This is a genomic window from Streptomyces sp. NPDC102258 (assembly GCF_055584685.1).
Genome location: NZ_JBVJLO010000024.1, coordinates 1 through 56,910, shown reverse-complemented (window position 1 = coordinate 56,910; position 56,910 = coordinate 1). Strand labels below are relative to the sequence as shown.

51 protein-coding genes and 1 tRNA gene (1 of these 52 only partly in view) are annotated in these 56,910 nt (G+C 73.8%); 35 read left to right on the top strand and 17 right to left on the bottom strand.

Going from position 1 to position 56,910, the window contains the following annotated elements:
* The 3 genes from ACZ6ZT_RS30745 to ACZ6ZT_RS30735 form a co-directional block, all read left to right on the top strand.
* A protein-coding gene (locus ACZ6ZT_RS30745; protein ID WP_469723475.1) for a ribose-phosphate diphosphokinase crosses the window boundary here: on the top strand, positions 1–830 show its 3' portion. The gene continues 112 nt to the left of window position 1, outside the view; the window shows 830 of its 942 coding nt (coding positions 113–942); the start codon falls outside the window, past its left edge; the stop codon is at positions 828–830.
* A 240-nt stretch (positions 831–1,070) separates the two neighbouring features.
* Positions 1,071–4,925, top strand: coding sequence for an amino acid adenylation domain-containing protein (locus ACZ6ZT_RS30740; RefSeq protein ID WP_469723425.1), 3,855 nt, complete (start codon positions 1,071–1,073; stop codon positions 4,923–4,925).
* A 355-nt stretch (positions 4,926–5,280) separates the two neighbouring features.
* Positions 5,281–5,424, top strand: a complete 144-nt coding sequence (locus ACZ6ZT_RS30735; RefSeq protein ID WP_469723424.1) for a hypothetical protein — start codon at positions 5,281–5,283, stop codon at positions 5,422–5,424.
* Between the two features lie 82 nt (positions 5,425–5,506).
* Here the strand turns inward: ACZ6ZT_RS30735 and ACZ6ZT_RS30730 are convergent, their stop codons facing one another.
* The 5 genes from ACZ6ZT_RS30730 to ACZ6ZT_RS30710 form a co-directional block, all read right to left on the bottom strand.
* Positions 5,507–6,094, bottom strand: coding sequence for an NADPH-dependent FMN reductase (locus ACZ6ZT_RS30730; protein ID WP_469723423.1), 588 nt, complete (start codon positions 6,092–6,094; stop codon positions 5,507–5,509).
* A 121-nt stretch (positions 6,095–6,215) separates the two neighbouring features.
* The gene (locus tag ACZ6ZT_RS30725; protein ID WP_469723422.1) at positions 6,216–6,401 is read right to left on the bottom strand and encodes a nuclear transport factor 2 family protein; all 186 of its coding nucleotides are present in this window, start codon (positions 6,399–6,401) and stop codon (positions 6,216–6,218) included.
* Positions 6,344–6,544 carry a hypothetical protein gene (locus tag ACZ6ZT_RS30720; protein ID WP_469723483.1) on the bottom strand — a complete coding sequence of 67 codons (201 nt, stop codon included), beginning with the start codon at positions 6,542–6,544 and terminating at the stop codon, positions 6,344–6,346. The genes ACZ6ZT_RS30725 and ACZ6ZT_RS30720 overlap by 58 nt, the downstream gene beginning before the upstream one ends.
* A gap of 132 nt (positions 6,545–6,676) precedes the next feature.
* Positions 6,677–9,100 carry an acyltransferase domain-containing protein gene (locus ACZ6ZT_RS30715; RefSeq protein ID WP_469723420.1) on the bottom strand — a complete coding sequence of 808 codons (2,424 nt, stop codon included), beginning with the start codon at positions 9,098–9,100 and terminating at the stop codon, positions 6,677–6,679.
* A 124-nt stretch (positions 9,101–9,224) separates the two neighbouring features.
* Entirely contained in the window at positions 9,225–9,713 is a 489-nt protein-coding gene (locus ACZ6ZT_RS30710; RefSeq protein ID WP_469723419.1) for an anthrone oxygenase family protein, read from the bottom strand.
* 185 nt (positions 9,714–9,898) lie between these two features.
* Between ACZ6ZT_RS30710 and gdhA the strand changes: the two genes are divergently transcribed.
* From gdhA to ACZ6ZT_RS30680, 6 genes are all read left to right on the top strand, one after another.
* Positions 9,899–11,275, top strand: coding sequence for an NADP-specific glutamate dehydrogenase (gene gdhA, locus ACZ6ZT_RS30705; protein WP_469723418.1), 1,377 nt, complete (start codon positions 9,899–9,901; stop codon positions 11,273–11,275).
* 152 nt (positions 11,276–11,427) lie between these two features.
* Positions 11,428–12,786, top strand: a complete 1,359-nt coding sequence (locus ACZ6ZT_RS30700) for an AMP-binding protein (RefSeq protein WP_469723416.1) — start codon at positions 11,428–11,430, stop codon at positions 12,784–12,786.
* A complete protein-coding gene (locus ACZ6ZT_RS30695) occupies positions 12,783–13,586 on the top strand; it encodes a thioesterase II family protein (protein ID WP_469723415.1) in 804 nt (267 codons plus the stop codon). Before ACZ6ZT_RS30700 ends, ACZ6ZT_RS30695 begins: the two co-directional genes overlap by 4 nt.
* A gap of 47 nt (positions 13,587–13,633) precedes the next feature.
* Entirely contained in the window at positions 13,634–13,999 is a 366-nt protein-coding gene (locus tag ACZ6ZT_RS30690) for a hypothetical protein (protein ID WP_469723414.1), read from the top strand.
* The gene (locus tag ACZ6ZT_RS30685; protein WP_469723413.1) at positions 13,996–14,658 is read left to right on the top strand and encodes a nucleotidyl transferase AbiEii/AbiGii toxin family protein; all 663 of its coding nucleotides are present in this window, start codon (positions 13,996–13,998) and stop codon (positions 14,656–14,658) included. Before ACZ6ZT_RS30690 ends, ACZ6ZT_RS30685 begins: the two co-directional genes overlap by 4 nt.
* Before the next feature lie 104 nt (positions 14,659–14,762).
* Positions 14,763–15,683 (top strand): DMT family transporter, encoded by a 921-nt coding sequence (locus ACZ6ZT_RS30680; protein ID WP_469723412.1) that lies wholly within the window; start codon positions 14,763–14,765, stop codon positions 15,681–15,683.
* Between the two features lie 55 nt (positions 15,684–15,738).
* On the opposite strand, the gene ACZ6ZT_RS30675 is transcribed toward ACZ6ZT_RS30680, so the two are convergent.
* Entirely contained in the window at positions 15,739–16,596 is an 858-nt protein-coding gene (locus ACZ6ZT_RS30675; RefSeq protein WP_469723411.1) for a helix-turn-helix transcriptional regulator, read from the bottom strand.
* Positions 16,597–16,897: 301 nt separating this feature from the next.
* Here ACZ6ZT_RS30675 and ACZ6ZT_RS30670 point away from each other — a divergent pair, with 301 nt between their 5' ends.
* The 20 genes from ACZ6ZT_RS30670 to ACZ6ZT_RS30575 all read left to right on the top strand — a co-directional run bounded on the left by ACZ6ZT_RS30670 (position 16,898) and on the right by ACZ6ZT_RS30575 (position 42,286).
* On the top strand, positions 16,898–17,137 hold the full coding sequence (locus ACZ6ZT_RS30670; RefSeq protein WP_469723409.1) for a hypothetical protein: 240 nt from the start codon (positions 16,898–16,900) through the stop codon (positions 17,135–17,137).
* 74 nt (positions 17,138–17,211) lie between these two features.
* On the top strand, positions 17,212–18,075 hold the full coding sequence (locus tag ACZ6ZT_RS30665) for a thioesterase II family protein (protein WP_469723408.1): 864 nt from the start codon (positions 17,212–17,214) through the stop codon (positions 18,073–18,075).
* A gap of 40 nt (positions 18,076–18,115) precedes the next feature.
* Positions 18,116–19,027: an isocitrate lyase/PEP mutase family protein gene (locus tag ACZ6ZT_RS30660; protein ID WP_469723406.1), complete on the top strand. Its 912-nt coding sequence runs from the start codon at positions 18,116–18,118 to the stop codon at positions 19,025–19,027.
* Positions 19,024–20,064, top strand: a complete 1,041-nt coding sequence (locus ACZ6ZT_RS30655; protein WP_469723405.1) for a beta-ketoacyl-[acyl-carrier-protein] synthase family protein — start codon at positions 19,024–19,026, stop codon at positions 20,062–20,064. The genes ACZ6ZT_RS30660 and ACZ6ZT_RS30655 overlap by 4 nt, the downstream gene beginning before the upstream one ends.
* Before the next feature lies 1 nt (position 20,065).
* Positions 20,066–22,390: an iron-containing redox enzyme family protein gene (locus tag ACZ6ZT_RS30650; protein WP_469723404.1), complete on the top strand. Its 2,325-nt coding sequence runs from the start codon at positions 20,066–20,068 to the stop codon at positions 22,388–22,390.
* An 11-nt stretch (positions 22,391–22,401) separates the two neighbouring features.
* Positions 22,402–23,598 carry an acyl-CoA dehydrogenase family protein gene (locus tag ACZ6ZT_RS30645; protein ID WP_469723403.1) on the top strand — a complete coding sequence of 399 codons (1,197 nt, stop codon included), beginning with the start codon at positions 22,402–22,404 and terminating at the stop codon, positions 23,596–23,598.
* 50 nt (positions 23,599–23,648) lie between these two features.
* On the top strand, positions 23,649–24,824 hold the full coding sequence (locus ACZ6ZT_RS30640; protein WP_469723402.1) for a hypothetical protein: 1,176 nt from the start codon (positions 23,649–23,651) through the stop codon (positions 24,822–24,824).
* A 90-nt stretch (positions 24,825–24,914) separates the two neighbouring features.
* Complete coding sequence (locus tag ACZ6ZT_RS30635; RefSeq protein WP_469723401.1) at positions 24,915–25,985, top strand: saccharopine dehydrogenase; 1,071 nt, start codon at positions 24,915–24,917, stop codon at positions 25,983–25,985.
* The gene (locus tag ACZ6ZT_RS30630) at positions 25,975–27,174 is read left to right on the top strand and encodes a saccharopine dehydrogenase C-terminal domain-containing protein (RefSeq protein WP_469723400.1); all 1,200 of its coding nucleotides are present in this window, start codon (positions 25,975–25,977) and stop codon (positions 27,172–27,174) included. The genes ACZ6ZT_RS30635 and ACZ6ZT_RS30630 overlap by 11 nt, the downstream gene beginning before the upstream one ends.
* Complete coding sequence (locus ACZ6ZT_RS30625) at positions 27,171–28,541, top strand: ATP-grasp domain-containing protein (RefSeq protein WP_469723399.1); 1,371 nt, start codon at positions 27,171–27,173, stop codon at positions 28,539–28,541. Before ACZ6ZT_RS30630 ends, ACZ6ZT_RS30625 begins: the two co-directional genes overlap by 4 nt.
* The gene (locus ACZ6ZT_RS30620; RefSeq protein WP_469723397.1) at positions 28,531–29,790 is read left to right on the top strand and encodes an MFS transporter; all 1,260 of its coding nucleotides are present in this window, start codon (positions 28,531–28,533) and stop codon (positions 29,788–29,790) included. The genes ACZ6ZT_RS30625 and ACZ6ZT_RS30620 overlap by 11 nt, the downstream gene beginning before the upstream one ends.
* Positions 29,791–29,847: 57 nt before the next feature.
* Positions 29,848–31,176: a lysine N(6)-hydroxylase/L-ornithine N(5)-oxygenase family protein gene (locus ACZ6ZT_RS30615; protein WP_469723395.1), complete on the top strand. Its 1,329-nt coding sequence runs from the start codon at positions 29,848–29,850 to the stop codon at positions 31,174–31,176.
* Positions 31,176–32,387: an NAD(P)/FAD-dependent oxidoreductase gene (locus ACZ6ZT_RS30610; protein ID WP_469723394.1), complete on the top strand. Its 1,212-nt coding sequence runs from the start codon at positions 31,176–31,178 to the stop codon at positions 32,385–32,387. Before ACZ6ZT_RS30615 ends, ACZ6ZT_RS30610 begins: the two co-directional genes overlap by 1 nt.
* Complete coding sequence (locus ACZ6ZT_RS30605; protein WP_469723393.1) at positions 32,384–34,669, top strand: class I tRNA ligase family protein; 2,286 nt, start codon at positions 32,384–32,386, stop codon at positions 34,667–34,669. The genes ACZ6ZT_RS30610 and ACZ6ZT_RS30605 overlap by 4 nt, the downstream gene beginning before the upstream one ends.
* Entirely contained in the window at positions 34,666–37,962 is a 3,297-nt protein-coding gene (locus ACZ6ZT_RS30600; RefSeq protein WP_469723392.1) for a non-ribosomal peptide synthetase, read from the top strand. Before ACZ6ZT_RS30605 ends, ACZ6ZT_RS30600 begins: the two co-directional genes overlap by 4 nt.
* Positions 37,959–39,575, top strand: coding sequence for an AMP-binding protein (locus tag ACZ6ZT_RS30595; protein WP_469723391.1), 1,617 nt, complete (start codon positions 37,959–37,961; stop codon positions 39,573–39,575). Before ACZ6ZT_RS30600 ends, ACZ6ZT_RS30595 begins: the two co-directional genes overlap by 4 nt.
* Entirely contained in the window at positions 39,568–39,843 is a 276-nt protein-coding gene (locus ACZ6ZT_RS30590; protein WP_469723390.1) for an acyl carrier protein, read from the top strand. Before ACZ6ZT_RS30595 ends, ACZ6ZT_RS30590 begins: the two co-directional genes overlap by 8 nt.
* Positions 39,844–39,846: 3 nt before the next feature.
* The gene (locus ACZ6ZT_RS30585) at positions 39,847–40,452 is read left to right on the top strand and encodes a GNAT family N-acetyltransferase (protein WP_469723389.1); all 606 of its coding nucleotides are present in this window, start codon (positions 39,847–39,849) and stop codon (positions 40,450–40,452) included.
* The gene (locus ACZ6ZT_RS30580) at positions 40,449–41,516 is read left to right on the top strand and encodes a C45 family autoproteolytic acyltransferase/hydolase (RefSeq protein WP_469723387.1); all 1,068 of its coding nucleotides are present in this window, start codon (positions 40,449–40,451) and stop codon (positions 41,514–41,516) included. Before ACZ6ZT_RS30585 ends, ACZ6ZT_RS30580 begins: the two co-directional genes overlap by 4 nt.
* A 53-nt stretch (positions 41,517–41,569) precedes the next feature.
* The gene (locus tag ACZ6ZT_RS30575) at positions 41,570–42,286 is read left to right on the top strand and encodes a 4'-phosphopantetheinyl transferase family protein (RefSeq protein ID WP_469723386.1); all 717 of its coding nucleotides are present in this window, start codon (positions 41,570–41,572) and stop codon (positions 42,284–42,286) included.
* Here ACZ6ZT_RS30575 and serS read toward each other — a convergent pair.
* From serS to ACZ6ZT_RS30545, 6 genes are all read right to left on the bottom strand, one after another.
* Entirely contained in the window at positions 42,273–43,550 is a 1,278-nt protein-coding gene (gene serS / locus ACZ6ZT_RS30570; protein ID WP_469723385.1) for a serine--tRNA ligase, read from the bottom strand. The two genes, ACZ6ZT_RS30575 and serS, sit on opposite strands and share 14 nt — an antisense overlap.
* 14 nt (positions 43,551–43,564) lie before the next feature.
* Positions 43,565–45,046: an APC family permease gene (locus ACZ6ZT_RS30565; RefSeq protein WP_469723384.1), complete on the bottom strand. Its 1,482-nt coding sequence runs from the start codon at positions 45,044–45,046 to the stop codon at positions 43,565–43,567.
* A gap of 4 nt (positions 45,047–45,050) precedes the next feature.
* Positions 45,051–46,034, bottom strand: a complete 984-nt coding sequence (locus ACZ6ZT_RS30560; protein ID WP_469723383.1) for a ferritin family protein — start codon at positions 46,032–46,034, stop codon at positions 45,051–45,053.
* Positions 46,031–46,621 carry a flavin reductase family protein gene (locus ACZ6ZT_RS30555; protein ID WP_469723382.1) on the bottom strand — a complete coding sequence of 197 codons (591 nt, stop codon included), beginning with the start codon at positions 46,619–46,621 and terminating at the stop codon, positions 46,031–46,033. Before ACZ6ZT_RS30555 ends, ACZ6ZT_RS30560 begins: the two co-directional genes overlap by 4 nt.
* Entirely contained in the window at positions 46,618–47,154 is a 537-nt protein-coding gene (locus ACZ6ZT_RS30550; RefSeq protein WP_469723380.1) for a hypothetical protein, read from the bottom strand. Before ACZ6ZT_RS30550 ends, ACZ6ZT_RS30555 begins: the two co-directional genes overlap by 4 nt.
* Positions 47,155–47,229: 75 nt before the next feature.
* Complete coding sequence (locus tag ACZ6ZT_RS30545) at positions 47,230–48,372, bottom strand: acyl-CoA dehydrogenase family protein (RefSeq protein ID WP_469723379.1); 1,143 nt, start codon at positions 48,370–48,372, stop codon at positions 47,230–47,232.
* A 224-nt stretch (positions 48,373–48,596) separates the two neighbouring features.
* On the opposite strand from ACZ6ZT_RS30545, the gene ACZ6ZT_RS30540 reads away from it, so the two are divergent.
* Positions 48,597–49,610 (top strand): bifunctional lysylphosphatidylglycerol flippase/synthetase MprF, encoded by a 1,014-nt coding sequence (locus tag ACZ6ZT_RS30540; RefSeq protein ID WP_469723378.1) that lies wholly within the window; start codon positions 48,597–48,599, stop codon positions 49,608–49,610.
* Positions 49,611–49,624: 14 nt separating this feature from the next.
* A complete protein-coding gene (locus ACZ6ZT_RS30535) occupies positions 49,625–49,774 on the top strand; it encodes a hypothetical protein (protein WP_469723377.1) in 150 nt (49 codons plus the stop codon).
* A gap of 89 nt (positions 49,775–49,863) precedes the next feature.
* Here the strand turns inward: ACZ6ZT_RS30535 and ACZ6ZT_RS30530 are convergent, their stop codons facing one another.
* A complete protein-coding gene (locus tag ACZ6ZT_RS30530) occupies positions 49,864–50,175 on the bottom strand; it encodes a DUF6415 family natural product biosynthesis protein (protein WP_469723375.1) in 312 nt (103 codons plus the stop codon).
* A gap of 119 nt (positions 50,176–50,294) precedes the next feature.
* Here ACZ6ZT_RS30530 and ACZ6ZT_RS30525 point away from each other — a divergent pair, with 119 nt between their 5' ends.
* A complete protein-coding gene (locus ACZ6ZT_RS30525) occupies positions 50,295–51,410 on the top strand; it encodes a helix-turn-helix domain-containing protein (RefSeq protein WP_469723374.1) in 1,116 nt (371 codons plus the stop codon).
* 14 nt (positions 51,411–51,424) lie between these two features.
* Positions 51,425–52,003, top strand: a complete 579-nt coding sequence (locus tag ACZ6ZT_RS30520) for an HD domain-containing protein (RefSeq protein ID WP_469723372.1) — start codon at positions 51,425–51,427, stop codon at positions 52,001–52,003.
* Positions 52,004–52,060: 57 nt separating this feature from the next.
* On the opposite strand, the gene ACZ6ZT_RS30515 is transcribed toward ACZ6ZT_RS30520, so the two are convergent.
* From ACZ6ZT_RS30515 to ACZ6ZT_RS30505, 3 genes are all read right to left on the bottom strand, one after another.
* Positions 52,061–52,759, bottom strand: coding sequence for a hypothetical protein (locus ACZ6ZT_RS30515; protein ID WP_469723371.1), 699 nt, complete (start codon positions 52,757–52,759; stop codon positions 52,061–52,063).
* Between the two features lie 3 nt (positions 52,760–52,762).
* A complete protein-coding gene (locus tag ACZ6ZT_RS30510) occupies positions 52,763–53,851 on the bottom strand; it encodes an iron-containing redox enzyme family protein (RefSeq protein ID WP_469723370.1) in 1,089 nt (362 codons plus the stop codon).
* A gap of 259 nt (positions 53,852–54,110) precedes the next feature.
* Positions 54,111–54,200 (bottom strand) — tRNA-OTHER (locus ACZ6ZT_RS30505).
* A gap of 157 nt (positions 54,201–54,357) precedes the next feature.
* Between ACZ6ZT_RS30505 and ACZ6ZT_RS30500 the strand changes: the two genes are divergently transcribed.
* On the top strand, positions 54,358–54,738 hold the full coding sequence (locus ACZ6ZT_RS30500; protein ID WP_469723369.1) for a cupin domain-containing protein: 381 nt from the start codon (positions 54,358–54,360) through the stop codon (positions 54,736–54,738).
* Positions 54,739–54,822: 84 nt separating this feature from the next.
* On the opposite strand, the gene ACZ6ZT_RS30495 is transcribed toward ACZ6ZT_RS30500, so the two are convergent.
* Positions 54,823–55,179, bottom strand: coding sequence for a nuclear transport factor 2 family protein (locus tag ACZ6ZT_RS30495; protein WP_469723368.1), 357 nt, complete (start codon positions 55,177–55,179; stop codon positions 54,823–54,825).
* 170 nt (positions 55,180–55,349) lie between these two features.
* Here ACZ6ZT_RS30495 and ACZ6ZT_RS30490 point away from each other — a divergent pair, with 170 nt between their 5' ends.
* The gene (locus ACZ6ZT_RS30490) at positions 55,350–56,753 is read left to right on the top strand and encodes a pyridoxal phosphate-dependent decarboxylase family protein (RefSeq protein ID WP_469723367.1); all 1,404 of its coding nucleotides are present in this window, start codon (positions 55,350–55,352) and stop codon (positions 56,751–56,753) included.
* The last annotated feature ends 157 nt before the right edge of the window (positions 56,754–56,910 follow it).

The window sequence follows — 56,910 nt, the reverse complement described above, 5'->3', positions numbered from 1 at the left end:
ACATCCGCTACCACGCCTCGGTGCGCGGCGCGGACTGCTTCGTCGTCCAGAGCCACACGGCGCCGGTCAACAAGTCCATCATGGAACAGCTGATCATGATCGACGCGCTGAAGCGGGCCTCGGCCCGCAGCATCACGGTGATCCTGCCGTTCTACGGATACGCCCGCCAGGACCGCAAGCACAGCGGCCGGGAACCCATCTCGGCCCGCCTGGTGGCGGACCTGCTGGGGACGGCGGGCGCCGACCGGATCCTGACGGTCGATCTGCACGCCGACCAGATCCAGGGCTTCTTCGACGGTCCCGTGGACCACCTCTTCGCCATGCCGGTCCTCGCGGACCACATCGGCTCCCGGGTGGACCGCGCGGAGCTCACCGTGGTCTCGCCCGACGCGGGCCGCGTACGCGTGGCGGACGGCTGGTGCGACCGGCTGGGCGCCCCGCTCGCGATCGTCCACAAGCGGCGGGACAAGGACGTGGCCCACCAGGTCACGGCCCACGAGGTGGTCGGTGACGTCGACGGCCGGGTCTGCGTCCTGGTCGACGACATGATCGACACCGGCGGCACGATCTGTGCCGCGGCCGACGCCCTGTTCACCCAGGGGGCGAAGGACGTCATCGTGGCGGCCACGCACGGGGTGCTCTCCGGCCCCGCCGCCGACCGCCTGAAGAACTCGCGTGTCAGCGAGTTCGTCTTCACGGACACCCTGCCGGTGCCCGGGGCCCTCGGACTGGACAAGGTCACCGTCCTGTCCATCGCCCCGCTCATCGCCGGGGCCGCCCGTGAGGTGTTCGAAAACGGATCAGTGACCCGGCTCCTGCAGAGCCGGTGATCGCCCGGGCGGACGAGCCTGACGGGGGCCCGTCCGTCCGATGGGGGAGGCGGCCGCACGCACCGCGCCGTCCCGGGACCTTTCCCGGGTGGCGGGGCTCCTGACTTGCGCCCCTCGTTTCTCTGATTCTTATCGCCGGGACTCGTCCCGGCCCCCGAAGCCCACCGCCGGCGCGGTGGGCCCGGTCGCGGGGGCGTGCGCGCGCCCGCTGCTCGACAACGGAACGTAAGGAAGCGGGAAATGACACTTCAGGAGACCAGCGTGCTTGAGCCCACCCTGCGCGGCACCACCACGTTGCCCGGCCTGCTCGCCGAGCGGGTGGCCGCCCACCCCGAGGCGACCGCCGTCGTCTACCGCGACGAGAAGCTGACCTACCGCGAGCTCGCGTCCAGGAGCTCCGCCCTCGCCGCGTACCTCAGACACCTCGGCGTCGCGGCGGACGACTGCGTCGGCCTCTTCGTCGAACCGTCGATCGACCTGATGGTCGGTGCCTGGGGCATCCTGACCGCCGGCGCCGCCTATCTTCCGCTGTCCCCGGAGTACCCCGAGGACCGCCTGCGGTACATGATCGAGAACAGCCAGACGAAGATCATCCTGGCGCAGCAGCGCCTGGTGTCCCGGCTGCGCGAACTCGCGCCCGCGGACGTCAGCGTCGTCACCCTGCGCGAGTCCGACGCCTTCCTGCTGCCCGAGGGGCAGCAGGAGGCGCCGGTCGCCGACGGCGCCCGCCCGGACACCCTCGCGTACGTCATCTACACCTCCGGCAGCACGGGCAAGCCGAAGGGCGTGATGATCGAGCACCACAGCATCGTCAGCCAGCTCGGCTGGCTGCGCGAGACCTACGGGATCGACCGCGGCAAGACCATCCTGCAGAAGACCCCGATGAGCTTCGACGCCGCCCAGTGGGAGATCCTCTCCCCGGCCAACGGCGCCACCGTCGTCATGGGCGCCCCCGGCGTCTACGCCGACCCCGAAGGCCTCATCGAGACCATCGTCAAGTACGGCGTCACCACGCTCCAGTGCGTGCCCACCCTGCTCCAGGGACTGCTGGACACCGAGAAGTTCGCCGAGTGCGTCACCCTCCAGCAGATCTTCAGCGGCGGCGAGGCGCTCTCGCGCCTGCTCGCCGTCCAGGTCACCCAGGAGATGCCGGGCCGCGCCCTGATCAACGTCTACGGGCCGACCGAGTGCACCATCAACTCCTCCTCCTTCGTGGTCGACCCGGCCACCCTGGACGAGGCGCCGCAGTCCATCTCCATCGGCGCCCCGGTCCACGACACCCAGTACCACATCCTGGGCCGGGAGGACCTGTTGCCCGTCGGCGTCGGCGAGATCGGCGAGCTGTACATCGGCGGCGGCCAGCTGGCGCGCGGCTACCTGCACCGCCCCGACCTGACCGCCGAGCGCTTCCTGGAGATCGAGGTCGTCGAGGGCGAGGGCCCCGTGCGCCTGTACAAGACGGGCGACCTCGGCCAGTGGAACGCGGACGGCACCGTGCAGTTCGCCGGCCGCGCCGACAACCAGGTCAAGCTGCGCGGCTACCGCGTCGAGCTGGACGAGATATCCCTGGCGATCGAGAACCACGACTGGGTCCGCAACGCGGCGGTCATCGTCAAGAACGACGGCCGCACCGGCTTCCAGAACCTGATCGCCTGCGTCGAGCTGAGCGAGAAGGAAGCCGCCCTCATGGACCAGGGCAACCACGGCTCCCACCACGCCTCGAAGAAGAGCAAGCTCCAGGTCAAGGCGCAGCTGTCCAACCCGGGCCTGCGCGACGACGCCGAGCTGGCCGGCCGCGCCGCCTTCGACCTGCCGGGGGCCCAGCCGACCCCCGAGCAGCGCAGCCGGGTCTTCGCCCGCAAGACGTACCGCTTCTACGAGGGCGGCGCGGTCACCGAGTCCGACCTGCTGGAGCTGCTCGGCGCGAAGGTCCCCGCCGCGTACTCCCGCAAGTCCGCCGACCTCGCCCCGGCCGAACTGGGCCAGATCCTGCGCTGGTTCGGCCAGTACCTCAGCGAGGAGCGGCTGCTGCCGAAGTACGGTTACGCCTCCCCGGGCGCGCTGTACGCGACGCAGATGTACTTCGAGCTGGAGGGCGTCGGCTCGCTGGAGCCGGGCTACTACTACTACCAGCCGGTCCGCCACCAGCTCGTCCTGATCAGCGGGCGGGCCGCCACCGGCAAGGCCACCGCCCGCGTCCACTTCATGGGCAAGAAGGGCGGCATCGAGCCGGTCTACAAGAACAACATCCAGGAGGTCCTGGAGATCGAGACCGGCCACATCGTCGGCCTCTTCGAGCAGGTGCTGCCGGCCTACGGCCTCGACATCCGCGACCTGGCCTTCGAGCCGTCCGTCCGCGAACGGCTGGACGTCCCCGAGGAGGACTACTACCTGGGCACCTTCGAGCTGGTCCCGCACACGGGCCCGCGCGAGGACCACGCCGAGGTCTACGTCCAGACGCACGGCGGCAAGGTCGCGGGCCTCCCGCAGGGCCAGTACCGCTACGCGGACGGCCGGCTCACCCGCTTCTCGGACGACATCGTCCTGAAGAAGCAGGTCATCGCGATCAACCAGTCGGTGTACGAGGCCGCCAGCTTCGGCATCAGCGTCGTCAGCCGCGCCCCCGAGGAGTGGCTGCACTACATCACCCTCGGCAAGAAGCTCCAGCACCTGATGATGAACGGGCTCGGCCTGGGCTTCATGTCCTCCGGCTACAGCTCCAAGACCGGCAACCCGCTGCCCGCCTCGCGCCGGATCGACGCCGTCCTGAACGCGGCCGGGGTCGACAGCGGTCCGTCGTACTTCTTCGTCGGCGGCCGGGTCAGCGAGGAGCAGCTCGGCCACGAGGGCATGCGCGAGGACAGCGTCCACATGCGCGGCCCGGCGGAGCTGATCCGCGACGACCTCGTCAGCTTCCTGCCCGACTACATGATCCCGAACCGGGTCGTGGTGTTCGACCGGCTGCCGCTGTCCGCCAACGGCAAGATCGACGCGAAGGCGCTCGCCGCCTCCGACCAGGTCAACGCCGAGCTCGTGGAGCGGCCCTTCGTCGCCCCGCGCACCGAGACCGAGAAGGAGATCGCGGAGGTGTGGGCCAAGTCCCTGCGCCGCGAGAGCGTCTCCGTCCAGGACGACTTCTTCGAGTCGGGCGGCAACTCGCTGATCGCCGTCAGCCTCATCCGCGAGCTCAACTCGCGCCTGGGCGTCTCCCTGCCGCTGCAGAGCGTCCTGGAGTCCCCGACGGTCGAGAAGCTCGCCCGCCGCCTGGAGCGCGAGGTCGCCCAGGAGTCCTCCCGCCTGGTGCGGCTGCACGCCGAGACCGGCAAGGACCGCCCGGTGCTGTGCTGGCCGGGCCTGGGCGGCTACCCGATGAACCTGCGCACGCTGGCCGGCGAGATCGGCCTCGGCCGCTCGTTCTACGGCATCCAGGCGCACGGCATCAACGAGGGCGAGTCCCCGTACGCGACCATCACGGAGATGGCCAAGGCCGACATCGAGGCCATCAAGGAGCTCCAGCCGAAGGGCCCCTACACCCTGTGGGGCTACTCCTTCGGCGCCCGCGTCGCCTTCGAGACCGCCTACCAGCTGGAGCAGGCGGGCGAGAAGGTCGACCACCTCTTCCTGATCGCCCCGGGCTCGCCGACCGTGCGCGCCGAGAACGGCAAGGCGTACGGCCGTGAGGCGTCCTTCGCCAACCGCGCCTACACCACCATCCTCTTCTCGGTGTTCACCGGCACCATTTCGGGTCCGGACCTGGAGCGGTGCCTGGAATCCTCCACCGACGAGGAATCCTTCGCCGCGTTCATCAGCGAACTGAAGGGGATCGACGTCGACCTGGCGAAGCGGATCATCTCGGTCGTGGGCCAGACCTACGAATTCGAGTACTCGTTCCGCGAGCTGGCCGAGCGCACGCTGAACGCGCCGGTGACCATCTTCAAGGCCCGCGGCGACGACTATTCGTTCGTCGAGAACAGCAGCGGCTACTCCGCCGAGCCGCCCACGGTCATCGACCTGGACGCCGACCACTACAGCCTGCTCCGCACCCCGGACATCGGCGAGCTGGTCAAGCACATCCGGTACCTGCTCGGCGAGTAGCAGCGGACCGGTTCCCACCATGCGGCCGCCCCGCCGGAGAAATCCGGCGGGGCGGCCGTCTTTTTGTGTTTGCGGGCGCTTGTCGCGGGAGCCGGTGAAAACCGTTCAGAATGCTGACGCGAGTTGACGGGGGGAAATGCTGACACATGGCCGGTTGACGGGTGTCGTCATCGGCCCGTTCGAGATCGTCACCGACGACGGCAGGTCCTACCGGCCGGGCACGAAGTACCGGACGAAACCGGCGTCCACGATCCCGTCGGCCACCGTCCGCGACAGCGCGCGGTCGGCGTCGGCGCGGTCCGCGTGACGGACGGCCACGGAGGCCAGCTCCTGCGTCGAGGAGGTCGCCCTGCGCGTGGGATTCATCGACGCGGACCGGTGCCACCGGCTCGGGGCGCTCCTGGGCAAGTCCGGGTACGGGCGGTACGTGATGGAGGTCGCGGAGTCGCTGCGCGGCCTCCCGTCCGAGCTGCGCTCCGGCTCCCTGTTCCGGGCCTGAACCGGACGGCCGGACGCCCGGAACGGGCAGGGGCCCCGCCGACGAGGACGTCGGCGGGGCCCCTGTGGTCCGGACGGGCGGATCAGCCCTCGTACGGACGCGCGGTACGGCCCTCACGGAGCGTCACGCCCCACCAGGCGAGCTGGTCGAGGAGGACGGTGGCGGCCTTGGAGGCGGCGTCCGCGTCGAGCGGGCGGCCCTCCTCGTTGAACTTCTCCCACGCGTTGTGGAAGCTCACGGTGTCGCGGACGGTGACCGCGTGCAGTTCGGCGAAGACCTGGCGCAGCTGCTCGACGGCACGCAGGCCGCCCGCCATCCCGCCGTACGAGACGAACGCGACCGGCTTGGCCCGCCAGCCCTCGTACACGTAGTCCACGGCCAGCTTGAGCGAGGCCGGGTAGCCGTGGTTGTACTCGGGGGTGACGATCACGTAGGCGTCCAGCCCCTTGATCCGCTCGGCCAGGGCGGGGGTCTCGCCGGGCGTGCCCAGCGGGTCGAGGTTCAGCTTCAGCTCCTCGACGAGGGCCGGCTCCGACAGGTCGATGACGTGGATCTCCATGTCGTCGCGCAGGGAGGCCTCGGACACGAACCAGTTCGCGACCGTTTCGGCGAAGCGGCCCGTACGGACGCTGCCGATCACGACGCCGACCTTCAGGGGGTTACCGGACATGACGGTTCCTCGATTCACAAGAAGCAATGGGGTAAGAGAGACCCGTGGTGCGGGCGGGGCATGGACAGGACCCTAGAACCTCAAGTGCCGTTGAGGTCAAATCCCCTCCGTGACCGGCGGATCAGGCCGTTCCGTCGCGCCGCAGCGAGCGCTCGGCGACCTTCCACCGGCCGTCCTCCTCGACGAGGCGGTCACGGCACACCACGCTCGCCGTGATCCGCAGTTCCCCGCCGTGCGCGGTCCGCGCGGTCAGCACGTACGCGCGCGTACGCAGGCTCCCGTCGGGCTGGGGGCGGACGTCGAGCATGCCGACCAGTGCCGCAGGTCCGCCTTCTCCACGGCCAGTTTCGCGGCGTGCGCCCGGGCCGAGCCGGCACGGCCCGCCCGGCCGGTGACCCCGGCGGAGACGTAGTCCGCGCCGGGCGGCCGGGGCGGGGATTCGGTGCTCATCCGGGTCCCTTCGTCAAGGAGGCGTACGCCGCCGCGCGGTGACTCGGCGGCGTGGATGTCCCACGGTGCCCGGCGCCACTCGAAAACCGCTCGGGGCCGACTGCAGCCGTAGCACCCCGGTCCCGGCCGTCGTCAACGGGGCAGGTGGCGCAGCCAGTCGTCCACGACGTCCGCGACCCCGGCGCTGTCCGCACCGAGCAGGGAGAAGTGGTCACCGGGCGCCTCGGCCACATGGTCGGCGTACTCCCAGCCGCACGTCCCGCGAGCCGCCGACCCCGCCGCCCGCACCAGCAGCGTCGGGACCGCGGCCGGTTCGGGCGACCAGTCGGCGAAGACCCGCAGGTGCCCGCCCATCGCGAGGAGCCGTCCGTCGTCGGGGACGCCGAGCGGGGCGTCCGGACCCAGGAGCCGCTCCGCCAGCACGGCCAGACCGCGGCCGCCCTCGCTGCGCGCGTACGTGTCGAGCAGCACCACCGCCGCCGCTTCGCGGCCGAGTTCGGGCAGCTCCCGGGCGACGGCGTGCGCGATCCAGCCGCCGGAGGAGTGCCCCAGCAGGACGGGCGCCCGGCCCCCGCCGCAGGCCCGGGCCACCGCCTCCGCCTGTGCCCGGACCAGGGCCTGGCGCGTGCGCGGCAGTACGGGATCGCCCGCGAAACCGGGGTGCGGCAGGACCGTCAGGCCCCGCCGGCCGTGCAGGGCACCGGCCAGTGCCCCGTACTCGTGCGGGCCGGAGCCCGCGCCGAGCGTGGGGAACGCGAACAGCGTGGCGGCCCCCTCCCGCCCCGGTGCCAGCTCCGCCGGAGCGGGCCAGTGCTCCACACCGGCGCGGTGGTCGTAGCGGGGCAGCAGTTCGGCCGCCGCCATCAGCAGCGCCGCGCCCTCGGCGGTACGCCCCTGGGCGTGCGCCCCGCGCAGCAGCCACGCGAGGGTGCCCCCGCCGGTCCGGGCGAGCGCCGCGGCGGACCCCGTCCCGCCTCCGGCGGCGCGCGTCCGCGCGGCCCCGGCCGGGCCGGTGGCCGGTGCGACGGCGTCGGCGCGCGCCGGTACGGAGCCGGGGGCGGCCGCGGGCGCACCGGGCGCGGGCCGGGCGGGCGCCGGGCACCGGGGGACGTCGGGCGGGCCGGGCACCGGGCCGGGGAGAGCGGCGCGGGCCGGCGCGGGAAGGTGGGTGAGCGCGGGCGCGGCGGTCCCGGGGCGGGGGGTCCCGGCGTGGGCCCGTGCGCCAGGCCGGCCCGCCGCGGCTCCGGCCATCGCCGCGTACGGCCGCTCCGGGCCGGACCCGCCGGTTCCCTCGGCGTCGGCCGGCGGTCGTGGGGCGGCGGTTCCCGGCCGTGCTCCGGCGTCGGCCGGCCCGCCGCCGGGGCGCGGGCGCGCGGTGGACTCCGGCGCCGGGGCGGTCCGGCGGCCGTGCCCGGCGCCCGCCACCCGGAGGCGCTCGCGGGGCGGCGCGCCCGCGGGGCGGTGCGGCCTGGGGGAGAAGGCGGCCCGGTCGACGCCGATGCCGTGGTGGTGCAGTGCGGACACCGCCCCGGTCAGGCTCGGCGCCTCGGCGTGGCCGCGCCGCAGGGCGGGCACGAGGGCCATGCCGTCGTCGCCGGGGACGCAGCCCCGGGCCAGGTCCGTGAGGAGGCCGTCGGGGCCCAGCTCCAGAACGGCCCCGACACCGCGGTCCGCCAGGGTGCGCACGACCTCATGGAAGCGGACGGCCTCGCGGAGCTGGACGACCCAGTACTCGGGGCGGGCGACCTCGTCCGAGACCACGCCCCCGGTGAGCCCGGAGACGAAGGTGATCGCGGGCCGGTGGAACGCGAGACCCGCCACCGTCCGCCGGAACTCCTCCAGCACCGGGTCCATGAGCGGCGAGTGGAAGGCGTGGGCGACGCGCAGCGCCTTGGACTTGACGTCCCGTTCCGCGAGTCGGCCGACGACCGTCCGCACCGCCTCGCGCGCGCCCGAGACGACGACCGTCCGGGGCCCGTCGACGGCGCCGATCGCCGCGCCCGGCACCAGCAGGGGGCCCACCTCGTCCACGCCCGCCTGGACGGACACCATGACCCCGGCCGCCGGCAGCGCCTCCGTCAGCCGGCAGCGCGCGCTCACCAGCACCGCCGCGTCGCGCAGCGACAGCACGCCCGCCACGTGCGCGGCGGCCGTCTCCCCGGCGGAGTGCCCGCCGACGAACTCCGGCACCACCCCCCAGGACTCCACCAGCCGGTAGAGGGCCACCTCGAAGGCGAACAGGTCGGACTGCGCCGTACCGGTCCGGTCCGGCCCGTCGGCGCCGGCGTCCCCGGGGAAGGTGGTCCCGGGGAAGGCGGCCTCGGCGCCGGCCTCGTGCAGCTCCGCCCGGGCCGCGTCGAAGGCGGCGGCGAACACCGGGAACTCCTCGTACAGTTCGAGCCCCGGCCCGGGCCACCGGCCGCCCCGCCCGGGAAACAGCACCGCCAGGCCCCGGCCCAGCGCCGCGGGGCGCGCCCGCAGGTCCGCGGGGCGCCCCGCCGTAGCGGGCGTCCCGGCGGGGGTCCGGCCCGGAACTCCACGCGTGTGTTCAGGCATCGTCCCTCTTCCACCCGCACGGAGCCGCGCCACCTGGTTGCCGCAGATGTTGCGCACCCCCGGTGGAGCCGCGCTCGCGGGCGGCTGAACCCCGTGCTCGGCGGGCCGGCCCGGTCGCCCGCCCCTAGCGCGAGCGTCCGTACAGGACCAGGGCCCAGGCCAGCAGGCCGGTCGATGCCGTGGTGAGCAGGGTGCGCCAGAGGTTGGCGCGGACCCACGGGGCCTCGAAGGCGCGGCGTACGGCGGCCGGGTCGGCGAGCCGGTCCGCCGCCTCCAGGGCGTTGTTGAGCGGGATGTTCACCCGGCCCGTGACGGCCATGGCGAGGACGCAGGCCGCCAGGGCCCCGGTCAGCGGCGGCAGTACGGCGTGGCCGTCCGCCGGGAGGTGCAGTACCAGGGCGAGAGCGGTCAGCAGCAGCGAGCCGAGGTAGCCGGCCAGGAACCAGCCGTTCAGGATGGCCGTGTTGATCCGCCGCATCACCTCGACGACCGTCCGGTCCTCCGCGCCGCGCAGGCCGGGCATCACCGCCACCTGGAACCCGTAGAACAGGCCGCTGACCAGGCCCATGGCGAGCGTCGCCGCGATCAGTGACGCGAACCGTGCCGTTTCCACGCAACCGCCTCCCCCCGTGCCCCGGCAACGGCCGGGAACCTTCCGTGCGGGCCGATCCTACGGTTCGCGGGCACCGCGTCCCGGCATGTGGGACGGGGCCCGCGGCCGGTCCAGTGCCCCCAAGGGGCTTTGCCGGAGCGCGATTCGCGCGAGGTACCCTCCGCCTGGGCCCGCACGCCCCACCCATGACCGACGTCGGAAGGAAACTGACCGTGACCGACCCCAAGGACAGGCTGGACGCACTGCGGGCGGACATCGAGCGCCGCAACCCCGCGCAGCCCGAGTTCCACCAGGCCGTACGGGAGGTCCTGGACACCCTGGGACCCGTCCTCGCGGCCCGCCCCGAGTACGCGGAGGCCGGCCTGGTCGAGCGCCTGCTGGAGCCCGAGCGGCAGATCATCTTCCGGGTGCCGTGGACGGACGACCACGGCCGGGTGCACGTCAACCGGGGCTACCGCGTCGAGTTCAACAGCGCGCTCGGCCCGTACAAGGGCGGTCTGCGCTTCCACCCGTCGGTGGACATCGGCGTGGTGAAGTTCCTCGGCTTCGAGCAGATCTTCAAGAACGCCCTGACCGGCCTCGGCATCGGCGGCGGCAAGGGCGGCAGCGACTTCGACCCGCACGGCAGGTCCGACGCCGAGGTCATGCGCTTCTGCCAGTCCTTCATGACCGAGCTGTCCCGGCACATCGGCGAGCACACCGACGTCCCGGCCGGTGACATCGGCGTCGGCGGCCGCGAGATCGGCTACCTGTTCGGCCAGTACCGCCGCATCACCAACCGCTGGGAGGCCGGCGTCCTGACCGGCAAGGGCCAGGGCTGGGGCGGTTCCGCGATCCGGCCCGAGGCCACCGGCTACGGCTCCGTGCTGTTCGCCGCCGAGATGCTGAAGGTCCGCGGGGAGTCCCTCGACGGGCTCGGTGCGGTCGTCTCCGGCTCCGGCAACGTGGCCCTGTACACGATCGAGAAGCTCCAGCAGCTCGGCGCCAACCCGCTCACGGCCTCGGACTCGTCCGGCTACGTGGTCGACGACAAGGGCATCGACCTGCCGCTGCTCAAGCAGATCAAGGAGGTCGAGCGGGGCCGCGTCGAGGAGTACGCCGCCCGGCGCGGCCCCTCCGCCCGCTTCGTGCGCGGCGGCCGGGTCTGGGAGGTCGCGGCGGACGTGGCCTTCCCGTCGGCCACGCAGAACGAGCTGGGCGCCGAGGACGCGCGCACGCTCATCGCGAGCGGGGTCAAGGCGGTCTCCGAGGGCGCGAACATGCCCACCACCCCCGAGGCGGTGCACCTCTTCCAGGAGGCGGGCGTCGCCTTCGGCCCGGGCAAGGCCGCCAACGCGGGCGGCGTCGCCGTCAGCGCGCTGGAGATGGCGCAGAACGCGGGCCGCGTGGCGTGGAGCCGCGAGCGGGTGGAGGACGAACTCGCCGGGATCATGCGGTCGATCCACGCGGTCGCGCACGAGACGGCGGAGCGCTACGGCGCCCCGGGCGACTACGTGACGGGCGCCAACATCGCCGGCTTCGAGCGGGTGGCCGACGCGATGCTCGCGCAGGGCGTGATCTAACCGTCGTTCCGCCGCACGCGGCCGCCGCGGTCGCCGCCGAAGCCGCCCCGCGCCCCCTGCCCCGTCGCCGACCGGGGGCAGGGGGCGCGCGGGTGGGGGCAGGGCGGCGGCGCGTAGCCTGGGCCTCCCCACCACCGACAGGGAGTTGCCGCGTGCTGACCGCACTTGACGGGACGTACGGCGACCGCGCGGACGCCGTACGCGTCGCCGGACGCACCGCTTCGTACGAGGAACTGCTCGGCGCGGCCGGGGCCGTGGCCGCCGACGTCGCCGGAGCCCCCGCCTTCGCCGTCACCGCGACCGCCTCCCTGGAGACCGTCGCCGCCGTCGTCGGCGCGCTGCTGGCCGGGGTGCCGTTCGTACCGCTGCCGCCGGACGCCGGGCCCGCCGAACGCGAGCACATCCTCAAGGACTCCGGCGCGGTCGAGTTCGACGTCGACTTCGCCCGGCGCGCCGCCGCCCCGGCCACTCCCGCCGCCCCCCGTACCGGCGACCCCGCGCTCATCCTGTACACCTCGGGCACCACCGGCCCGCCCAAGGGCGTGGTCCTCGGCGCCGACGCCCTCGCCGCCGACCTCGACGCGCTCGCCGAGGCCTGGCGGTGGACCGCCGAGGACACCCTCGTGCACGGGCTCCCGCTCTTCCACGTCCACGGCCTGGTCCTCGGCGTGCTCGGCGCCCTGCGCACCGGCAGCCGCCTCGTGCACACCGGCCGCCCGACGCCCCGGGCCTACGCCGAGGCGGGCGGCAGCCTGTACTTCGGGGTGCCGACCGTCTGGTCCCGCGTCGCCGCCGACCCGCGGGCGGCCGCCGCGCTGACCGGGGCCCGGCTGCTGGTCTCCGGCAGCGCCCCGCTGCCCGCCCCCGTCTTCCGGGACCTGGAGCGCCTCACCGGCCACCGCCCCGTCGAGCGGTACGGGATGACCGAGACGCTGATCACCCTCAGCGGCCGGGCCGGCGGCGAGGTCCGCCCCGGCACCGTCGGCACCCCGCTGCCGGGCATCCGGACCCGGATCGCCGCCGAGCCGGGCGCCGAGATCGGCGAGCTCCAGCTGACCGGGCCGACGCTGTTCTCCGGGTACCTGGGCCGCCCCGAGGCCACCGCGGCCTCGTACACCGAGGACGGGTGGTTCCGTACGGGCGACATCGCGGCCGTCGACGCCCGCGACGGCGTCCACCGGATCGTGGGCCGCGCCTCCATCGACATGATCAAGTCCGGCGGATACCGGATCGGCGCGGGCGAGATCGAGAACGCCCTGCTGGACCACCCCGGAGTGAGCGAGGCGGCCGTCGTCGGCGTCCCGGACGCGGACCTCGGACAGCGCATCGTCGCCTTCGTCGTCGCCGAGGGGGTCACCGGCGCCGAGCTGACCGACTTCGTCGCCGCCCACCTGTCGGTGCACAAACGCCCGCGCGAGGTCCGCTTCGTCGCCGCCGTGCCGCGCAACGCCATGGGCAAACCGCAGAAGAAGCTGCTGCTCGCCGACCACTTCCCCGAGGACCCGCGATGAACGCCGCCGACCGCGCCCACAGGAGCGCCTGGATCCGCCGCTTCCACCCGGCGGCGCACCCCGCGGACGCGCCGGTCCTCGTCGTCCTCCCGCACGCCGGCGGGAACGCCTCCTTCTACTTCCCGCTCTCCCGGGCCCTGGCCGCCCACGCCGAGGTCCTCACCATTCAGTACCCCGGCCGCCAGGAACGCCTCGCCGAGCCCGCCCCCGACACGGTGGCCGGGCTGGTCGACGGGGTGGAGGAGGCCCTGCTGCCGTGGCGGGAGCGGCCGCTGGTCCTCTTCGGCCACAGCATGGGCGCCGTCCTCGCCTACGAACTGACCCGCCGGCTGGAGGCCCGTGGCGCGGGCCCGCGCGGCCTGGTCGTCTCCGGCCGGCGCTCCCCGCTGGCGGCGCGCGAGCCGGAGAGCGTCCACCTCCGGGACGACGACGCCCTGCTGGCCCACGTGGCCGCCCTGTCGGGCACGGACCCGGCGCTGCTGGCCGACCCGGAGTTCCGGGCGCTGATCCTGCCCGCGCTGCGCGCCGACTACCGGGCCGTCGAGACCTACCGCCACGCGCCGGGCCGCCCCCCGCTGCGCACCCCCGTCAGCGTCTACGTCGGCGACCGCGACCCCCGCGCGAGCGTCGCCGAGGCGATGGCCTGGCGCGACCTCACCGAAGCCCCCTTCACCTTCCGCACCTTCCCCGGCGCCCACTTCTACCTCACCGACCACCACCAAGCCCTCACCCAAGCCCTCACCGAGGACCTCCCGGCCTTCACCTCCGCCTCCCGTGCGGAGCCAGGGCGGGGCGTGTGACGCGTCTGCGGTACCCGGGGCGGGCGGGGCGCGGGATAATCGGGTGCATGGACACGGTCCCCTCCCACGATTCCGCTCCCACGGCCGCCGAGGTGCTGTACGCCCGGTACGCGGGCCGGCTGCCCGCCGCGCTGGAAGAGCTGGCCGGTCCCTCGCACGGCGTGGTCCGCGTTCCGCTGCACGTCGCCTGGTCCGGGCTGCGGGCCTACGACCTTGACCGGCCGCGCCAGCGGATGGGCCTGTACCGCACCGTTCTGGCCGAGGGGCGGCGCGAGGACCTCGTCACCCTGCTGGACCGCGACCTCCTCGTCGCCCAGTGGCCGGTCCTGCGCACCCTGATCAGCCGGCACCTGCGGAAGGCCTGGGAGGACGCCTTCCCCGACCTCGCGACCGCAGTGTCCGCCGCCGCGTGAACCTCAGCGACCTGCACCGCCGCCTCCTCACCGCCGTCATCGACATCGGGGCCCCGTACCCCCTCGTCCTCACCGGCGGTTACGCCGTCCAGGCCCACGGCCTCGTCGACCGCCTCAGCCAGGACCTCGACGTCGCCACGGAGAACCCCGCTCCGATGCCCGAGATCGTGGCCGGGCTGGAGCGGGGACTGATCATGCGCGGCTGGCGGGTACGGGTGCTCGACGTCGACGCCCTTTCCGCACGTCTGATGGCCACCGACCCGGACACCGGGGACGAGTGCGAGGTCGACGTGCTCAAAGAGCACTTCTGGTCTCCCCCGGCGCAGACCGAGTACGGGCCCGTACTCGCCTTCGACTCCGTCGTCGGTACGAAGGTCCGTGCGCTGGCCGACCGTGGCGCCGTGCGCGACCTCATCGACGTCCACGCCGCCTCCCGGCACCGTGCCGCCGCCGACCTTGAGCGCCTCGGCGAGCGGCACGGGCGGGACGAATTCCGGCTGGAAGACCTCCGCGACCGCCTGGCCGGAGCGGACTGGGCCGACGACGACGAGTTCGCCGCCTACGGACTCACCGAGCGGGAGACCACCGAGCTGCGTGTCTGGGCCCGGGGCTGGGCCGACGAGCTGGGGCGGCGGTTGCACCCTTACGAGGACGACTGAGCGAGGGGCGGGGCCGGTGGGGGAGGGGCCGGAAGTGGTCGGTGGGGAGGGGGGCGGGGGACAACAGGGGTTTTCCGTGGGGGGTTTGGTGCCACCATCGGGGGATGGATCAAACGGCTGGTGAATCCAGAACCGATCAGCGTGCTCTGTTAGCGGCCGGCGTCACCGTCGTGATGTGGGCCTCCGCGTTCGTCTCCATCCGCGCCTCCGCCGACCACTTCGGGCCCGGCGCGCTCGCGCTCGGCAGACTCCTCACGGCCTCCGTCGCGCTCGGGGTCGTCCTGCTCGTCAAACGGGTGCCGCCGCCGCCGAGGCAGGCGTGGCCCGGGATCCTGGCGTCCGGGGTGCTGTGGTTCGGGCTGTACATGGTGGCGCTGAACTGGGGCGAGCAGGGCGTGGACGCGGGGACCGCCGCCATGGTGGTCAACATCGGGCCCCTGGTGATCGCCCTGCTGAGCGGGTGGCTGCTGAAGGAGGGGTTCCCGCCGATGCTGCTGGCGGGGATGGCCGTCTCCTTCGCGGGGGCCGCCGTCGTCGGCATGTCCACCTCCAAGGGCGGGGGCGCCTCCCTCGGCGGGGTGCTGCTCTGCCTGGTCGCCGCGCTCGCCTACGGGGCCGGGGTGGTCTCGCAGAAGCCCGCCCTGCGCTACGCGAACCCGCTCCAGGTGACCACGTACGGGTGCTTCGTCGGAACCGCCTGCACCCTGCCCTTCGCCGGGCAGCTGTTCCACCAGATCCCCCAGGCCCCGCTGACCGCCACCCTCAACATGGTGTACCTGGGCCTCTTCCCGACCGCCCTCGCCTTCACCACCTGGACGTACGCCCTCTCGCGCACCACCGCCGGGAAGATGGGCGCGACCACCTACGCGGTGCCCGCCGTCGTGGTGCTCGTCGCCTGGATCGTGCTGGACGAGGTGCCCGGCTGGTGGACCCTGCTCGGCGGGGCGATCTGCCTGGCGGGCGTCGCCGTCTCCCGCAGGCGGCCCCGCGCCGCCGCCCCGCGGGCGGTCCAGCCCGCGGAATGAGCCGGTGCTCCCCCTCCCGCGGCCATCCGCGGCCATCCGCGGGAGGGGGAGCACCTCACAGAACGTACGTGGCTTCGTTGCGGCCCAGCAGATAGCCGAGCTGTAATCGGTTGAGCGCGCCCAACTCCTGCTTGATGGCGGCGATATGGGCCTGGAGGGACCGTTCGCTGATGCCGATGCGGCGGGCGATGGCCTTGTCCGAGTAACCCTCCACCAGCAGCCGGCTGATGGACTCGCGGATCGCCGGGACCACCTCGTCGGCCGCCTTCGCCGCGTGCAGCGGGACGAAGGGAAAGGGTTTCGCCCGGTCCCAGGCCTTGTCGAAGGTGTCCCGGAGAAATCGTACGATCGTCGGTTCGGTAATGGAGATCGCCGTGGTACGGTCCTCGTTCGCCGAAATGAACGCCACATCATCGACAATGATCAAACGGTCAAAGAATTCTTCAAGAGTGCGAACCTGGGCTCCGTATTCCGTAACCGCGCGGACATATTCCTTGGTCGCCTCGTCGAATCGCGTGGTGTGCTGATACAGGGTCCGCATGGCGATCCCCGCCGAGATGTGCCGGCGTACGGATTCCAGCGCGTCCTTCAGCACCGCGCTCGGCCGCGCCCCGTCGGGCTGCGCGGTGAGGATGTCCCGCCGGACCGAGCCCAGCGCCTCGTTGATCGCCGTCGAAATGCTGCCCAGGCCATGCAGGTAGCGGACCCCGGGCCCCACGACGACCTCGTCCGGACCGGCGTCGATGGCCTGCGCCTGCGCCGGCCGCTGGGCCTGCTGCGCGGCCTCCTGCGCCAGCAGGCCCAGGTGCGTTGCGAGTTCCCGCAAGAACGCCTGCGGTTCCCCCGCCGCAGCCGCGCACAGCGCTTCAGGTGCACCGCTCTGTGCGGTTTTGACGTATTTGACTACGTCCACGTGCCCCCCTTGTCTGTCCGGTATGCAGCTGTTTGAGGCGGTCTAGACCCCGTGGGTTCCCGCAATGCGTAAACCGGAGCCATCGTAGGTCTACCTGGTCTCGAGTCGGCAGGGGAGATTTGGTCTCACCGCAGGAACGAACACCGAGAAGGCGCACCGGAGATCAGCACCGCCGGAAACCGCCTCGGTTTGGCGTTCCTGGAATGACCGAACACGAAACGACTTGAGGGGACTGGGCAAAATGGGGAAGAACCACATGGTGACTCGTCGGGCCGGGCGCGTTTCGGGAATCCGAGGCCGCATGGTACTCGCCTCGGCGGGCATCGCCCTCGGCCTGGGCACCGTGGTCACCGGCCTCGCCGCCCAGGGGGCCCTCCCGGCCGACTCCGCGAGCCACCTGCGCCTCGGCGACGTCGGCTGGAACCACGCGAACCCGCACGTCGTGGCGGGTGACGCCGGTGACGTCGGCTGGAACAGCACGCAGCCCGGCACCACCCCGGCCCCCACCCCCACCTCGACCAACGACGTTGGCTGGAACTGATCCCTCACCAGGGCCCGTCCTGCACTGCTTCCCCTCCCGCCACCGACCGACCGGCAAAGGAATGGCTGATCCTCGTGGTTGCCTCCCCCTGGTTCCTGACCTCCGAGCCCGCGGCCGGCCCTGACCCCGTCGCAGCCGCCCCCGCCGCGGCCGCCCCCGTCGCGGCCCACCCCCTCGCGGCCGACCACCCCGCCGCCCGCCTCTACTGCTTCCCGCACGCCGGCGGCAACCCCCGGACCTTCCTCGGCTGGCAGCCCGCCCTGGAGCGCGACGCCCGGATCCTCGCCGTCTGCCCGCCCGGCCGCGGCCACCGCTTCCGCGAACCGGCCCCCGCCTCGTTCGCCGACCTCGCCGACGGCGCCGCCGCCGCCATCGCCCTCGACGCCACCGCCGCCGACCGGCCCTTCCTCCTCTTCGGCCACAGCTTCGGCGCGGCCCTCGCCTTCGAGGTCGCCCGCCGCCTCGACGGCGTACGCGGCTTCGCCGGCCTCGTCGCCTCCGGCTGCTCCGCCCCCTCCCTGCTGCCCACCCCCCGCGTGATCGAGGCCGCCGGCCTGGAGGGCCGCGCCTTCGCCGAGGCCGTCCGGTTCTTCGGCGGACTGCCGCCGGAGGTGCTGGAGGACGAGGCGGTCCAGGAACTCCTCCTGCCGCACCTGCTGGCCGACTTCCGGATGGTCGCCGGCTACCGCTACCACCCGGCCGAGCCGCTCACCGTCCCGCTCACCCTGGTCAACGGCACCGAGGACCCGCACGTCAGCCCCGCCGCGCTCGGCCCCTGGGCCCACGAGTGCGCGGCCGAGCCGGACCACCACTGGGTGCCGGGCGGCCACTTCTACTTCGAGGACCGGCCGCACGCGGTCACCGCCGTCCTGGGCCCGCTGGCCCGCGCGGCAGCCGGCGCGGCCCGCAGCGGAGATGAGTACGTTGAGCTGATCTAGACCCACCGGCCGACGCACCCCTGCACCCTGCGAGGACCCCATGACCAGCACCCCCGACGCGGCCCGCCTCCGACGCGCCGTCACCTTCCGCGACCTGCACAACGGCCCCGCCCCCTTCGTCGTCCCGAACCCCTGGGACGCCGGAGCCGCCCGCATCCTGGCCTCCTTCGGCTTCCCCGCCCTCGCCACCACCGGCGCCGGGCTGGCCCACAGCCTCGGCCGCCCCGACGGCGCCGGGCGGCTCAGCCGGACCGAGATCCTCGACAACGCGGCCGCGATCGTCGACGCCACCGGACTGCCCGTCACCGCCGACCTGGAGAGCGGCTTCGGGGACCGGCCCGAGGACGTCGCCGAGACCATCCGGCTGGCGGCCGCCGCCGGCCTGGTCGGCGGCTCCGTCGAGGACTCCACCGGCCGCGACGGCGACCCGGTGCGCCCGCTCGGCGAGGCCGTCGAGCGCGTCGCCGCCGCCGTGGAGGCGGCGAAGGGGCTCGGCTTCCCCTTCACCGTCACCGCCCGCGCCGAGAACTTCTTCCAGGGCCTGCCCGACCTCGACGACACCATCCGCCGCCTCCAGGCGTACGAAGCCGCCGGCGCGGACGTGCTCTACGCCCCCGCCCTCCCCGACGCCGACGCCATCCGCGCCGTCTGCTCCTCCGTCGGCCGGCCCGTCAACGTCCTGATGACCGGCGCGCTGAAGCTGTCCGTCGCCGACCTCGGGGACCTCGGCGTGCGCCGCGTCAGCACCGGCTCGGCCCTGTCCCGGGCCGCCCTCGGCGCCCTCGTCCGGGCCGCCCGCGAGATCACCGGGTCCGGCACGTTCGGCTTCGCCGCCGACGCCCTCCCGTACGCCGAGGCCAACGCACTCCTGGCCGCCGCCCCCGACGCCATCTCCGCCGCCCCCGCCCCGTCCGCCCCGCCCGCCGACCGAGAGAGCGATCCGGCACCGTGAGCCTTCCGTACGCGTCACCCGCCGCCCCCGCGTCACCCGCGGCGGCCCCCGTCCACCTCTCCGCGCCGGGCTACGTCCTCGGCGAACTGCCCGCCGACCACACCACGGTCGAGGCCCTGGCCGAGCGGGCCCGCCAGTTCGGGATGCCTCCCCGCGCCGGACTGTGGGGCTGGGGCACGGTCCACCGCACCGCCAAGTCCCTGGAGGCCCTCGCCGCCGAGACCGCCCGCGCCACCCTCGACGGCGCGGGCGCCGCCCCGGCGGACGTGGACTGCCTCATCGTGTGCTCCACCCGCTTCCCCGGCGGCCCGCGCACCCACGGCGCCTTCGTGGAGAACGTGCTGGCCGCCACCGGCCTCGGCGCCGCCGCCTTCACCGGCCTCACCCTCGGCCGCTGCGGCAACCTCCTGGCGGGCATCCGCACCGGCCAGGCGTACGTCGCCGCCGGCATGTACCGCCGGGTGCTGGTCGTCACCACCGACCGGGTCACCGACGAGTCCGTCCGCATGGAGAACTTCGCCCTCTTCAGCGACGGCGCCGCCTCCTGCCTGATCAGCGCCGACCCGCTGGGCCCGGACGCGTACGAGATCGTCGCGGGCGCCACCGCGCAGGACCCGGCGGGCCTCGACTGGTCGAACGAGATCAGCTCCGACCTCGCCCGCGAGGTCAACCGGCGGATCCTGGACGAGACCGGGATGAAGATCGGCGACATCCAGGGGGTGCTCCACCCCAACCTCTACCAGCCGCTCGTCGTCCTCAAGGAACGCCAGGCGGGCTTCACCCGCGAGCAGCTCTACCTCGACAACATCCCGCGCGTGGGCCACTGCTTCGCCGCCGACCCGCTGATCAACCTGGTCGACCGGCAGCGGGCCGGCGAACTGCGGCCCCGCGGGCACTACCTGCTCGCCTCCAGCGTCCCGGGCGTCCGCATCGCCGTCCTCCTGCGCAGGCTGCCGCAGGGCACCACCGACGCCACCACCGCCGCCGCCACTGCCGTCACCGCCACCGCGACCGCCGCCCGCCACGGGGAGCACTGACATGAGCGCGTACCCCACCCCCGGCGCCACCGGCGAGGAAACCTCCCTCGACATGGCGCGCGGCTTCTACGCCCCCACCCACGCCCTGCCCGACCTGACCACCTCGCTGCCCGCCAGCCCCTTCGAGGCCTCCCCGGCCGGCGCCGCCGAGGGCGCGCGGATCGCCGCGCTGCCGCCCGCCGGGCTGTTCCGGCGGCTGCTCGCCGACCAGGAGAGCGAGGGCGTCCTGGTCGCCGCCCGCCGGGTCCTGGCCGCCTTCCTCGCCCCCGAGCCCGACGAGCCCGGACCCGCCGAGCCCGCCGACGCCGACGCCGTCGCCGCGCAGGTGCTGGCCGCCCGCGCCGAACTCGCCGCCGTGCTCGCCCCCTTGCGCGGCCACCCCGACCCCGAGGTGCGCACCGCCGTGCTGCGCCAGCGCGCCCCCCTCGCGCTGACCGGCGGCTGCTGGCTCGACACCCTCTCGCAGGCCGCCACCCAGCCCGCCGAGATCGTCGGCCGGCTCTTCGGCCAGCACTGGCTCCTCCAGGGCGAGGGCACCGCCGAGGCCGGGATGCTCGGCCGCCGCCGCCGGGCCCTGACCGGCGCCGGGGTGTTCCTGCCCGGGGTGGAGGCCGCCGCCTTCCTCGACGACACCGCCGCCCGCCCGCTGACCGCCCTGCACGGCGCCTTCCACCTGGCCCTGTCCCGGCTGCCGGCCTCCTTCCTCCCCGAGGTCGTCGGCGTCCACTACGCCGCCCACGCCCTGGGCCTGGACGACCTGCTGCTCGGCATCGAACCGATGCTCGCCGAGAGCGACGTACGCCCCCTGCTCGCCGACTACCTGGCCTTCACCGAGCAGTCCCCGACCGGGGCCGAGGACCGCCGCCGCGCGCTGGCCGCCGTACGGCTCCTCGTACGCCTGGAGCGCGAGCACACCGCCGCCCTCGCCGAGCTCGCCGCCTGGTACGACGGCCTGTCGCTCGACGCCAAGGTCGCCCGGATCGTGGAGCGGCACGCCCCGCACGCGGGCCGCCAGCACCGCGCGGTGCGCCTGGGCGCCCGCAAGCTCACCGACTGGCTGGACGACGACCGGCTCGACGCGGCCGCCTTCGTACGGGAGTTCCGCACCGCCCGCCAGATCCGGCCCGCCCGCGACGGCGGCCCCTGCCGCTTCCTGAAGTCCATCAAGTTCGGCGGCCCGATGTTCGGCATCTTCGACGAGCGGGAGGCGGCCGTACTCGCCGACTGGGCGCGGGCCGTCGCCGCCGGCGAGCCCGCCGGAGCCGACCTGGTGGCGAGCACCGCGGGCGACGAGCCGGCCCGCGCCTGGAGCGGCCGGCTGGCCACCGTGGAGCCCGCCGGGATGCTGGTGCGCGAGCCCGAGGGCCCCGCCGACCACCGCCGCTTCTTCCACCGCCTGGTCACCTTCGAGCGCCACCCGAACGTGCTGCCGCTGGCCCGGGCCCGCGCCGAGGCCGGGCTCGCCGACGCCGAACTGCTCTTCGAGCACGGCGCGGGCGGCGCCCTGACCGACGCGAGCTGGTTCCCGTACACGCCCGAGGCGCTGCTGGAGCGGGTCGAGCGGATCTACTGGGACAAGCTGGTGGACCCGTACGAGCCGCTCACCGAGATCCCCTCCCGCGACGAGGTGGTCTTCGAGCAGTCCACGTACGCGCTCGGCAGCCTCATCGACGGCACCTGGGCCCACCGCGTCGCCAACCTCGGCCGCCGCGGCCGGCGCAGCGACGACCTGCTCTTCTCCATCTACGCGGACGAGATGGGCCGCGGCGACATGGCCAAGAACCACATCACGATCATCCACAAGGTGCTGGCCAGCATGGACATGGACCTGCCGCACATCCGGCAGGAGGCGTTCCTGCACCAGGGCGACCTGCCGGACCACCTGTACGGCTTCTCCATCCACCAGGTCTGCCTGTCGCTGTTCCCCGACAGCCTCTACAACGAGATCCTCGGCTACAACCTGGGCATCGAGATGTTCGGCCTCGGCGCGATGCGGCTGCACGAGATCCAGAAACTGCGCCGACACGGCCTGGACGTCTCCTACGAAGAGGCCCACCTGTCCATCGACAACTTCTCGGCCGGGCACGCCCGCCAGTCGGCCGACATCGTCGTGGCCTACCTGGACGACGTGCGGCGCGGCTCGGGCGAGGAGGCCGTCCAGCGCGAGTGGCGCCGGATCTGGCGCGGCTACGCCTCCTTCGCCTACTTCGTGGAGCACGGCCTGGTGAAGCGGGTCCGCGCCGAGGCGGCCGCCGCCGGAGCCGTCACCGAGGCCGCCGAGGCCGCCGCCGAACCGGTCGACGCCCCCGCCGACCTGGTCATCTGAGGAGCCGGACGATGGAACTGACGACGAGCTTCGACCCCGAGGTCATCGCCCTGCCCTTCTACGAGGACTCCCACCGCCGGCTCGCCGAGTCGGCCGGAGCCTGGTGCGACAGCAACCGGGTGCTGTGGGAGGAGATCCGCACCCTCGACCCGGACACCGCCGGACGCCGCCTCGTCCGCGCCCTCGGCGCGGCGGGCTGGCTCGCCGAACTGGACCCGAGCGGGGCCCCGGTGGCGGACTTCCGGGCCGTGTGCCTGCGCCGCGAGGCCCTCGCGTACGCCGAGGACCTCGCCGACTTCGCCTTCTCCATCCAGGCGCTGGCCGCGACCCCGCTGCTGCGCTTCGGCAGCGAGGCGCAGCGCCGCCGCTACCTGCCCGGGATGGCCGCCGGAACCCTGATCGGGGCCTTCGCGGTCTCCGAGAAGGAGGCCGGCTCCGATGTGGCCTCGGTGGGGCTGGCGGCTGTCCGCGACCCGGCGGACGGCTCGTACGTCCTCGACGGGCGCAAGGCCTGGATCGCCAACGGGACCATCGCCGACGTGTTCGTGGTCATCGCCCGCACCGGCCAGGGCCCCGGCCCGCTGGGCCTGTCGGCCTTCCTGGTGCCGAGGGACACGCCCGGCCTGCGGGTCGAGCGGGTCGACGCGATCGCCCCGCGTTCCTTCGCGCACCTGTCCTTCGAGGAGTGCCGGCTGCCCGCGGACGCGCTGCTGGGCCGGCCGGGCAAGGGGTTCGTGGTCGCCGTCGACCTGCTGGAGCGCTTCCGTACGACGGTCGGCGCGGCCGCGCTCGGCTTCGCCCGGCGGGCCTTCGACACCGCGCTCGCCCACGTCCTCGGACGGGAGGCGTACGGGGCCACGCTGTTCGACCTCCAGCTGGTCAAGGCCTCCCTCGCCGACATGGAGGTGCAGCTGAACGCGGCGGCGCTGCTGGTGGCGCGGGCCGCCTGGGAGACCGACCGGGGCAGCCGCCGGTTCGCCCGGCACTCCAACATCGCCAAGGTGCACGCCACCGAGGCCGCCCAGGCGGTGGTCGACTCCGCCGTGCAGCTGCTCGGAGCCGCGGGCATCGTGCAGGGTTCCGTCACCGAGCGGCTGTACCGGCAGATCCGGTCCCTGCGCATCTACGAGGGCACCTCGGAGGTGCTCAGGATGGCCATCGCGGGCTCCCTCGACATGCGCAGGGCGGCCCGCGTGAGCGCCGCCTGACCGACCTTCACCCGCTGTGCCCGCACCGCCCGTCCGGCAAGGAGATGTCCGTGAGCACCACCACCGTCAGCCCCGTCGAGGCCGTCCGCCTCGCCGATCCCTACCCCTTCTACGCGCGCCTGGTGGCCGAGCGCCCCTTCGCCTTCGACGAGGCGCTCGGGGCGTGGGTGGCCGCGGACGCGGCCGCGGTGCGCGCGGTGCTCGGCAGCGGTGTGCTGCGGGTACGGCCGGTGGAGCGGCCGGTTCCGGCCGGGATCGCGGGCACGGCGGCCGGGGAGGTGTTCGGACAGCTGGTACGGATGACGGACGGGGCGGCGGCCGCCCGGCTGAAGGGGGTCGTCGCCGGGGCCCTGGCCCGCGCCGACACCGGGTACGCGGCCGCGCTGGCGGCCCGCTTCACCCGGGAGGCGCTCGCCGCGGGCGGTGAAGCCCCGTACGAGGAGCTGATGTTCGGGGTCCCGGCCCGGGTGGTCGCGGTGCTGGCCGGGCTGGCGGGCGGCGCCGAGCGGGAGGCGGCGCGCGCGATCGCCGACTTCGTCCGCTGCATCCCGCCGACCGCGACCCCGGCCGACCACGCGGCGGCGGCGGTGGCCGCCGAGCGGCTGCGCGCCCTGCTGGGCCCCGGCCTCGACGCGGCCTCGGCGGCCGTGTCCGACGCCGGGGCGGCCTCCGGCGCCGGACCCGGAGCCGGGCCGGCCCGGGGGCTGCTCGCCGAGCTGGTGCGGGCCGCCGACCGGGACGGGTGGGTGGAGTCCGGGCCGCTGCTCTCCAACGCCATCGGCTTCCTCTCCCAGACCTACGACGCCACCGCCGGCCTCATCGGCAACACCCTGGTCGCCCTCGCCCGGGGCGGCCCGGCCCCCGACACCGGCGCCCTCGTCCGCGAGGTGGTCCGGCACGACGCCCCCATCCAGAACACCCGCCGCTTCGCGGCCGGGGCCTTCACCCACGCCGGCTCCACCGTGGAGCCGGGGCAGCAGGTCCTGGTGGTGCTCGCCGCCGCCAACCGGGACCCCGCCGTCAACCCCGACCCCCACACCCTCCTCCCCGGCCGGGTGAATCCCGTGGTCTTCACCTTCGGCGCGGCGGCCCACCGCTGCCCGGGGGAGGAGCTCGCGGTGGCCCTGGCGACCGCCGTGGTCACCGAGGTGCGCACGGCAGGCTTGGCCACCACCGCGACCCCCGCCTACCGCCCTCTGGCGAACGCCCGGATCCCGCACCTCTAGCGCGCAGGCACCTCCAGGACACCGCCCCCGCAACCGCGCACAGGCCGGGGGTTGACCACCCCTATGCCTTCAGACGGGACAAACCGCACCATGTCGGACAGCACTCATCTCTGGATGCGCCACGAGGCCCGCCCCACCGAGCGGCGCGCCCCCCTCACCCCCGAAGACGCCGCCCGCCTCGTCGAGGCCGGTGTACGGATCACCGTCGAGGAGTCGGACCAGCGCGCCTTCCCCCTCACCGCGTACGCCGCCGCCGGCTGCGCCACCGCCCCCACCGCCTCCTGGCACGCGCAGGCCCCCGACGACGCCTACGTCCTCGGCCTCAAGGAACTCCCCGGCGGACCCGGCGCCCCCGCCCTGCGCCACCGCCACATCTACTTCGCCCACGCCTACAAGGGCCAGGCCGGCGCCGCCGAACTCCTCGCCCGCTTCAGCGCGGGCGGCGGCGCCCTCCTCGACCTGGAGTACCTCACCGACGCAGCCGGCCGCCGCGTCGCCGCGTTCGGCTACTGGGCCGGATACGTCGGCGCCGCCCTCGCCGTCCTGCACCACCGCGGCGCCCTCACCACCCCGCTGCGCCCCACCGACCGCGCCGCCCTCGACGCCCTCCTCGCCTCGGGCGGCGCCCCCGATGACCCGACCACCGCCCTGGTCGTCGGCGCCCTCGGGCGCAGCGGCCGCGGCGCCTGCGACGCCCTGGAGCGGGCCGGGATCACCCCGGTCCGCTGGGACCTCGCCGAGACCCGCTCCCTGGACCGGGCCGCCCTGCTCGCCCACGACCTCATGGTCAACACCGTCCTGACCACCACCCCCGTGGCGCCCTTCCTGACCAAGGCCGACCTCGACGACCCGGCCCGGCGCCTCGGCCTGCTCTCCGACGTCACCTGCGACGTCACCTCCGACTGCAACGTCCTGCCCGTCTACGACGAGACCACCACCTGGGCGGAACCCGTCCGCACCCTGCGCGCCGAGGCGCCCCGCCTCGACCTCATCGCCATCGACAACCTCCCCTCCCTCCTCCCCGTCGAGGCCAGCACCGTCTTCTCCGCCGAACTCGCCCCGCACCTGGCGCGGCTGGCCGAGGGGGACGGCGTCTGGGACCGCGCCCTGACCACCTACCGGACGGCAGTCGAAGCCCTGGAGGCCCCCCTTGTCCGCTGACCCCTCCGCGCCCGGCGCGGCCCCGGCGTCCGGCACCGTCCACTGGATAGGCACCGGCCTGTCCACCGGCCGGTCCGGCCTCTCCCTCCTGTGCGAGCGCGCCCGCCGGGTGGTCCTGTGGGACCGCACCGCCGAGCGCGCCGCCGCCCGCCTGGCCGCCCACGGCCTGGCGGGCCGCGCGGAGACCGCCGCCCTCACCCCGGCCGCCCTGGCGGCCGCGGTGGGCCCCGGCGACGTCCTCGTCTCCATGCTCCCGGCCGCCGAACACGCCCCGCTGCTGCGGCTGGCGACCGACCGCGGCGCCCACTTCGCCTGCACCAGCTACGTCTCCCCGGAACTGACCGCACTGGCCGCCGAGGCCGCCACGAGGACCCGTACGGTCGTCCTCACCGAAGCCGGACTCGACCCCGGCATCGACCACCTGATGGCCCACGACCTGGTCGCCCGGGGCCGCGAGGCCATCGGCTCCGCCCCGGCGACCGCCGAGTTCACCTCCTACTGCGGCGGCGTCCCGGCCGTCCCCAACTCCTTCCGCTACCGCTTCAGCTGGGCCCCGTACGGGGTCCTCGCCGCGCTCGGCTCCCCGGCCCGGCACATCGACGCCGGGGCCGAGCGCACCGCCGCCCGCCCCTGGGAGGCCACCCGGCCGCTGACCCTGGCGGGCGAGGAGTTCGAGGCCTACCCCAACCGCGACAGCCTCCCCTTCGTCGCCCAGTACGGCATCCCCGACCAGTGGCAGCTCGCCACCTTCGTCCGCGGCACCCTGCGCAACGCGGGCTGGCGCACCGCCTGGAAGGAGGTCTTCGACACCGTCGCCGCCGGCGACCCGGAGGCCGTCCGCGCCCTGGCCGCCGCCCTCGCCGCCCGCCACCCCACCACCCCCGCCGACCGCGACCGCGTCGTGCTGTCGGTCGCCCTGGAACTGCGCACCGCCGCCGGGACCCGCTGGCGCGGCTCCCACCTGCTGGACCTCACCGGCGACGCCGACGAGTCCGCGATGGCCCGCTGCGTCTCCCTGCCCGTCGCCTACGGCGTGACCCGCATCCTGGCCGGCGCCCTGCCCGCCGGACTCGTCCGCGCCGCCGGAACGCCCCGCGAGACCACCCGCTGGCTCTCCTTCCTCGCCGCCCACGGCCTGGGCGGCACCCGCGAAGAAACCTCCTCCACCCCCTCAGGAGTCCCGGCATGAGCCTCCCGACCGCGCCCCCGGCCCGCCCCGCCGGCACCACCGGCCCGCTCCCGGAGGCCTTCGTCCTCACCGGCGCCTTCCGGGTCGTCTGCCGCAACCCCCGCTACCTGGAGGAACTCGCCGCCCGCGGCCTGAAGATCCTCCTGATCACCCCCGAGAGCCACCGCGAGGCCGCCGAGAGCGCCCGCAAGGACCCCGAGCACCCGGCCTCGCTGATCGACGAGATCGCGTACGTGGACGGCTCCCTCGACCTCGACGGCTCCTTCACCCCCGGCTTCGCCGCCCGGGCCCGCGCCTGGAGCGGCCGTTACGCGGTGCGCGGCGCGTACGCGGTCGGCGAGACCCTGGTCGAGCAGACGGGCCTGCTCTGCGACGCCCTCGGCCTGCCCGGCCCCGGCCTGCGCGCCACCCGGGTGTGCCGCAGCAAGTACCTCCAGCGCTGGTACCTCGACGCCTTCGGCCCCGCCTGCCTGGTGGTGCCGCCCGGCGGGCGCGAGGAGGCCGACCTGACCGCGCCGGCCTACCCGGTCGTCGCCAAACCCGCCACCCGGCACTCCAGTTCCGGTGTCGTCGCCGTCGAGGACGCCGCCGCGATGCGCGTGCTGCTGGGGCAGTACCCCGAGCACGAGACCGTGCTGATCGAGGAGAAGGCCATCGGCCAGGAGTACTCGGTCGAGTCCCTCGTCCAGCACGGCGAGCTCCTCTTCACCTCCGTCACCCGCAAGGAGACCACCGAGTCCGGCGCCCGCACGTTCGTGGAGCTGGCCCACTCCGTCCCGAGCGCCCCCGGCGACGCGGACGCGGCCCTGCTCGACGCCAACCGCCGGATGCTGGGCGCCCTCGGCTTCCGCGACGGCGTCGCCCACGCCGAATGGCGCGTCGGCGCCGAGGGCCGGCCCTGCCTGATGGAGGTCGCCGCCCGCACCCCCGGCGACGGCCTGCTCGCCCTCTACCACCTGGCCACCGGCCGCCCGATGGAACCCGAGATCATCAAGATCGCCCTCGGGGAGAGCGCCGCCTACCCGGCCCCGCGCCGCTTCACCCGCCAGGTCTACCTCGACCACACCCCCGGCGTCCTCGCCGACGTCACCCTCGACTGGCCCGGCGTCCGCCCGCTGTGGGTGGGCGAGGCCGGGATGTGGCCCGAGTGGCGGCCCGGCGCGGCCGCGGACCCGGCCGCGCTGCGCGCGCTGCTCGTCCTCCAGGAGGCCGGGGCCCGGCTGCGCCCGCTCGCCAGCTCCGACGACCGGGCGGTGACCTTCCTCATCGACGCCCCGACCCCCGAGGCGCTCGACGAGGTGGAGCGGGCCGTCCGGGCCGCCGTCACCGTCGTCACCGAACCCGAGGCGGCCGACGGTGAGCACTGACGTCCGCCCCGCCGAAACCGCCCCCGCCCCCGAAGCCCCGGCCGCGTCCGCCCCCGGGGTGTGGGTGACCTTCAAGGAGGCCCCGCGCGCGGTGAAGACCGTACTGGCCGGGGTGCTCGTCAACCGGCTCAGCGGCTTCCTGCACGTCTTCCTCGTCCTCTTCCTCACCTCCGAGGGCTACTCCAAGGGCCGCACCGTCATCGCGCTGGGCGTCTACGGCGCCGGGGCCGTCGCCGGCTCCCTGGCCGGCGGCACCCTCGCCGACCGGATCGGCATCCGTAGCGCCACCGTGCTCTCCATGAGCAGCACGGCCGTGCTCACCGCCGCCCTCCTCTACCTGCCCTCCTTCTGGCTGCTGCTCGGCGCCGTCGCCCTCGTCAGCCTCGGCGCCCAGCTCTTCCGCCCCGCCTCGGCCACCCTGCTCGCCGACCAGACCGACGGCGACCGGCAGATCATGATCTTCGCGATGTACCGCTTCGGCCTCAACGTCGGCGCGACCGCCGCCCCGCTGCTGGGCTACGCCCTGTACAACGCGGGCGGCCAGACGTACACCCTGCTGTTCTGGGGCGAGGCCGTCCTCGCCCTGGCCTACGCGCTGATCGCCCGGGCCACCCTGCCCGCCAGGGCCCGTACCCGGGGCGCCGCCCGCGCGGCCAGCGGGCCGGCCGCCGGCGGCGGGTACGGCGCCGTCCTGCGCGACCGGCGCTACCTGCTCTACCTCGTCGCCGCCTTCTTCCACTCCGCCGTCTACATGCAGTACCTGTCCACCCTCCCGCTGTCCCTGAAGGACGCCCACATCGCGCTCTTCTGGTACACCTTCGCGGTCGCGCTCAACGGCTTCATCGTCATCGCCTTCGAGCTGCTGGTCACCAAGATGTCCCAGCGCTGGCCCCTGAAGATCACCATCGGCCTGGGCTTCGCCCTCGTCGGCGCCGGCGTCGCCTGCTACGGACTGCCGATCGGGCCCGCCGCCGTGATCATCGGCACCCTGATCTGGTCGCTCGGCGAAATCCTCGGCGGGCCCGCCGTCTTCGCCTACCCGGCGGGCGCCGGGCCCGAGGCGCTGCGCTCGCGCTACATCGGCAGCTTCCAGTTCGTCTTCGGCCTGGGCTCCGCCCTCGGGCCGATGGCCGGCACCTGGCTCTTCCTCCAGTTCGGCTCGCTCGTCTGGCCGCTGGTCGGTGCCTGCTCCCTGCTCGCCACCCTGTTCGGCCTGGTCGCCGTACGCACGCGTCCGGCCGCGGCCTAGCGATCCCCCTCCCCTCCCCTCCCTTTCCCTTCCCGTATCGAACGAGAGGTTCCGACCATGGGGCACGAGAGCTTCCGGCCCGGCATCACACACTTCCGCTGCCTGGGCGTCGGCGTGGGCCCGGCCAACCTCAGCCTGGCCTCCCTGCTGCACAGCCGGCCGGACGTACCCAATCTCTTCCTGGACCGCAAGGAGTCCTTCAGCTGGCACGACGGCCAGCAGCTCCCGGGCACCACCCTCCAGGTCTCCCAGTTCAAGGACCTGGTCAGCCTCGCCGACCCGGCCAGCCCCTTCTCGTTCCTCTCCTACCTGCACGCCAAGGGGCGGGTCTACCACTTCCTCAACGCCCAGTTCGACGACGTGCCGAGGCTGGAGTTCCGCAACTACCTGGCCTGGGCCAGCCGCCGCAACGAGAACATCGTCTTCGGCGAGGGCGTCCGCGAGGTCGGCTTCGACGACGGCCTCGGCGTGTTCACCGTCCGCACCGACCAGCGCGCGCTGACCGCCGAGAACGTCGTCGTCGGCGTCGGCAGCCGCCCCTGGGTGCCGCCGCAGGGCGAAGGACAGCTCGGCCCCACCCAGTTCCACGTCGCCGACTACCTGAACGCCGCCCGCGACGTCGGCGGCAAGCGGGTCGTGGTCATCGGCGGCGGCCAGTCCGGCGCCGAGGCCTTCCTCGACCTGATCACCCGGGGCGGCTGGGAGCTGCCCCGGCGCGTCTCGTGGATCTCGCGGCGGCAGAACTACTTCCCGATCGACGACTCGCCCTTCACAAACGACTACTACATGCCCAGCCACGCCGACTACTTCTACGGACTGTCGCGCGAGCGCCGCCAGTCGCTGAACTCCCGCAACGTCCTGACCAGCGACGGCATCTCCGAGTCCACGCTGCGCGAGATCTACCAGACCATCTACGTCCACCGGTTCGTCGAGGGCAACGAGGACCTGGTGGCCCTGCACCCGGGCCGCGAGGTCTTCGACGTCAGCGCCGGGCCCTTCGGCGGCTGGGAGGTCTGCGCCCGCCACACCGGCGAGCCGGAGTCCGTGGAACGCTTCGAGGCCGACGTCGTCGTCTGGGCCACCGGTTACCGGCCCGCCGCCATGGACTTCCTCGCGCCGCTGACCGGCCGGCTGGAGCACGAGGGCGAGGAACTGCGCGTCGACGAGGACTACGCCGTCCGCTGGGACGGCCCCGCCGACCGCCGGATCTTCGTCCAGAACGGGGTGCGCGGGCAGCGCGGCCTCGCCGACCCCAACCTCAGCCTCAACGCCTGGCGCAGCCGGCGCATCGCCGACCGGCTGTGCGGCGTACGCGGCGACGAGCAGCTGGCGTCCTTCATCGAGTGGTCCACGAAGGCGCCGCAGGACGAACGGTGGAGCGCCTGATGCCCGCCACCGAGCCCCCGCGGCCCGCCGACCGCGACGACGCGGCCCTCCCCGGCCCCGCCGTCCCGGGTCCCGCCGCCGCTTGTGACCCCGCCGCCCCCGCCGGTTACCGCACCACCGCGCCCGCCGCGGGCGGGCCCGCCGGGGCGCGCACCGACGTGGCCGTCGTCGGCGCCGGGATCCTCGGCGTCCTCATCGCCCGCGAGGTCCTCGCCCGCGACCCCGGCGCCACCGTCACCGTCCTCGACCGGGACATGATCGGCTCCGGGGCCACCCGCCGCTCCGCCGGGCTGCACTTCCCGCGCGGCGCCAACGACACCGTCCGCACCCTGGCCGCCGAGAGCGAGCGCTTCTACGCCGACCTCGCCACGGCCCGCCCCGAGCTGCCCATCCACCCGCTCGGCATGACCGTCCTGGCCCCCGAGTCCGCCGAGGAACGGCTGCGCGAGGTCTACCTGCCCGAGGCGAAGCTCCGCTGGACCGGCGAACTCCCGCCCTGTTTACCGCGGTTGCCCAAGGGCCACGGGGCCTGGGAGGGCGACGGCTGCCAGTACGCCGACGTCCATGCCCTCACCCAGCTCCTCGCCGCCGGCCTGCGCGAGCGGGTCTCCTTCCGCGAGGGCGTCGCCGTCACCTCCGTCGCCGCCGGACCCGGCGGCGCCCGGCTGACCCTGACCGGCGGTGCCACCCTGAACGCCGGCCACGTGGTGATCGCCCCCGGACCCTGGCTCGCCGAACCCGCCTGGCGGGAGCTGGTCGCCCCGCTCGGGGCCCGGGTCAAGAAGATCGTCGCCCTGCACGTGGAGCGGCCGCCCGCCCCCGGGGACCGGGCCGTCGTCCTGCACGAGGAGGACGCCTTCCTGCTGCCCTTCCACCACCGCGGGCACTGGCTGTTCAGCTACACCTGCCAGGAGTGGGACGTCGACCCCGCCACCGTCGAGCCCGCCCTCACCGCCGGCCACCTGCGCGAGGCCCGCGCCCTGCTCACCCGCTACGCCCCCGCCCTGGCCGCCCACTGCCGCTCCGGCCGGGTCTTCTGCGACGCGTACGGGCCGGACCACACCCCCCTCGTCACCCCGCTGGACCCCTTCGGCCGGCTCGTGTTCGCGGGCGCCGCCGGCGGCTCCGGCTACCGGCTGGCCCCGGCGCTCGCCGCCCGCGCCGCCGATCTGATCCCCTCCCTCCCGTCCCCGCGAAAGGCCACGACATGATCATCGCGAGTTATGACGCCGACGTCCTGGAGCAGGCGTTCGGCATCGACATGAGCGGCGTCGAGGGGCTGGGCACCGGCGCCGGCTGGGGGCGCGTCGCGCCCGGCCGTGCCACCGACAGCCACCGGCACGACGAGACCGAGCTGTTCGTCATCGTCTCCGGCCGGGGCGAGTTCGTCATCGACGGCGTCCGCCACCCGGCCGCCCCCGGCACCGTCGTGCTCTTCGAGCCCTTCGAGTCCCACGTTCTTGAAAACACCAGCCCGGAGAACACCGCCGGGGACGGCGCCGACCTCGTCTTCTTCACCCAGTACTGGCGCGACGCCGAGCGCGCCGCCACCTCCGCCGCCAGCCCCGTCCGCAAGGGCTTCGGCGAGCGCCCCGTCTTCGTCTTCTCCACCCCGCCCACCCCCAACGGCGACCTGCACCTGGGCCACCTGTCCGGCCCCTACCTCGGCGCGGACGTCTTCACCCGCTACCAGCGCATGACCGGCGCCGAGGCCTACCACCTCACCGGCAGCGACGACTACCAGAGCTACGTCCTGGGCGCCGCCGCCAAGGACGGCCGCACCCCCGCCGAGACGGCCGCCCACTACAGCGCCGAGATCGCCGAGACCCTGCGGCTGATGGACATACCGCTCGACCAGTACACAGTCACCGACCAGGACCCCGGCTACCGCGAGGGCCTGCGGGACTTCTTCGGCAAGGTCGTCGCCTCCGGCGAGATCGCCGTCACCGAGACCGACGCCCTCTACGACGCCACCACCGGCCACTACCTCTACGAGGCCGACGTCAAGGGCGGCTGCCCCGGCTGCGGCGCCACCACCTCCGGCAACATCTGCGAGGAGTGCGGGGAGCCCAACACCGTCGCCGACCTCACCGCCCCCCGCTCCGCCCTCTCCGAGGCCCCGCCGACGACCGCCCCGGCCGCCCGCTGGACCCTGCCCCTGCACGCCTACGCCGGGGACGTCCGGGGCCACCACCGCCTGGGCCGCGTCCCCGCCCGGCTGCGCGAACTCGCCGACCGGCTCTTTAGCCGCCCCGACCTGAACATCCCGCTGACCCATCCCTCCGGCTGGGGCGTCGAGCCCCGCGAGGAGGGCACCGAGGGACAGGTCATCTGGGTGTGGCCCGAGATGAGTTACGGGTTCCTGCACGGCATCGAGTCCCTCGGCGCCCGCCTCGGCAAGCCCTGGAAGGCCGCCGACCCGGCCGCCGACTGGAAGATCGTCCACTTCTTCGGCTACGACAACAGCTTCTACCACGCGGTGCTCTACCCGGTCCTCTACCAGCTCGCCTTCCCCGGCTGGACCCCCGACATCGACTACCACGTCAACGAGTTCTACCTGCTGGAGGGCGAGAAGTTCTCCACCAGCCGGCGGCACGCCATCTGGGGCAAGGAGATCCTGACCCCCGACACCGTCGACGCCGTCCGCTACTTCCTCGCCGCCACCCGCCCCGAGGGCACCCGCACCGACTTCCGGCGCGCCGCCTACGAGGCCACCCTCACCGACACCCTCATCGGCACCTGGCAGCAGTGGCTGACCGACCTCGGCGCCCGCGTCGCCAAGTACCACGGCGGCCAGGCCCCCGACGCCGGGAACTGGACCGCCGAGCACTCCGCCTTCCTCGCCCGCCTCGGCACCCGCCTGGCCGCCGTCACCGGAGCCCTGCAGAACGACTCCTTCTCCCTGAACCAGGCCGCCGCCGAACTCGACGGCATCGTCCGCGACACCGTCCGCTTCTCCCGCGCCGAAGGCCTGCTCACCGACGCCCCCGGCTGGGAGAGCGAGAACCGCACCGCCGTCGCCCTCGAACTGGCCGCGGCCCGCCTCCTCGCGCACGCCGCCGCCCCCGTCATGCCCCGCTTCGCCGCCCGGCTCGCCGCCGCCCTCGGCGCGGACACCCCGGGCACGTGGCCCCGTACCGTCGAACTCCTCGCCCCCGGCAGCGCCGTCGCCCTCGCCGACGCCGTCTTCTTCCAGCCCGCCGCGCCCGCGCCGGCCGCCGAACCGGAGCTGACGCCCTGGCTCACCGGCGTCGTCCGCACCGCCCTGCGCCTCGGCGACGACGAACGGCTCGCCCACCGCACCCTCACCCAGCTCGCGGCCGGCTCCCTCCAGGCCGTCACCGTCCAGTACCAGATCCTCGACGCCCTCGACGTCGACCTGTCCATGGACGAACTCCTGCACGGCGGCACCCTCGCCGAGCTCGCCGCCGTCCTCGCCGAGCGCGCCGAGCCCGCCGCCGTCGCCGCCCTGACCTCGGGGGAGGCCCGATGAACACCCGCCGCATGCTGCGCGAGATAGCCGAGCGCGGCCTCTCCGTCACCCTCACCGACGGCGACCTGCGCCTCCAGGGCAACCGCGAGCGGATGGACCCCGAGTTCATCGCCCGCCTCAAGGCCGCCAAGCCCGGCCTCGTCGCCCACCTCGCCCGCGAGGCCGAACGCGGCCCCGGCTTCCCCCTCACCCCGCTCCAGCGCAGCTACTACCTCGGCCGCAGCGGCATCTTCGAGATCGGCGACGTCGCCAGCCACGTCTTCCACGAGATCGAGGGCGACTGGGACCTCGACCGGCTCCAGACCTCCCTCGACACCGTCGTGGCCGCGCACAGCGCCCTGCGCTCCCGCTTCCTGTCCGACGAACGCCAGGCCACCGAGTACGGCGACCACGCCCCGCGCATCGGCGTCCTCGACCTGCGCGGCCACAACCCCCGCCAGCAGGAGCTGATCCGCGCCGAACTGCGCGAGATGCGCTCCCACCAGGTCCTCCCCGCCGACCAGGCCCCCCTGCTCACCGTCGACGCCACCATCCTCGGCGACGACTCGATGGTGCTGCACGTCGGCCACGACGGGCTCGTGATGGACGGGATCAGCATGTTCCTGTTCTTCCGCGCCTGGTGGCACGCCTACCAGAACCCCGCCGCCGAGGTCCACGAGGAACTCCCCTACGAGGACTACGTCGCCGCCCTGGAAGCCGCCCGCGACCGGGCCCCCGCCCGCCGCTCCCGCCAGTACTGGACCGACCGCTGCGACGGCCTCGCCCCCCACCCCGACCTGCCGCTGCGCACCAGCCCCGCCGCCCTGACCGGCACCCGCTTCACCCAGCGCCGGGCCGGCCTCGGCCGCGCGGAGTGGAGCGCGCTCAAGGACCGGGCGACCGCCGCCGGGCTGACCCCCTCCGCGCTGCTGCTCGCCGCGTACGCGGAGACCCTCGCCACCTGGGGCGCCGGGGACCGGTTCACCCTCACCACCACCGTCGCCCACCGGCCGCCCGTGCACCCCCGCGTCTTCGAGGCCATCGGCCAGTTCTCCGACACCCTCCTGGTCGAGGCGGAGATCGACCGCTCGCTGCCGTTCGCGGAACGCGCCAAGGCCCTCCAGACCCGCCTGCACACCGACATCGACCACCGGCACTTCTCCGGCATCGAGGTGCTGAAGGAACTGGCCCGCCGGCGCGGCGGGGTGGCCGGCGCGCGGATGCCGTTCACCTTCAACAGCGCCATCGGGCACGTCAGCAGCGAGGTCGACGGATCGGCCCTGGAACTCTTCGGCAAGGAGGTCTTCTCCGTCAGCCAGACCCCGCAGGTGTGGCTCAACGCCTTCGCGATGGAGCAGCACGGCGCGCTCGTCGTCCAGCTCGACGGCATCGACGAACTCTTCTGCGCGGGACTGCTCGACGACCTCGCCCACGGCTACGAGACCCTGCTCCGCACGCTCCTCGACGAGAGCGCCTGGCGCCTCCACAGCTTCGACCTGCTCCCGCCGGCCCAGCGCGAACGGCGCCGCGAGGCCAACGACACCGCCGTGGAGCGGCCCGCGGAGATGCTCGGCGACGCCATCGTCGCCCAGGCCGCCCGCACCCCCGCCGCGCCCGCCGTGCTGACCTCCGACCGCACCATGAGCTACGGGGAGCTCCTGCACCGGGCCGCCACCGCCGCCACCTGGCTGCGCGCCCACGGCGTCGGCCGCGGCGAACTCGTCGGCCTCGTCATGCGGCGCGGCCCCGAGCAGATCGTCGGCATCCTCGCCACGGTGCTCGCCGGAGCCGCGTACCTGCCCGTGGACGCCGCGCTGCCCGCCGCCCGCCAGGACTACATGCTGGCCGACGGCGAGGTCCGCTGCGTCCTGACCAACACCGGCCGGCCCGCCACCGGCGCCCTCGCCGTCCTCGACCTCACCCAGCCCTGCTCCGGCCGCGCCGAGGTCCCCGACCGGCTGCCCGGATCCCACCCGGACGACCTCGCGTACGTCCTCTACACCTCCGGCACCACCGGCGCCCCCAAGGGCGTCATGGTCACCCACCGCAACGTCGCCAACGTCGTCGCCGACTGCCAGGAGCGCTTCGGGATCACCCCCGAGGACCGGTTCATGGCCATCAGCGCCTTCAACTTCGACCTCTCCGTCTGGGACGTCTTCGGCGCCCTCGCGGCCGGCGCGGCCCTCGTCATGCCCGACCGGGACAAGGCCGTCGACCCCGCGCACTGGCTCGACCTGTGCCGGCTGCACGACGTGAGCGTGTGGAACTCCGTCCCCGCCATCGTCGGCCTGCTGCACGGCCAGGCCCGCGCCGACGGCGCCGCACCGCCCGCGCTGCGCCTGGTCATGATGAGCGGCGACCGGCTCCCGCCCGCGCTGCCCGCCCAGCTGCGCGCCCTGCTGCCCGGCCTGGAGGTGGTCTCCCTCGGCGGCCCCACCGAGACCACCATCTGGAACATCCTGCACCCGGTCGGGGAGGACGAGGACGGCAGCGAGTCCATCCCGTACGGCCGCCCCAACGCCAACAACCGGGCGTACGTCCTGGACCGGGACGGCCTCGACGCCCCCGACTGGGTCACCGGCGAGATCGTCGCCGCCGGCACGGGCCTGGCCCGCGGCTACTGGCGGGACGCGGAGCGGACCGCCGAGCGCTTCTACGCGGACCCGGTGCGCGGCGAACGCCTCTACCGCACCGGGGACCTGGGCCGGTACCTGCCCGACGGGAACATCCAGATCCTCGGCCGCAGCGACTTCCAGATCAAGATCAACGGCTACCGGATCGAGGCCGGGGAGGTCGAGACCCGCCTCGCGGCCCTCGCCGAGGTCGCGCGCGCCGTCGTCGCCGCCCAGGGCAACCGGCTGATCGCCCACCTCGTGCCGAGCGGGAGCCACCGCCCGCACCTGAACGACCTGCGCCAGGCCCTGCGCTCCGACCTGCCCGACTACATGCTGCCCGCGGCCGTCCTGTGGCACGACGAACTGCCGCTGACCCGCAACGGCAAGGTGGACCGTACCCGGCTGGCCGCCCTGTCCGAGGCCGGACCCGGCGCGGGGGAGGCCGCGGCCACCGGCGGCAGCGCCCCCGCCACCCAGGCCGAGAAGATCCTCTGCGACATCTGGTCCACCGTCCTGCGCCGCCCCGACGTCGGCGCGCTGGACACCCTCGCCGCCCTCGGCGGCGACTCCATCGCGGCGGCCCGCATCCTCACCGCCGCCCGCAAACGCTTCGGCGTCACCCTGACCCTCGACCAGTTCGCGGAGCTGGAGACGGTCCGCGCGATGGCCGCCGCCCTCATGCCGGGAGGAAGCCGATGACGGCCGCGCACACCGCCCCGGCGCCGGTGCCCGGCCCCGGGGCCGGGCGGGGCGGCGGTCCCGTACCGCCCGGCGGGCCGGGAGCCGGCCCCACCCCCGAGACGATCCGGCGGATCGTCGACGGGCCGCCCACGGCGGGCGGGAACATCTCCGTCGCCCGGCTCGACGGGACCCGTACCGCCACCCTGCGCGAGCTGTACGACCGCTCCGGCCGGCTCGCCCACCACCTGCGAAGCCACTACGGCATCGGACCCGGCGACCGCATCGGCATCCTCGCCGCCAACAGCCTGGAATGGGTGCTCCTCGACCTCGCCGCGCTGCGCCTCGGCGCCCAGACCGCGGGCCTGGAACCGGAGAAGTTCACCCCCTCCACCGCCCTCATGGACCGCTACGGCCTGCACCTGCTCTGCACCGACCGGCCCACCGACGTACCCGACACCCTGACCACCGACGGCCTCTGGCGGCTCACGGACCCCGGCCAGGACCCCGACACTCCGCTCCCGCCCGTCCGCTGGGGCGCCACCGACGTCACCACCGTCAAGTTCACCTCCGGCAGCACCGGCGTCCCCAAGGGTCTCGGCGCCACCGCCGGCAGCGTCGACAGCTCGCTGACCGCCGTCCAGGAGATCTTCGAACACACCCCGGACGACCACCTCTTCGTCTTCCTGCCCCTCTCCCTCCTCCAGCAGCGCTACTGGGTGTACTCCGCGCTGCTGCACGGCCACGACCTCACCATCACCACCTACGAGGCCGCCTTCGCGACCCTGCGCCGGGTCCGCCCCACCGTCGTCATGGGCGTCCCCGCCTTCTACGAGAGCGCCCGCCGCACCATCGAGGGCCGGCTGCGCCGCTCCGCCGGCCGCACCCTGCCCGACGTGGCCCGGGCCCTGTTCGGCGACCGGATCCGCTACCTGTGGACCGGCTCCGCCCCCGCCTCGCCCGCCGTCCTGCGCTTCTTCACCGACGCCGGGCTGCCGATCTTCGAGGGCTACGGGCTCAACGAGACGTGCATCGTCACCAAGAACCACCCCGGCGCCCACCGCGAGGGCAGCGTCGGCAAGGCGGTCCGCGGCAAGGAGGTGGTCATCGGCGAGGACGGGGTCATCAGCGTCCGCAGCACCCACCCCGTCAACAACCACTACGCCTACGCCCGCCCCGGCGACTCCGAGAAGGTCTTCTCGCCCGACGGGACCGTCCGCACCGGCGACCTCGGCCACCTCGACGACGACGGCTTCCTCTTCGTCCACGGCCGCGCCGACGACGTCATCGTCCTCGACAACGGCAAGAAGGTCATCGTCCGGCCCATCGAGGAACTGATGCGCGCCGACCCCGCCATCGCCGAATGCGTCCTCTTCAGCCCCACCCAGACCGAACTCGTCGCCGTGGTCTCCCCGGCCGCGCAGCCCGCCGACGCCGACGCCATCGCCGCCCGGCTCGCCGCCACCAACGCCGCGACCACCCCCGACGAGCGGATCAGCCGGGTCCTGGTCGCCGACCCGCCGTTCAGCATCGGCAACGGCCTGCTCACCTCCCAGTACAAGCCCAAGCGCCCCGACATCCGGGCCGCCTACCACTCCCCGCTGCACACCCAGGAGGCCGGAATCCATGCCTGACACCGCGTCCCACATCGAAGCGGCCGCCCGCGACCAGCTCTCCCTCGTACTGATCCCCGAGGTCGAGCCGGACGCCATCGACCCCGACGCCGACATGGTCGCCGCCTACGGCCTGACCTCCCTCAACAAGGTCCTCTTCCTCACCGAGGTCTGCGAGGAGACCGGCGTCGACCTCGCCCACTTCACCGAGCACGACCTCGCCGACATGCGCACCCTGCGCGACGTCACCGACGCCCTCACCCGCCACCACGCCACCACCGGAGTCTGAGCCATGAGCTGGAACGAGCACGCCGCCGCCGTCCTGGAGAACGACCGGGTGCGCCTGACCCCGATCACCGAGGCCGACCGCGAGGGCGTCCGGGCCGTCGCCATGGACCCCGACATCTGGCGCTACTTCGTCGCCGCCGTCGACACCGACGCCGACTTCGAGGCCTTCTTCGACACCAACCTCGCCGACCACGCCGCCGGCCGCCGCTTCGTCTACGTCATCACCGACAAGGACAGCGGCCGCGTCGCGGGCAGCATGAGCTTCGGCAACCTGGCCGAGGCCGACCGCCGCCTGGAGATCGGCTGGTCCTGGCTCGGCCGCGACTTCCGCGGCCGGGGCGTCAACCACTGGGCCAAGGCCCTGCTCCTGGAGCACGCCTTCGAGACGCTCGGCGCCGAACGCGCCGAGTTCAAGACCGACGTCCTCAACGTCCAGGCCCGCCGCGGCCTCGCCAACATCGGCGCCACCGAGGAAGGCGTCCTGCGCAGCTTCAACTACATGCCGGGCGGCCGCCGCCGCGACGCCGTCTTCTACAGCGTGCTGCGCGCCGAATGGCCCTCCGTCCGCGCCCTGCTGGCGCGCGGCCCGAAGAACGCCGTACCGGCATGAGCGGCGCGCCCGCCGGAGGCGCCGGCATCACCCACATACGGGCCGCGGGCACCCCGTACGAGATCGGCCGCGTCCACGGCGCGGCCCTCGCCGGCCCGCTGCGGGCCTTCCTCGACGACGGGCTCGCCCGCCTGCGCCACCTCAGCGACCGGCCCCTGAGCCTGCCCGCGCTGCGGCCGGCGATCGCCGCCCACCGGGCGGCGGTCGAGGCGGCCCTGCCCGACCTCGCCGAGGAGGTGGCGGGCCTCGCCGACGGGGCCCGGATCAGCGCGGACGAGGCCTGGCTGCTCCAGATCCGCCGCGAGATCATGGGCTACAGCGCCGTCCGCTCGGGCGGCGACTGCACCACGTACGCCCGTACCGGACCCGGCGGCCCGCCCGTCCTCGCGCAGACCGTCGACCTCAGCGGCGACCTCGACACCCACATCAGCGTCCTGGAGACCGCCCGCGCCGGCACCGCCCGGCGCTCCCTCGTCCTCAGCTTCGCCGGACTCCTCGGCTACCTCGGCGTCAACAGCGACGGGCTCGCCGTCGGCCTGAACCTGGTCCTCGGCGGCCGCTGGCGCCCCGGCGTCCCCCCGTACCTGGCGATCCGCCACCTCCTGGACACCGCCCGGAACACCGCCGACGCCCTGAAGGTCCTCGCCGACCTGCCCCTGGCCAGCTCCCGCTCGCTGATGCTCTGCGACCGCGAGCGCGTCCTGTACGCCGAACACCTCGACGGCGAACTGCGCGTCACCGAGGCCGCCCCCGGCGAACTGGCCCACACCAACCACTTCCTGCACCCGGACTTCGCCCCGGCCGACGAACTGAACGTCTTCGCCCGCAACTCCTCGCTGCGCCGGCTGCGCGCCGCCCGCGAGGGCCTGGCCGCACTGCCCGCCGACGCGACCGCCGAGGACCACTTCGCCGTGCTGTCCCGGCCGCCGGTGTGCGTACCCGACCGGGGCGACATCCGCGCCGAACGCACCGTCGCCGCGGCCGTCATGTTCCCGGCGGCGGGCCGCCTGCACCTGCGCCCGGGCGACCCGGCGCGCTCCCGCACACGGGTGTTCACCCTCTAGGCGGCCCGCGGGAGGCCGCACCCCGAAGGGCCTGTGTCCGAGAAAGGAGCATCATGGACGCATGGCTGGTCGATCTCGACCAGGTCGCCCCCACCGACATCAGCGCGCACTATCCCGAGGGCCTCACCGAGGACGAACTGCGGCGCGGCGCCGAGTTCGTCCACGCCCGGGCCGCCCACCGCTTCTACCGCGCCCGGCTCACCGTGCGCAGGCTGCTCGCCGACCGCCTGGGCCTGGCCGCGACCGACCTGCGCATCCACTACGACCCGGCCGGCAAGCCCTACCTGCCCGACCAGCCCGGCACCCACGTCAGCTGGTCGCGCTCCGACGGACTGCTGCTGCTCGGCGCCACCGAGACCGGGCCGATCGGGGTGGACGTGGAACTGGTCCGCCCGTCCACCACCAGCCTGGACGTGCTGACCTTCGTCTACCCCGGCGTCCCGGCCGACGCCGCGCCCGAGACCTTCTTCCACGCCTGGACCCTGCTGGAGGCCGCCGTCAAGGCCACCGGCCGGGGCCTGAGCGACGGCGCCCGGGAGGTCGACCTGGACTTCGGCCCCGACGGCGCCGTCACCCTGCGCGGCATCACCGGCCACGGCCCCCTCCCGTGGCACGGCCACACGGCCCTGCACCCCACCCGCCGGGACTCCCCCTGGGCCATGACCGCCTTCGTCTCCCGCGAACTGCCCCCGGTCACGGTCCTCCCGTGGCCGGACCGCGCCCGTGACCTCGTACGGACGCGGGCGCGGGCGGGAGTCAGCGGGGGGTGAGCACCGGCGTCCCGTCCGGGGCGATCGCCGTGAAACCGGTGTACGGGACCAGCGCGGGCGGCACGCTCACCGAGCCGTCCGCGCGCTGGTACTGCTCCAGGATCGCGACGAGGGTGCGGCCGACCGGGAGGGCCGAGCCGTTCAGGGTGGCGGCGTACTCCTTGCGGCCGTCGCGGTCGCGGACCTTGATGCCGGCCCGGCGGCCCTGGAAGTCGCCGCAGTCCGAACAGGAGGAGATCTCCCGGTAGGTGCCCTGGCCCGGCAGCCACACCTCGATGTCGTAGGTGCGCCGGGCGGCGAAGCCGAGGTCCCCGGCGCGCAGTTCGACCACCCGGTGGGCCAGCCCCAGCCGGCGCAGCGCCGTCTCGGCGTGCCCGGTCAGCAGCTCCAGTTGCGCGGCGGACTCCTCGGGCCGGCAGATCCGTACCAGCTCGACCTTCTCGAACTGGTGCAGCCGCACCAGCCCCCGGGTGTCGCGCCCGTACGAGCCCGCCTCGGCCCGGTAGCAGGGCGTGCACGCGGTCAGCGCCAGCGGGAGCTCGCCCTCCTGGAGGGTCTCGCCCCGGTAGAGGTTGACCAGCGGCACCTCGGCCGTCGGGATCAGCAGCAGCTCCCGGTCGGCGGCCGTGGTCAGGAACAGGTCGTCCTCGAACTTCGGCAGCTGCCCGGTACCGGTCATCGTCTCCCGGCTCACCAGGTGCGGCACCCCGTGCTCGGTGTACCCGTGCTCGGTGGTGTGCAGGTCCAGCAGGAACGCGGCCAGCGCCCGCTCCAGCCGGGCCCCGGCCCCCCGGGTCACCGCGAAGCGGGAGCCGGAGAGCCGGGCCGCCCGCACCTGGTCCAGGATCCCGAGGCGGGTGCCGACGTCCACGTGGTCGCGCGGGGTGAAGTCGAAGCCCGGCACCTCCCCCCAGACCCGGCGCACCACCGGCGGGTCCTGCTCGGTCCCGTCGGGCACGTCCGCGTACGGCAGGTTGGGCACGGCCAGCAGCAGCGCGCCGAGCCCCTCCTCCGCCTCCCGGAGCTCCTGCGCCACCGACCGCAGCCGCTCCTTGGCCTCCTGTATCCGGGCCCGGGCGGCCTCGTCGGGGCGTACGCCGCCGCGCGCGGAGCGGTTCTGCTCGGCCCGCAGCTTGTCCCGCTCGGCGATGAGCCGGGCACGCCGTTCGGTCAGGTCGCGCAGGGCGATCCGGTCCAGGCGGTGGCCGCGGCGGGCCAGCGCCTCCTGGGCCTCGTCCTGGAGCAGGGTGTGCGGGTCGTGCATGACGGGCTCCTCAGTCAGGGGAGTGGAGGGGTGTCGTGCGCCGCGCCGGCGACCGCGCGGTACCGCTCGGGCGCCCGGGCCCGCAGCCACCCGGCGTAGCCGAGCCCGCCGAGCGCGGCAGCGGCCATCAGCCAGGGGATCCGGTTGACCCAGACGGAGGTGGTCCCGGTGACCAGCGGGAAGTTGGCCAGCAGCAACGCCAGCGCGCCCACCAGCCCGGCCAGGGCCAGGGCCGGCGCCAGCCGGGTGCGCCACCAGTGCGCGTCGGGGTGGCGGCGGAAGAAGACGAGCACGGCCACCGCCACGGCCGCCTGGAGCCCGACGATCCCGACCGTGCCCAGCGCGAGCATGGTGGTGGCCAGGTTGGTGTACGGATGCGCCCCCGCGAGCGCGAACAGGGCGCAGACCACGGCCGTGACCACCGACAGCACCAGACTCGCCCGGTACGGGGAGGCGTGCCGCGGATGGATCCGGGCCAGCGCGGCCGGCAGCACCCGCTCCCGGCCCAGCACGAACAGGTACCGGTTCGCGGCGGTGTGCAGCCCGAGCAGCGCCCCGAACAGGCTGGTGCACAGCAGCACCTGCATCACGCTCGTCGCGAAGGTGCCGAGGTAGTCGTCGGACAGGTGGAAGAACAGGTCGCCCAGCTCCGCGCCGGCCCGCTCCGCGACCCGGTCCGCGCCGATCGCGCCGACCGCCGCCCAGCTGATCACCGCGAAGAAGACGGTGATGAGCACCACGGAGGTGTAGGTGGCGACGGGCACGCTGCGCCGGGGGTCGCGGCTCTCCTCCCCGTACAGCGCGGCCGCCTCGAAGCCCACGTACGAGATCAGCGCGAACATCAGCGCCACGCCCAGGCCCGGGGAGAAGACGGTGTCGGGCCGGAAGGAGGCCGCCGGGAGGGTGTCCGCGCCGTGCCGCACGCCGATGGCCAGCGCGAGCAGGCCCAGCACCGCCACCTCGGCGACCATCAGCACCGCCAGCAGCCGGGCGCTCAGGTCGATGCTCCGGTAGCCCATGACGGCGGTCAGCGCGAGCGCCGCCCCCGTCCACACCGGCCAGGGGACGGGCAAGTGGTGGGCGGCGGAGACCAGTTCGGCGAAGTACCCGAAGGCCCCGGCGACGCCCGCGACCGCCGCCGTGTAGGCGACGACGGCCGTCAGCCCGCCCGCGACGGCGAGCGGCCGGCCCAGACCCTGCCCGATGTACGTGTAGAAGCCGCCCGCCCCGACCACGTGCCGGCTCATCGCCGCGTAGCCCACCGAGAAGCACAGCAGGATCAGCCCGGCCAGCGCGAAGGTGGCGGGCACCCCCGCCCCGTTGCCGATGGCGTACGCGAGGGGCACCGAGCCCACCACCCCGGACATCGGGGCCGCCGCGGCGACCACGAGGAACACGATCCGGGGGGTGGTCAGGGTGCGGCGCAGCGCGGGGCGGGCGGCGGCGGGCGCGCCGTCCGCCCCGGCGCCGGTCCGCGCGGGGACCGTGGACGTCACCGGGTCACCTCGGGTGGTTGCGGATGATGTCGACGGCCTCCGGGATGCCCATGTACGGCAGCCGCACCTCGGCCATGTCGTCGGTCCACTGCTCGGCGAGGTCGTAGCGCTGCTTCGGGGTGGTCTCCAGCAGCTTGCAGCCGGGGAACACCTCGTAGCCGTCGAGCAGTCCGGCGTGCGCGAACATGCCCTGCTGGAACAGTTCCTCGCGCTCCAGGACGAACTCCTCCGACGGCAGCTCGTCCCACAGCCGGCGCCCGCGCCGGATCAGCTCGATCAGCCGCGGCCGGTACGAGGGCGTGCGCGCGAGGTGCTCGCGGACGATCGAGCTGCCCACCGTCAGGTGGCGGATCTCGTCGATGGACGCGCCGCGCGCGATCTCGGCGGCCGCCGGGTCCAGCAGGGTCCACTTGCGCTCGCTGAGCTCGGCGGCGGGGGCGAGGACCCCCTCGATGACGATGGTGAACACGGCGACGGCGCCGATGAAGTCGCCCTCGTCGCGCACCACGGAGGTGGCGAACTCGGCGATCGGGTTCAGCACCCGCCGCGTGTAGTCGACGCCCTGCTCCTTGATGAAGTCCAGCAGCCCGGCCCGCGGCACGCCCAGGTCGGTGAGGTGCTTGCGGAAGATCATCGCGTGCCGGGCCTCGTCGACCACCTGGGTGGTGAAGAACTCCTGCTCGACGACCCCGGGCGCGCCGATCACGTAGTGCGAGAGCACCTCGACCGCGCGGGTCTCGGCCAGCGAGCGGTTGCCCAGCTCCAGCACGAGCGCCTGGCGCAGCGGCCCGTCCTCGCGCATGTACTCCGGCGTTCCGGCGTCGTGGCCCGCCTCGGCGCGCCCGCGCAGGGTGCCCTGGGCGACGGCCGACAGCCAGTACGCCAGGTCGCACTCCTCGGCGGTGAGGGTCATTTCCTGGGCCCCGTCGAGGAGATTGGGCGCGCGGTCCCAGTCGGCTTCGAGGGGGATCTGCGGGACGGTGGTCATGAGAGGACCTCACGGGGAGAGGGAGGGACGGAAGCGGCGGGGGTGACGGCCGCGCTGTGCATGCGGCCGGCGAAGCTGAGCATCGGGGAGTCGACGGTGTGGGCGCCGCCCGTGACCTCGGCGAGGAGCATGTCGTGGTCGCCGACCTGGTGCCAGCCGAGGACCCGGCAGGCCAGGTGGGCGAGGCTGCCGCCGAGCAGCGGGGCGCCGGTCAGCGGGTCGGTGGTCCAGTCGAAGCCCTCGAACTGGGCGTCGCCGAGCGGCCGGGAGGGGTTGGCGAAGCGCCGGGCGACGTCGTTCTGCGCCGAGGCGAGGACGTTCACCGAGAACTTGCCGGCCCGCCGCACCATCGAGGCGAAGGTGGAGGTGGGCCGCAGGCAGGCGCCGAGGACGAGCGGGTCCCGGGAGAGGGTGACGACGGCGCTGGCGGTGGTGCCGTGCCGGACGCCGTCGCGGCTGACGGTGAGCACCGTGACGCCGGAGGCGAGCCGGCGCAGCGCCAGCCGGGCCGCCTCGGGGTCCTCGTACCCGTCGGCCGCCGGGGCGGCGGGGGAGCGGTCGGTGAGCCAGGCCGGGTAGCGGCTCACCGGGTCACCCCGACGGCCGGGGCGGAACCGGTGGCGGCGCGGGTCGCCGGGTGGTCCTCGTACGGGAGCGGGACCGGGCCGTCGGTCGCGCCGCGGCGCTTCAGCATGGCCGTCACCTGGTCGACCAGCGGGGTGTCCACCGGCTCGAAGGGCAGCCCGAAGGGCTTGAGGAAGTTCCCGAAGACGCCGCGGTCGCCGAAGACGTGGAAGGGCAGGGCCAGCAGCGCCCATTCGGGACCGATCAGCCACATCCACAGCAGGCCGACGGCGGCCACGCTGAGCAGGCTGTGCATCGTGTTGTAGAGGACGTAGTAGGCCTTGGGGATCCGGCCGTCGGGGCTGCGCCGGTAGGCGATGGCGCCGGGGATGTAGCCGACGAGGTCGATGTAGAGGAACAGGCCGATCGCCGCGAACCAGTTGATGTCCGTGAAGTGCCACAGGATGAACCCGATCGTCACGGCGAAGGCGACCAGGTACTCGGCGCGGTGCAGGCTGAAGGTGACCGGTGATTCCACCGGGTTCTTGATGTCCATCAGGGATGTCCTTCCGACGGGCGGCGGGCGGCGGGTGGCAGGCCGCGGGCGGCGAAGAGGGGGGCGGCGGACGGGTCAGGACAGCCGCAGCGGGCCGCCGGCGAACCAGTCGGCCAGCTCCGCCGCGACGCTCGCGCGCGACGGCGGGTGGAAGGCCAGGGCGCGGACCGCCGAGGCCAGGTAGGCCACGTCGCCGGAGCGGATGTAGGCCATGCCGCCGAGCATCTCCACGGCCTGGTCGACGCTCTGCGCCAGCAGGTCCTGGGTGGCGTAGCGGGCGGTGAGCACCGCGGCCACCGCCTCGTCGCCCTCGGTGCCGTCCTCCAGGGAGCGGGCCGCGCCCTCCACGAGGGAGACCGCCGCGTCCATCCGCACCGCGAGCTGCGCCCGCTCGGCGGGCGTTCCGCGACCGCCGTCCAGGACCCGGGCGACCAGCGCGGAGGCGGCGCCCACGTACGAGGAGGTGGCGAGCAGCTCGAACCAGGTGAAGCCGGCGGTCTGGAGGTCGTCGAGCCGCTCGGCGTCCTCGGGGGTGCTGTGGATGACCAGTTCCTCGGGCACCACCACGTCGGTGAGCCGCACCTCGTGGCTCTGCGAGGCGGCCAGGACGGGCGTCGCCCAGAACGGCCGGGTCTCGATGCCGGGGGAGGAGGCCGGGATCAGCATCAGGGCCAGCGCGCCGCGCCCGTCCTCCCGCGTCACCTGCACGCTGGCGGTCAGTACGTCCATCGAACCGGAGAGGCTGCACGGCTTCTTGGAGCCGTTGACGCGGTAACCGCCGCCCGGGAGCGGCTCGGCCACCACCGAGGGGGCCAGGATGTTCTGGTCGGTCCGGCCCTCCGCCCAGCCGGAGGCCAGCAGCAGCCCGTCCGAGGCCACGCCCTCCAGCAGCTTCAGCTGGGCCGGGGTGAGCCGCCCGGCGGCCTGGGCCAGCCGGAACAGCATCGCGACCGTGAAGTGGTGCATCACGGTGGCCACCCCCAGGGAGGGGGAGACGGCGGCGATGGCCCGCTGCACCCGCACCGCCTCCAGCGGACCGGCGGCGGCGCCGCCGTACGCGGCGGGCACCAGCAGGCCGGGCCCGCCGTGCTTGCGGTACAGCTCCAGCACCGGGCTGTCCTCACCCTCCCGGGTGCTGAGCGGCAGGTCTTCGAGTGCGTCGAGAAGACCTGCGTGGAATTGCTCGCAGATCCCGCGCGCTGTCGTCAGGGAACGCATCGCCGTGCTCACCTCGGGCTCTCTGGGAATTCTCCTGCTGCGAAATACGATATTCGGAAAGCATCGTTTCACTGACCGTCTGACTGAGGCCTGACGCTTATCTGACCTGCGATTTCTCCTGACAATGCCCTGACGGTCGGCTGACCGCGCGACCGGGTGGGGCTTGTGCCGCCGTGCCGCCCGTGCCATAAGTGGAGAAGTGTCGGCGGGAGAATGGATCTGAAATGACGGCAGTAATTGTGGAGACGGATGTCGCACTCGACGCCATCCGCCGGTACGCGGACGCGGGGAATCCGAGCGCGTATTTCGCCTTCAGCGACGGGAACAGCTACTTCCGCTTGCCGGACGTGCCCGGCGTGATCGTGTACCGGCCCGTCGGCCGCTACCTCGTCCAGTTCGGCGGCCCCTTCGCCCCCTTCGAGCCCGCCGGACCGGACGGCCCCCGGGCCCGGCTGCTGGCGGGCTTCACCGCCTTCGCCGCGGAGCGCGACCGCGAGATCGTCTCCGTACAGCTCCAGGGCGCGGACGCCGACGTCTACGTCGACCAGGGCTTCACCGTGAACCAGATGGGCGCCTCCTACGCCGTCGACCTGGAGACCTTCACCCTGGCCGGCACCCGGTTCATGCAGCTGCGCAACAAGATCTCACGGGCGCTGCGCAGCGGCCTGGAGATCAAGGAGGTCGCGTACGAGGAGTACGCGGACCGGATCGCGGCCCTCGACACCGCCTGGCTCTCCACCAAGGGCGAGGGCGTCAAACCACTGGAGTTCCTCGTCGGCCAGACCGGCGGCCGCTACCAGCACCTGCGCCGCCTCTTCGCCGCCGTCCGCGACGGCGAGCTGATCGGCTACGTCTCCTACGCCCCGGTCTACGGTCCCCAGCCCGGCTGGATGCACGACCTCAGCCGCCGGCAGCCCGACTCCCCGCCCGGGGTGATGGAGGCCCTCAACAAGGCCGCCATCGACGTCTTCACCGCCGAGGGCACCCGCTGGCTGCACTTCGGCTTCACCCCCTTCACCTCCCTGACGGCCCCCCAGTTCCCGGGCCACAGCCTGGGCTTCCACTGGTTCATGGAGCACCTGTGGGAGCACGGCGCGCACATCTACCCGGCGCGCACGCAGCTGGAGTACAAGCAGAAGTGGGCCCCCTCCGCCGTCCTGCCCGAGTACATCGCCTTCCAGCACCGGGCGAGCCTGCCCGCGCTGGTCCACGTCTTCCGCGCCTGCAACGCGGTCTGAGGAGGAGCCCCGACATGCCCGAGGAGATCGAAGCGACCGGCCTGCTGCTGGTGGACCGCTTCCAGGCCTGCGCCGCCGCCCCCGACGACCTGACCGCGGCCCACCTCTGCGACGAGGCCCTCACCCGCCTGGACACCCTGCTCCGCGACGCGGCCGAGGCCTGAACCGGGGCCGGGTCAGCGGGTGCCGGCGAGGACAACGGCGAGCGCGCCGAGCAGGATCACGACGTACAGAACCTGCCGGAGGCGCTCGGTCACCACGCCCCCAGCGCCCCGGCGAGGCTCCGCAGAATCCGGGCCAGGGCGCGGGCGTAGTTCCAGTTCGCGTGATCACCCCGCCCCATGGGACCCGCGTCGACGAAGTACTCCCACTCGGCCACCGCCGCCCCGGCCCGCTCGCTCCGCCGGTCACGGGGCAGCGCGGCCACCCGCGCGTGCAGCACCTCCCCCTGGCCGACCAGTTCCCCGATGAGCCGGGCCACGCTCTCGGCATCCGGCCGCTCCGAGTAGGGCACGACCGCCCGCCCGATGAGTTCCTCGATCTCCCGCGTCTCGCCGCTGTCCATGCCGGTGCTCCCTACAGCCGTGAGCGGGTGGTGGGACGAGCGTAGATATCGCGTCATACCGCTCGAAGTGACCCGTGGTACGGGTACGTTGACCCTCGTTCGCAGGCAGAGGGGCGGTCATGACCGGCACGCAGGAACCCACCCGTACCGGCGGTCAGGGAAGTCCGCAGCGCCGTCGCGGCGGCATGGTGTCCGGCTACGTCTTCCGGGTCATCCGGGAGCAGCTCGACCACACCCAGGAATCCTTCGCCGAGGCGTTCGGCGTGTCCACGGACACGATCGCCGGCTGGGAATCCGGGCGGCGCCCGCTGACCTCGCTCGCCGTCGGGCAGATGTTCACCCACCGGCACAGGCTCATGCGGATGGGCATCAGCCCGGCGCTGCTCCTGGCCCTGGACAAGGCCATGGAGGCCGATGTCGTCCTGGCGAGCGCGCTCGAAGACGACGGACCGGCGGGCGAGAACCCCCTGGGCGTGTGGGTCATGCAGCGCGACCTGGTCGAGGTCCTGACCTGGCCCCTGAGCGGCGTGATGCCCGAAGCGATGCGCGGCGTCCGCGTCGTGGCCCGCCCACGTCGCGGCCCGGTACCCACCGGCCCGAAGCTTTCCGCGGACGACCGGCGCCGGTTCTTCGCCCGCATACGGCACACGGCCGAGCAGGCGCGTACGGGCGAGTTCCTCCTGCGCCGCCAAGCCCTCTACCTGGCCGGTTACGACGAGGCGGCGGACACCTGCGACTGGCTCGCCCGGCAGCAGCAGGCGCGCCGGCCCGACGACTGGCTGACCCGGTGGCTGAACGCCCGCTCGGTGGCCGCCGTCGCCGCCCGCCGGGGAGACCACGACCGCATGGGCCACTTCATCGCCTCCACCCTGGAGGACGACGACGCGGGCGAGGCGGCGAACCTGAGCTACTGGGCCTACTGGGTGGGCGAGTCGACGCACCCCCAGCTGTCCGACGACTTCATCGCCGATCCCACCGCCCCCGCGTGGCACGGCCACAAGCTGTTCCGGCACCTCGTGAGCGGCCTGGATCCGGAGCGCGGGTTCTTCGACCTGAACGTGCACACGCTGTGGGCGCTCCTCGCCGTGCGGCCCGGCCTGCTGCGCACGACGTCCCCACCGGGGCGCGCCCTGCGCGACCGGCTGCCGGTGCTGTTGGATGTCACCGGGCCCTCGACGCGCGCGCGGCGGGAGCTGGAGGGGATCCGGTACGCATTCCGCCTCGCCGGGGCGTGAGAAGGAGAACAGACGTGGCTGACGACCTGTCCGCGGTGGCGCGCTTCCTCTACGAGGCGGGCACCCTGAAGAACACCGCCCGCACGGGCTGGTGGATGGCCGGCGTCAAGCAGCCCGAGAGCGTCGCGGAGCACTCGTGGCGCACCTCCCTGATCGCCTCGGTCATCGCGAAACTGGAGGGCGCCGACCCCGCGCGGGCCGCGTTCCTCGCCGTCTGGCACGACACTCAGGAGACCCGCACCGGGGACGTGAACCACCTCGGCAGGAAGTACGCGGCCGGCGCCGACCCGGCCGCCGTCACGGCCGACCAGACGGCGGGGATGCCCGAGGCCCTCGCCTCGGCCGTCCGGGAGCTCGTGGCCGAGTACGAGGCGGCGGACTCCCCGGAGGCGGTCTGCGCGCGGGACGCCGACAAGCTGGAGTGCATGCTCCAGGGCATCGAGTACAAGGCGCAGGGGTACGCGGCCGCGCAGCGGTGGATCGACAATTGCCGGAGCCGGCTGACCACGGAGACCGGGCAGCGGCTCGCCGACGAACTCCTGGGCCAGGGCACGCTCGACTGGCTGCGGGCGGCACTCGGCGAGCGGGGCTGACGCCGGACACGGGCAGCAGCCCCCGCCCGCCCGGGGCGGGCAGGGGCGTCGCGCCGGTCAGCGCAGGGCCGGGCGGGTGTGGAGGAGGGTGCCGGTCGGGCCGCGGACCTGCATGGGGCGGCCTCTGAGGGCCGAGGACGGTGGGGTCGCGGCCGGGGTGAGGTGGGCGGTCAGGAAGTCCTGGGTCACCGGGCCACCGGGCCCGGCGAGCAGTTCGTGGAGGTCGTCGGTGACCGCGCGCCGGTCGAGCAGGAGCCCCTGCCCGGGCCGCGGCGCGGCCTCCAGCAGCGGCGCCGAGGCCCCGCCCGGCCCGTACAGGCGGGAGCGCAGGCTGCCCTCCCCCTCCCGGCCCAGGACCGCCAGCAGCCCGAACTCGCTGTCCACGGGGGCCGGTTCGGGGGCCGCCACCCGTACGGTCGTCCCCGCCGGGGCGACCGTACGGACCCGGTGCAGGGTGATCAGCCAGTCCGCGTGGATGTCGAGCCACGCACCGCTGAGCGTGCGCCGCAGCAGGGCGCCGCACCCGGCCGCCAGCCGCCGGTCCGCGAGGTCCCGTACGGGGCCGCCACCGGGGCCGGACGCCCCGGACGGCGGGACGTACTGGAAGAGCCAGTCGTCGTCCGCCGTCCAGGACATCCGCAGCCGCAACGGGCGGTACGGGTGGTCGCGGAACCCCGCAGTGACCGCCGCCGGCACCGGCGGCAGGCCGACCGGCGCGAAGCCGTGCTCGCGCAGTCCGTGCGCACCCGTCCGCACGGCTCAGCCCGCGGCGACGGGCGTGCGCTCGGCGCTCTCGACGGCCGGCCGGGCCTGGTCCAGCCGCTCGTCGAGGTGCCGGGCGGAGGAGTTGGCCCGCCACAGCGCGCCGCGGGCGATGCCCCGCCGCATGTAGGCGGTGTCGGCGCTCGGGATGACCACGTTGTGGAACCACCCGGCGGCGTGCTGCGAGTCGATGGTGATGTGCAGCCGGTGGTAGGTGATCCCGACCTCGGGCAGGCCCAGCCGCTCCCACGCCCGGACGACGTTGCGGAACCGGTCGGGGGCCAGCCACTCGGTCATGCCGAGGAAGCCGACCGCCTCCGGGTACAGGTGGCGGTAGCGGCACAGCAGCACGGCCAGGTTCCCCGAGTGCAGGTCGGTGGTGGTCATGGCCGCTTCGAGGTCCTCGGCGCGGACGTCGAACACCTCGTAGATCTTGTTGAAGAGGTGGGTGTGCACGGCCTGCGGATCGCCGTTGCCCATCTCGTCCCAGTAGTTCCCGGCGATCTCCAGCTTGCTGGCGCCGGCCGTGCCGATCTGCATCATCGCCAGGAAGTCGTCGAAGCGGCCGTCGATCAGCGACTCCTGGATGACGTACGTACGCAGGTCCTCGCGCCCCGCCTCGCGGTTGATGAAGTCGGTGTAGTACGGGTGCTTGAAGGCGCGGTGCTTGCGGACCAGGCCCTTGAGCCACGACAGGAACTGCTTGGGCTCGGCCGGCGCCGACTCCAGCAGCCCCGGCTCCAGATGGGCGTCCTCGGCGGCCAGGGTGGCGTTCTCCAGCATCCGGGTGACCTCGTGCAGCAGCACGGAGCCCTCGGCCGTCGGCCGGTCCGGTATCTGCATCACCGTCTGGTAGATGCGCGACAGCAGGAGCTGCTGGTGGTAGTGGGCGTCGTCGCGGTCGGGGCCGGTGACGGCGGCGGCGTTCATGTCGGCCACCGCCTCGACGATGCGCGCGCGTTCGCCCAGGAACTTGGCGTCGATCTCGTCGGCGTCCACGGTCAGCCAGGAAGAGACCTCCTCCACGAGCGCGGCGGCGTCGGTCCTGCGGATCGTGGGCACGGTGGGGTTGTCGCTGCTGGGCAACTGCGTCTCCATGTCTCTCGGGGTCGCTCGGGGAACGACGCCTGGTCGGGTCGCGCCGGAGGGGCGGAAGGAGGGGGTCGGGGAACGTGCGGTGACGTCGACGGGGCCGCGGGCGGAAGGGCTGGATACCGTCGCTCCGCGGGACCGGGGACGAGAAGGGCGCTCACCGGGCCCCGGCACCGCCGTCGGGCCCCGCATGCCAAAGACACGCGCACCCCTGGTATCGGATCGGGATGCGCGTGCCTGGGATGAGCACCTGCGGAGAGGGCAGGATTCGAACCTGCGTGGGCAGAGCCCGTCCGGCGAGTAACCCCACCGGACCCCATTCGGCCGCTTTGGGAACCTCTCCTCCGGTCTTTCTGTGCCATCAGCTTGGCACGCACCGGCTGACACGGTGCTGATGTGTATCTGAGAGGGAAATCGGGAAACCGGTCAGGGGCCCATCAGCGGTCACTGGGATAGTCGAAGGCGATCGAGCTTCTTCATCTGGTACCAGGGGAGTTCCCGTGAGCGCCGAAACCGCCAAGATTTCCGTATCGCGTCTGTACGCCGACGAGAACGGGGAGTCGCATTTCATCGACGAGACGCTGGAGGTGACGGCGGTGAATTTCGCGCCGCCCGCGCCCTCGCTCTTCGTCTCCGAGGGCGTGCCGGCCAAGCAGGCCGTCTACCTCTACATCCCGGCCGGGTGGTTCGGCGACTTCCACCCGGCGCCGCGCCGCCAGATCATGACGCTGGTCAGCGGCCGGATGGAGTGCGGTGTCAGTGACGGCACCTGGCGCACCTTCGTCCCCGGCAACACGCAGCTGGTCGAGGACACGCACGGCAAGGGCCACGCCACGAAGGCGCTGGAAGACTGCGTGATGATCGTCTCCCAGCTGGGCTGACGAAAAGGCCGAGGAGATGAAGAGAAGAAGGGGGCACGGGCCGTATGCGGCCCGTGCCCCCTTCTTCGCCGTTCCGCGTGCGGATCAGCCCTTGACGTAACCGAAGCTCTCGACGATCAGGCCGCCTTCCAGACGGGTCACGTTCACCCCGCGCACGAAGTCCTTCGGACCGGTGCCCCAGCGCAGCGTCCAGCGGCACACCGCGCGCTCGCCGGCCGTCCAGACCTCCTCCACCTCGAAGGTCATCTGGTCGTTGGCCGCGATCGCGGTCCAGAACTGAAGGCATTCGTCATAACCGACGTGCTTCGAGCCGTCGGGGGCGGGCCCGGAGTTCTCCAGCCGGCAGTTCTCGGCGAGGAGGTCTTTCAGCAGGCTCGCGTCGTGCTGCTGGAAAGCCTGGTTGAACTGGTCGATAACCTTGCGTGTCTGCTCGTCGGACATCGGGTCTCCTCATGTCTCATGGCTCGGCACGGGCGGCCCGCCGGTCGGACCGGGCCACAGGAGAAAGTAATACAGTCCAACAGCCCCTGGAGTCCACGCGGTTCGGGTAACCGGTTCTTCCGGCCAATTTCGTCAGTCGCACGTCAGTACCGGCCGCCTAGGTTAGTACTATGACCACAGCAGACAGTGCGCCTCTCGCATTGGCCTATCAGCAGGCCATGGAATATCTGGCGGGCCTCGCCGATCGGCCGGTGGCTGCCACTGCCGGCTCCGAACAATTGCTGAAAATGTTCGGTGGCCCGCTGCCCGCCGGGCCGGGGGAGGCGACCGACACCATCGAACTCCTCGGCCGGGCCGTCGCCGAGGGCGGCATTCCCACCGCGAACGGCCCCCGCTACTTCGGTTACGTCACCGGCGGCACCCTGCCCGTGGCCATCGCCACCGACTGGCTCGTCGCCGCCTGGGACCAGACCGCCAGCCTCTACAACCTCTCGCCGGCCGTCGCCGTCGCCGAGGACGTCGCCGCGCAGTGGGTCCTGGAACTGCTGGGCCTGCCCGCGCACGCCTCCGTCGGCTTCCCCACCGGCTGCACCATGGCCCACCTGACCTCCCTGGCCGCGGCCCGGCACAAGCTCCTCGCCGAGGCCGGCTGGGACGTCGAGGCCCGGGGCCTGGGCGGCGCGCCCGACGTGGCCATCGTCGCCGGCGCCCAGCACCACATGACCATCGACCTCGCCGCCCGCTACCTGGGCTTCGGCACCGACCGCATCCGCAACGTCCCCGTGGACGCCAAGGGCCGGATGATCCCGGCCGAACTGGAGGCCGTCCTCGCCGGGATCGACGGGCCGGTCATCGTGGCCGCGCAGATCGGCGACGTCAACTCCGGCGCCATCGACCCCGTCGGGGAGATCTGCGACATCGCCCACCGGTACGGGGCCTGGGTGCACGTCGACGGCGCGTTCGGCCTGTGGGCCGCGGCCAGCCCGAAACTGCGGCCCCTCGTCGCGGGCGTGGAACGGGCCGACTCCTGGGCGCTGGACGCCCACAAGTGGCTCAACGTGCCCTACGACTGCGGCATCGTCGTCATCGCCCACCCCGAGGCGCACCGGGCGGCCATGCTCAACGAGCGGGCCGGCTACCTGCCGCCGGGCACGGACGGGGAGCGCGACGCCATCGAGTGGGTCCCCGACTTCTCGCGGCGCGCGCGGAGCCTGCCGGTGTGGGCGGCCCTGCGGTCACTGGGGCGCTCCGGGGTCGCGGACCTCGTGGAACGGTGCTGCGCGCACACCCGCCGCTTCGGCGAGCACCTGGCCGGGGTGGAGGGGGTGGAGCTGCTCAACGACGTCGTCCTCAACCAGCTGATGGTGCGCTTCGGGGACGACGACCAGGTCACGCGGAACGTGATCGCCCGGATCCAGGCGAGCGGGGTGTGCTGGTTCGGCGGGACGCTGTGGGAGGGGCGGGCCGCGATGCGGATCTCCGTCGTGAACTGGCGTACGACCCGGGAGGACGTGGACCGCAGCGCGGCCGTCATCCGCGAAGCCCTGGCCGCGGAACTGGCGGCGCCGGCCTGACCCCTGCCCCCTGACCTCCGTGACCCCCCACCCGGGCCGGGCCCGTTCCCCACGGGCCCGGCCCGGTCGTGCGGCGGGGCTGGATTGCCCGGAGGGCAATTCCAGCCCCGCCGGCGTTTGAGGCGCGGGCGCGGAGCGCCGTGTGGTGAGCCGCGGC

Bases quoted from the DNA above. Each gene is read 5' to 3' on its own strand.
- ACZ6ZT_RS30525 (WP_469723374.1), top strand. From the start codon at position 50,295: ATGACCGGCACGCAGGAACCCACCCGTACCGGCGGTCAGGGAAGTCCG.
- gdhA (WP_469723418.1), top strand. From the start codon at position 9,899: ATGACCGACGTCGGAAGGAAACTGACCGTGACCGACCCCAAGGACAGG.
- ACZ6ZT_RS30540 (WP_469723378.1), top strand. From the start codon at position 48,597: ATGACGGCAGTAATTGTGGAGACGGATGTCGCACTCGACGCCATCCGC.
- ACZ6ZT_RS30490 (WP_469723367.1), top strand. From the start codon at position 55,350: ATGACCACAGCAGACAGTGCGCCTCTCGCATTGGCCTATCAGCAGGCC.
- ACZ6ZT_RS30545 (WP_469723379.1), bottom strand. From the start codon at position 48,372: ATGCGTTCCCTGACGACAGCGCGCGGGATCTGCGAGCAATTCCACGCA.
- ACZ6ZT_RS30550 (WP_469723380.1), bottom strand. From the start codon at position 47,154: ATGGACATCAAGAACCCGGTGGAATCACCGGTCACCTTCAGCCTGCAC.
- ACZ6ZT_RS30585 (WP_469723389.1), top strand. From the start codon at position 39,847: ATGAGCTGGAACGAGCACGCCGCCGCCGTCCTGGAGAACGACCGGGTG.
- ACZ6ZT_RS30610 (WP_469723394.1), top strand. From the start codon at position 31,176: ATGCCCGCCACCGAGCCCCCGCGGCCCGCCGACCGCGACGACGCGGCC.
- ACZ6ZT_RS30625 (WP_469723399.1), top strand. From the start codon at position 27,171: ATGAGCCTCCCGACCGCGCCCCCGGCCCGCCCCGCCGGCACCACCGGC.
- ACZ6ZT_RS30725 (WP_469723422.1), bottom strand. From the start codon at position 6,401: ATGCTCGACGTCCGCCCCCAGCCCGACGGGAGCCTGCGTACGCGCGCG.
- ACZ6ZT_RS30670 (WP_469723409.1), top strand. From the start codon at position 16,898: ATGGTACTCGCCTCGGCGGGCATCGCCCTCGGCCTGGGCACCGTGGTC.
- ACZ6ZT_RS30535 (WP_469723377.1), top strand. From the start codon at position 49,625: ATGCCCGAGGAGATCGAAGCGACCGGCCTGCTGCTGGTGGACCGCTTC.
- ACZ6ZT_RS30680 (WP_469723412.1), top strand. From the start codon at position 14,763: ATGGATCAAACGGCTGGTGAATCCAGAACCGATCAGCGTGCTCTGTTA.
- ACZ6ZT_RS30560 (WP_469723383.1), bottom strand. From the start codon at position 46,034: ATGACCACCGTCCCGCAGATCCCCCTCGAAGCCGACTGGGACCGCGCG.
- ACZ6ZT_RS30495 (WP_469723368.1), bottom strand. From the start codon at position 55,179: ATGTCCGACGAGCAGACACGCAAGGTTATCGACCAGTTCAACCAGGCT.
- ACZ6ZT_RS30740 (WP_469723425.1), top strand. From the start codon at position 1,071: ATGACACTTCAGGAGACCAGCGTGCTTGAGCCCACCCTGCGCGGCACC.
- ACZ6ZT_RS30600 (WP_469723392.1), top strand. From the start codon at position 34,666: ATGAACACCCGCCGCATGCTGCGCGAGATAGCCGAGCGCGGCCTCTCC.
- ACZ6ZT_RS30660 (WP_469723406.1), top strand. From the start codon at position 18,116: ATGACCAGCACCCCCGACGCGGCCCGCCTCCGACGCGCCGTCACCTTC.
- ACZ6ZT_RS30635 (WP_469723401.1), top strand. From the start codon at position 24,915: ATGTCGGACAGCACTCATCTCTGGATGCGCCACGAGGCCCGCCCCACC.
- ACZ6ZT_RS30715 (WP_469723420.1), bottom strand. From the start codon at position 9,100: ATGCCTGAACACACGCGTGGAGTTCCGGGCCGGACCCCCGCCGGGACG.
- ACZ6ZT_RS30530 (WP_469723375.1), bottom strand. From the start codon at position 50,175: ATGGACAGCGGCGAGACGCGGGAGATCGAGGAACTCATCGGGCGGGCG.
- ACZ6ZT_RS30595 (WP_469723391.1), top strand. From the start codon at position 37,959: ATGACGGCCGCGCACACCGCCCCGGCGCCGGTGCCCGGCCCCGGGGCC.
- ACZ6ZT_RS30730 (WP_469723423.1), bottom strand. From the start codon at position 6,094: ATGTCCGGTAACCCCCTGAAGGTCGGCGTCGTGATCGGCAGCGTCCGT.
- ACZ6ZT_RS30615 (WP_469723395.1), top strand. From the start codon at position 29,848: ATGGGGCACGAGAGCTTCCGGCCCGGCATCACACACTTCCGCTGCCTG.
- ACZ6ZT_RS30575 (WP_469723386.1), top strand. From the start codon at position 41,570: ATGGACGCATGGCTGGTCGATCTCGACCAGGTCGCCCCCACCGACATC.
- ACZ6ZT_RS30590 (WP_469723390.1), top strand. From the start codon at position 39,568: ATGCCTGACACCGCGTCCCACATCGAAGCGGCCGCCCGCGACCAGCTC.
- ACZ6ZT_RS30690 (WP_469723414.1), top strand. From the start codon at position 13,634: ATGGACACGGTCCCCTCCCACGATTCCGCTCCCACGGCCGCCGAGGTG.
- ACZ6ZT_RS30645 (WP_469723403.1), top strand. From the start codon at position 22,402: ATGGAACTGACGACGAGCTTCGACCCCGAGGTCATCGCCCTGCCCTTC.
- ACZ6ZT_RS30695 (WP_469723415.1), top strand. From the start codon at position 12,783: ATGAACGCCGCCGACCGCGCCCACAGGAGCGCCTGGATCCGCCGCTTC.
- ACZ6ZT_RS30580 (WP_469723387.1), top strand. From the start codon at position 40,449: ATGAGCGGCGCGCCCGCCGGAGGCGCCGGCATCACCCACATACGGGCC.
- ACZ6ZT_RS30605 (WP_469723393.1), top strand. From the start codon at position 32,384: ATGATCATCGCGAGTTATGACGCCGACGTCCTGGAGCAGGCGTTCGGC.
- ACZ6ZT_RS30720 (WP_469723483.1), bottom strand. From the start codon at position 6,544: ATGAGCACCGAATCCCCGCCCCGGCCGCCCGGCGCGGACTACGTCTCC.
- ACZ6ZT_RS30650 (WP_469723404.1), top strand. From the start codon at position 20,066: ATGAGCGCGTACCCCACCCCCGGCGCCACCGGCGAGGAAACCTCCCTC.
- serS (WP_469723385.1), bottom strand. From the start codon at position 43,550: ATGCACGACCCGCACACCCTGCTCCAGGACGAGGCCCAGGAGGCGCTG.